Below are 42,675 nucleotides of genomic sequence, written 5' to 3' on the forward strand. Positions count from 1 at the left end.
AGTAATAGTCAAAATGTGCAGAAAAGATGTTTAAAATTCTAAATATATGTTCTGGATCAATACGATCTAGATCATCAATTACCAGAACTGTTTTCTTGGAAGGATAAGTATGTTTTAATGTTTGTAAAAGAAAGGATATTAATACGGTCAATGCATTTTCTTCTCGAATAGTACCATCCTTTTTCGTGAATTCTTCAAGAAATGTTTTTAAATCATTTTCATCATCTATTTTTTTTGATTTCCTGAATGCAAGAATCTTTTTTCTTAGTTCTAAAATAGGTTTTGCTACAAAATTTAAGTTTTGATCTAATTTAGAAAGCTTAGTTATTAGTTTTTCTATTAAAGATTGATAGTTGTTAAGAAAGAAATATTCAGTAGCTAGGTAATTCCCAAAATCTATTTTTTCAAAATCCGGATTTTCTTTAAATAACTGTAATCCAATATCGAATTTAATTAGCTCAAAAATATCTTCATTAGCAGAGACCGAATAGTTTACAGGGTTTAATCTGATTTCTATGTATTCATTATTATTTCTTTTAAAAAACTCATTAATGAAATACGTTTTACCAATCCCAAAAATTCCGGATAATATTATTCGATTATTATTATCTATGTTTAAATGGTTTTTAAATCTAGACTCTTCATTTTCAATCGGTAAATTTTTAAATTCCATTCGGAGGAGGATTTGGTTAAATATTGTTGGCAACGGTTACGGTTAACGCCAGTGTGCGGAGATTAGCACGCGGAGTTGTCGGCTTGTTGTTTTGTTTCTTTGGAGTTCTAAGTTACCGTTTTTCCTACAATACCGCATATTGGGTCGTTAACCGATGTTGTAAGCAGTTTTTTATTTCAATTTCCCAATCCAAATATCTCCTTTTGGATAAAAATAGGTTTTTTCATTATTTCTCTCAACTACGTGAAATTCTTCTTGAATTAGCTTTTTATAGAATCGTTGGTTCTTATAATATTCCTTTTTGTCTGGGTATTGTTCTTTAGACCAATTTATTTCCCATTCTTCATAAGAGTCAAAATCAATTTTTCCTTCCCAATTAAATTTTTTCAAATCAGATGAGAATTTTCCAAATTGATTTAAATCAAGGTAATTATCACCTTTTGAAGGTATGAAATTTTCATTTTCGTAATAGTTTATCTTTTCTTCAATTGCACAAACAATTTCAGATTTTAGCATTCTTGGATTATAAAGCCAAATTGCTAAATAATAATCTTTACCTAATTTGTCCAGTTCTTTTTTCCATTCGAAATAAGTATTCAATAAAGTTCGAATAATTAGTTTTCGTAATTCTCCATTAATTTTAAATTGCTCACCGTACCATTCTTCAATTTCGTAATTGTAATATTTTTTTTCTTTTAGAAAATCCAAATCCAATTTTAAGTCAGAATTATTAATTGACTTATTTATACCTCTAATAATTTTCTTTGAAAGAATTGATTTTTTTCTCATTTCCGGGATTTTCCTAAAAATTGCTTACAACTTGTTTTATACGCAACAATTTACAGATATATCCAGAAGAAAGCCGGGATAAAGCAGATGAAGATATCCTATTTTATTAACACTTAAGGGAAAAAGGATAGAACAAATGAGCCCCAGAGAAAAGTCTTAGAAGAAATTAGGCAGGGGCCTCGGGCAAAGAAGATCCGGTAGAGGCTATCAGCAGTATAAAAGAACTCAACTTCCTATTTACATCGCACTATTTCCTGATTGAAAATTTTAGTAATTAGTGGAATGGATAATGGTTTAACCAGGTAATCCTTTACAAATTTATATGCAGCTACTTTTTGCCTATCAGTTTTAGAAATTGAAGAGGTTAAAATATAAACAGAAATCTTGTTGTCATTAAATTCTTTCAAACCTTCGAGAAAATCCCACCCATTGAATTCAGGCATATTGAGATCTAAAAAGATGTATAGTTTTTCGAGGGAATTAGATCTGATGTGTTGAAGATTAAAGGCTAAAGCTTTATTTGCCTTATAAAAGGAAATAATTTCAGGATTTCGATCATCCATAGCAGCAGAGATCAACTTTTCATTTATGAGATGCGCCATGGGATCATCATCTACTAAGAGAATTTTCATAAAGAATTCGGATTGATAAAAAGTACTTGATTCAATTTATGTTAAAACCTCTTCGTCTAATCGGATAATTAAGGTTTAATAGGCAAATGTTAAAATAATTTAAAATAAAACCTAAAAAAATTTTATAAATATGACCTTTGGTCCGATAAAAATTACCTTTCATCGATTATTTAGACGATTTTAATGATTGCAAAGATTTGATTGAAACAGGTTATGAGGAGGAAGCTCCCTAAAACTGATTATTTGCCATTGTAAATTCCCAATCTTCCTGAAAAAGGAACAATAATTTAAAGAATTTTGTGGCTTTGCTCAGTATTTCCTTTTATTTTGGCTGGTTATAGTTATTTTAGGCCGAAAGAATATTAAGATTGAGCCATTATTTTATTTTAAACATTCATTATGGGTAGACCATCCACAAAAGCTAAAGATCTAAGAGACGGATATTATATTGAAGTCCGAAATAAGAACCAAAAAACCGGCATCAAAATTCGAAGGGATACCAAAGAGCAACTGCTACTGGCTATTGAAGAATATAAGGAAAGTAAGGAAGTTATTGTTTTAGGTAAATCTGAAAATGGAAAAATGAAGGAGATTCCAGATCTTAAAATAGATTGATTATTAAGCTATTTTAATGTAGTGGTTCAATTTTATCTGGAAGTTCCCGTTTTTTTCTAGGTTCGTTTTAAGCTTTATCAGGGTTTAGACCGGTAAAACTATTTCAGTAATTTATCGGCAGTATTTAATGCCGCGATAACTGCACCTTCCATATAGCCGGCAAATGCGGGTGCTGTTTCTGTTCCCGAAAAGTATATCTTCCCGTTCATATAGCTTTTCTGTAATAAGGGATGTCCATTATTTTGATGGGGCCTGTGGATAATTTGGTTGCCATCAGATATGAATTCATCTATCCAAATTTTATCAACGTAAGTGCTCGGGTTCAAAGCTTGTTCTCCTAAGAGTTCTTTTAATTGCTTTAAAACAAGTTCTTTTCTCACCTCCCGGGGATAGGAGACTGCTCCGGCATTTAAAAAGCCTGTAAAGCCAAATTTGTTTTGTTCAAAATTGGTGTGGTCGTACATCTCGGTAACAATTCCGGAGTGGCTAAATAACATGCCTGAGTAACCATTCTGTCGCCAAAAAGGCTCTTCATATTCCAGGACAAATTTAATGGCTCCCGCCATCCAGGTTTGTACTTCCGGTAGAATTCGTAAAACATCCTCCGGTAAAGCAGGAGAAATTTGAATTTGCGAAACAACAAGTTGTGGAGGAATGCATAGCACTGCCTTATCAGCATAATATTCTAAACCATTATCAGCTTTAATAATCAATTGGTTCCCAGCTTGTTTTATAGCATTTACTTTGGTGTTCAGGTGGATGTTTTCAGAGCTTATTTTGCGGCTTAAGGTATCTGTGAGCATTTGAGTGCCTCCAACTATTCTATAGGAAGGGGCTTCTGAATCAGGAACATAGAATTCTTGTGCCGGTTCAAAAGATTTAGTTTGAAAAAGTGAAAGGCCTTTAGAGAATTGCGGATATTTTTTTAAGTCCAATTCTTGAATTAGGGAAATTAAATTTGGATGCTTTTCCGAAAACCAGGTTGCCCCCAACTCCAGGGGAGTGTTTAATTTTCCCTGTATGCTTTGTATTCTTCCCCCTAATCTTGAGGAGGCTTCTAAAATTATGGTCTCAATATTCTTTTTTGAAAGTAAATAAGCTAAAGTAAGGCCATTTAACCCACCTCCTAGAATTATTATTCTTTCGTTTTGTTTCATTGAATATCATATTTTAGCAGCTTGCAGTTGACCTGCATAATTTGGTCATTTAGACACCTCGCTTTTATATGTCGGGAATTTAAGTATTTCTCCTTTCCTTTTTTCTGTTAGAACTACAAAATTACCTGCCCCATTGTGGTTTAGCAAGAATTTCTGAATAACCTGGAAAACACCCCGGTTTTACCCCCAATTAGGTTTTTTCAATTTGGAGAATTTCCTGCAGCTTTTTAGTTAGTCGGGAATCATTCGACCATAAAAAAAGCCGACTTTTCAGCCGGCTTTGCTATTCGGTGTTTATAGATTATTCCTCAGTAAATTGAAAGCTTTGTCCGCCAACCGATACTCCGGCCATCGCTCCGGCTTTTGGCATAGTAGCTACACCAACGCCATCCTGAAACTTAATGGTTTTAGATTTACCTTTTTCGACAATGACCGCGGAGGCATTTGCTGAAAGTTCATACTCGCCGTCCTTAAAATCATCAAGGGCTTCCTCGGTTTTGAAAAATAGAACCTCTCTGTAAGCTTTTCCGCCTGCCTGAAGTCCTATATCTACTTGTTTAAGATCAGCGTAACCAATCATAGTTCCATTTTCGTAAACTATACCGTTACCTGAAGCACCACCAATAATGTATGCACCTTTACCTACGTTGGGAAAGACTGCATATCCCACAGAAGTGTTGAATAATTCCTGAAGATTATCATCGGCCTGAGTCATTGCTTGTTTGGCTTCCATTGCATCCTGTCTTAGCGTGTCTCCATCGCCCATATTTCCTGGGCCGCAACTAATGATGCTTATAAAGAGCATTAAAAGACCGGTTTTTCCTAATAAGTTGTTCAACATTCTCATAATTTCTCTATTTTTTGGTTTTTATGAAAGTAATATCTAACTCTGGACTATTCTGTTAAGCAGACGTTATTTGGGAAGACCTTAAATACTTTCGTGAATGAATGTTAAACATGAAATGTGCGCCAGGTTATTCCAGATTTTTTAGATGTTCCGATTTTTGCTTATGATAAAACCCTTGGCAACATCTTGATTTCGATATTTTCAAGAAAAAGTTTAGCTTGCACTTACTAAACCAGCCTTTATCCTAACTTAACCTCATGAAAAAATTCCTGATTGCTGCAATATTTTGCAGTCTAAGCATTTTTGTTAATGCCCAAAACGCAAGTGTAGAAGAATCAAGCTTCGGCATCCAAACCGGACTTTTTGGTCTTTGGGGCCATAATGAGACTAAGCTTTCCAACCAAATTGCATTGCGAACAGAAATCGGCTTCGATAGCGGCATATGGGGAGGTTCCTTTTACGATAAGACCGGTTATGTAATCACCCCGGTAATATCCCTGGAACCCCGTTGGTACTACAACCTTAATAAACGCCTGGAAAAATCAAGAAGAATAGATGGCAATAGCGGGAATTTTTTGTCGCTTAAAACAGCTTATCACCCAGATTGGTTCGTGATTTCAAACTACGACGAGATCAGTATTATTAGTGATATTTCCATCATTCCCACCTGGGGCATAAGAAGACATCTGGGCAGTCACTTTACCTATGAAACCGGCATAGGTTTGGGATACCGTTATATCTTTGCCAAACAAGCCGGCTATCTCGAAAATACCAGTGAGGCAGCTCTAAATCTGCATTTGAGAATAGGGTATAGGTTTTAAGGAAAGAAGAGAAAAGGGATTTTATAAATTATAGGCCTGGTTTTATAACAGCTGAGTATGAATTACCGTATGCCTAAAGTCATGGACGTTGCTGGAATTGCTATAGTTTTCTAAGAGCTCATCTAAAATTCAACTTTCTAAAAATCCTGATCTTTTCTGAATTTTGGGAGCTTAGATTTTCCAAAGGCTATTAGTAATAATCCAAGAATGGTGATGAGTCCTCCTATTAAAGCAATAGTTTCGGGAAACTGGCCAAAATATAAATAGGCTCCAAATAATACAAAAAGCCCCTTTGTGCTGTTGATTATAGCTTTTTGGGATAAGGGTATATACTGTAAGGCCAAATATCCTGCAATTACCGTTAAAAATGGTCCCAGGGAAGCTCCAATGAAGATATTCAATAAAGGTTTAAAACTTATTGCTAAAGGATCTTCGGTATATAACAAGGCTATAATTGAAAAGATCAGTAAAAAGAAACTACGGTTGGTGGTCAAAATTATAGGGTTGATATTCCTGATGTTCTTTTTAATGATAACGGAACTAACAGCCGAAAATACACCGGAATACAATACATATTGAGTGCCATCAATAAACATATCATCAATGGAGGTATTGCCTTTATAACTTATAATAAATGCACCCATAACGGCAAGCACCATCCCTATAAACTCCTTGCGGTTAAAACGTTCTTTCAATAGGAAAAAGCCCAGGCTTATAACAAAAACAGGGGATATGTTTCCAATAAAAGAGGTGATTGCCGGATTGGAGATAGTATGTATGGCCTTAAAGAAGAAATAACTGCCTGCTACTTCAATAATACCCAGGATTAGTAGGATACCCAGGTTTCTTTTGGCAAATTGCTTTATTGATCTGTAAGTTTTTTGGGTACAACCATAAAAAAATATCCAGGTTAGTCCAATGGCAAACCAATAAACTCCAAACTGAGGCAGACTGACCTCCATAAGGGCAGCTTTACTGAATATATAAACGTTGGATACGGCAATTACAGAGACAAAAGCCAGAAAAACACCTTTTAAATTAGCTGATACTTTCACGCTATAAAGTTAGCATCTTCTCCTTAGGGTATAAGCAACATTTGTTGCCAAGCCGTCCAAATAGCGGTTTCCCCTAATTGAATCATGGGTTCCTTTATAGTTAAGACCAATCTATGCTATGGCTTAATCCTTACTTACACAATAATAAGTTTAGGATACTAAAGGCTAAAACGGGATGCCGCAGGGAAAAAGCTGCAGACCTTGACCCGGAAAAGGATAATTTTATCAGGCAAGTTTGCTGCTTTTCAATTTAGCCTGCTTAAAAAAACAAAATTTAATGTATCTTTTTTAGGATTTATCGGTCTACTTAGGGAACAATAAAATTTTATGACTATGAATAATTGTAAATGCACCAACTGTGATTGTACTAAATGTAATTGCGGAAATTGTTTGGAGAGTAACTGTCCTTGTTCCAAATGCGATTGTGATAAATGCGATTGTTGTTAAATTTGATAAAGCTTAGTCTATGAACTAAGCTTTTTTATATTTATATATGGAAACTCAAAAAATTTGGAACAATTTCGGGGATGAATTATATTTTTTCATACTTAAGAAGGTGAAAGATAAAAATGCTGCCAATGATATTTTCCAGAATACCTTTCTAAAAATTCATGATAATCTCGCCAGGCTTAAAAAAGAAGAAAAAGTAAAAGCCTGGGTTTTTCAAATTGCCAGAAATGAAATAGTGAATCACTTTCATAAAGAGTCAATTTATCTGGAGCAGGTAAATACCAATAAAGAAATTCCTTTGCCAAAATATCATCAAATCTGCTGTTTTGATAAATTCATAAATGAGCTGCCTGAAATTTACAGGGAAGTAATTGAATTGGTTTATATAAAAGCTTATAAACAAAAGGATGTTGCAAACAAATTAGGGATAAGCCTTGAAAATGTAAAAGCAAGAATACGGAGGGCAAAAATTATTTTAAAGAAAAATTTCAGGGAATGCTGTAAGTACGAATTTGATGAAAACGGAAAGTTAACAGGAGAATCAAATTGTGCTATTTGTAATACCTGAGTGATTATGGCGGCCAATGATGGCTAATCGCTTACTTAAGATGAATTAATAATCGTCGTACACTAACAGGAACAATCCAGAACAAATGGGAGAAAGCCAATTACCTTAAAGGTTTTTTTTTAATTTAGAAGAAAAGAATAATTAATGTCTGGAGTATTATTATTTATTGGGATTATACTATTGCTATTAGCAATTCATGACTTTTTTTTCACCACACTTTCCGGAAGTGGTACTGGGTTCGTTTCCAGGAATATTTCTGTTTTTTCCGATAGGCTAATTCAGTTTTGTGTGAAGCTTTTTGGAAGAAAAGCATATAATTATAATGGATTATTTGTGAATCTAATGATTCTTTTTTTCTGGTTGCTCTTAATTTGGAGTGGCCTCTTTTTGGTTTATTCTTCTAATCCTGAAGCCATCACAAACAGCAGCGGCAGGATTGCAAATCACTGGGAGCGCTTTTATTTTACCAGTTATACTCTTTCCACCCTGGGGATGGGGAATTTTAAACCAACTACCCCGGTCTTTGAACTGGTAACCGGTTCTTTTTCATTTTTTGGGTTTATTTTCTTCACAAGCGCGATGACATATTTCCTTTCCGTTTCATCTGCGCTGGTAAATAAGAGGAGCCTGTCTAAAAGTGTATATAATGTAGGGCATAGTCCCCGGGCCATTGCAGGAAATATTTTAAATTTTGATTCTTCCTTCAGCTATCAGCAAATTTTAGAGATGCAAAAAATGATAGATAGACATTCTGTAAATCATCATGCCTATCCTGTTGTTCACTTTTATAGACAGAGTAAATCCACGGATAGTTTTAGTATTAATATAGCAAGATTAGATGAAGCAGTTACAATTCTCCTTCATTCAAAAGAAGCAAAAAATTTTGAAAAGGAATTAAACTTGTTGCGTTCGTCTATATCTGGTTTTCTAGAAGATATTCAAGAGAACTTCTCCTCAAACCTCTCTCTGAAAAAAACTACGGTAGATTCTTATGATTTCCCGTCTTTAGAATCCGGAAAAACAACAAAGGAATTACAAAAACGCAGGCGTATTATTGAGGCTTTACTAAGAAGTGAAAACTTTACCTGGGATGATGTTTTTTCTGGAAGTTAAGCTGTCTTTCAGGCTTTTGGCAAAAGTGTAATCGGAGTGACCAGAACGTCATCCAAAGTCCTCTTAATTAGTCTATAACAAGGAAAAGCCGGGGGCTGCAATATTTTTTTAAAAAAAAGAAAAATTTAAAACTGTAAGGAATGAAAAATTCAAGCTTCTAATACCAGAGCAAATCGCACATCCTCACATTAATACGATTCAAAACATATTTACGTTATTAGGTAATAAAACACAAAAAATGAAAAAAGGATTAATATTAGTAATTCTACTTTTAAATTTAAGTACTGTTTTTGCCCAGGAATGGGAGACAGATTTTGAAAAGGCAAAAGAACTTGCAAGCGAGGAAGATAAACCAATCGTATTGGTTTTCCAGGGTTCAGACTGGTGTGCACCTTGCATCAAATTAGACAGGGAAGTTTGGAGTACAGACGCCTTTAAAAATTATGCAACGGACAATTACATAATGTTGCAGGCAGATTTTCCCCGAAAAAAGAAAAACGAATTATCAGAAGCTCAAAGAAAGGCAAACGCTAAATTAGCAGAAACCTACAACAAAAATGGTGTTTTTCCATTTGTGGTTGTCCTCGATTCAAAGGGGGAGGTATTGGGGAAGACAGGCTACAAAAAAACAACACCACAAAATTATATTAAGGAATTAAATTCATTAATAAAATAACTTGAAAGGCCTCCTCACTTTATTTGTGATTCTGTTTTCTGTAACAGTTATGGCGCAGCAGCCATACAAACGCACACTCAAATTAATGGGTAGCCGTTTTGAAATTACTGTGGTGGCAAAAGATTCTATTGTTGCAAATAAACATATAGATACTGCGGTGGCTGAAATTTCAAGAATTGAAAAACTCATTTCCTCCTGGGATGCTAATTCGCAAACTTCTGAGATAAATAGAAATGCTGGTGTTAGCCCTGTTAAGGTAAGCCCTGAACTATTCGAACTGATTGCACGCTCTATTAAGATCTCCCAATTAACCGATGGTGCTTTTGATATTACTTATGCCTCCATGGATAAAATATGGAAATTTGATGGTAGTATGACGCAAATGCCTTCAGAAGAAGAAATAAATGCATCTGTGGCAAAAGTTGGCTTTCAGAACATTTTTCTGGATAGAGAAAACAGCACCGTATTTCTTAAAATGAAGGGAATGAAAATCGGTTTTGGAGCCATAGGTAAAGGCTATGCTGCCGATAAGGCTAAGGCTCTGCTCATTTCAAAAGGGGTGGCTTCTGGAATTATAAATGCGTCCGGTGATATGAATACCTGGGGAAAGCAGCCTAATGGGGAGGATTGGAAAATAGCTATTACCAATCCTATGAACAAAAATAAGGTCTTCGCATTATTGCCTATTACTGATGGCGCGGTAGTAACTTCCGGTAATTACGAGAAATATGTCAATTTCCAGGGGAAAAGATATACCCATATTATTGACCCCCGAACAGGCTATCCGTCAAGCGGAATTATTAGTGTAACCGTCTTTGCACCAAAGGCAGAACTAGCCGATGCCCTAGCGACCTCTGTATTTGTTATGGGTAAAGAAACCGGATTAGACCGCATCAATCAATTGCCAGGAATTGAGTGTATTATAATTGATGATAAAGGGAATATCACTAAGTCAAAGAATATTGAATTTGATAAACTATGAAGAAAAAGTTTATAACTGCGGTCTTAATAACTACTTCTTTTTGTAGCTGTGCGGTAGTAAAGGAATATGAGAAGGTGAATATAAATGATCCTGATATGCTGCTTTCAGAAAAGAAAGTAGACCGCAATCTTACTACTGCCCATTCCTACCGGGAAGCGGCCGTGGGTGCAAATGGAGGAAAAACTGGAGGCGGCTGCGGCTGTAACTAATATGATGGCTATGTACAAAAATATCCTGCTTTTTATTGGGGTATTCGCTTTTGCGAATGTGTACTCACAAACAACCCAGGACTCAACAAAAGTTTATAAAAAACGTGTTCTTGAAACCACTGAAGTAGATTTTCTTACAAGTTATTACACCCAGGATGGTGACAATGCTGCTGTTAGTGGAGGTGTTGGGACAGAGGAGTTAACCGATGCTACAGGAACTTTTGTGGTTTCCATTCCCTTAAACGACGACGATGTGTTGACAATTGATGCAGGAGTTTCTGCATATACATCTGCCTCCTCAAGTAACATAGATCCCTTTGATGATGGCCCGGCAGATCCTTTTCAGGCATCCTCCGGAGCCTCCAGTGGAGACCTTTGGGCAAATCTAACAGGGAGTTATAGCCATAGCTCAGATGATAGAAACGATATTTGGTCTGCAAAACTTTCGGTATCTTCAGAATACGATTATTTTTCTGTAGGTATTGGGGGAAGTTATACTAAACTTTTTAATGAAAAGAATACTGAGATTAGTGTAAACGGAAACGTATATATAGACACCTGGAATGCAATCTATCCCATAGAATTGAGACCTTTTGGGGAAGGCGGAGATGGTTTGAGCAATCGGTTGTTTGCCCAAAATACTATAACAGGTAACTCCAATTATAATCCTCAATTTTCAGCATTTGACAAGGAAGGGCGTAATTCGTATTCCTTAGGATTGGGATTCTCCCAAATACTCCATAGAAACCTGCAGGGGTCAATAGCAATAGATTTTGTGCAACAGGACGGATTATTGTCTACGCCCTTCCAAAGAGTATATTTTGGGGATGTAGCCGATTCTTTTATTGATAGTTTTCACCTCGCCGATGCTGTTGAACGTTTGTCTGATTCAAGGTCTAAAATAGCCGTTGGGGGGCGTTTAAACTGGTACCTCAATGAAATATTTACGATGAGAACTTTTTATCGTTATTATTCTGATGATTGGGGAGTTACCTCCCATACCGCAAGTCTTGAAGTTCCTGTTAAGATTACAGATAAGTTTACGCTGTATCCCTCGTATAGATTCTATAATCAAACGGCAGCAGACTACTTTAGACCTTATGAAGCAGCCCTGTCTACAGATGAATATTACACCTCTGATTATGACCTTTCGGAATACTCCGCAGATCAATTTGGATTTGGAGTTTCCTACACCGATATTTTTGCCAAAATGCACATCTGGCAATTTGGTTTAAAAAGTGTAGATATAAAGTTTTATAAATATGACCGGGACTCTACATTTAGTTCTAATATTATAACAGCAGGCTTTAAATTCCTTATGGATTGAGGGTAATCAGGATGTAAAATAACTTCCGGCTTCTTAATCGTGTAAGACAAAAATGGGCAATCTGTTAGGGGCTGTTAAATAGTATCCGTGTTTAGAATGCATGATGTGACGGCAAATTTTAATATTTTTTGCCAGGAGGCTGATTACATCGAATTTCTTCTGAAATTCATTCCATACACTTTGGTCGTAACTCTCTACATCGTTTAGTTTAGAAAAGCTCACCTGCATTTGGTCAAGGTCTTCAAAAACAGAAGTTCTTGAGGGTGTATGTTCAGGAGCGATGGTGTCTCCTAACTCCCAAACACTAAGCTGAGTATTATGTAAAAATTTACTCTCTTTTAGAAACTTCAGGTTTTTCCGATGCAGGGAAACTGAATAATCTATCGGCATCAGAATGCTTTCGATCTCCCTGAATTGAACGTCCTCTGGAACAGCTAAAAGATTGCATTTTATTTTGGAAATGATCTCAAAAGTATGATCCCCAAGAATAGTAGAATGTCGCATATCTTTACTCACAGCTCCCATAACCAAAAGATCGATTTTATTTTTCGCCAGCAGGTCACGGGTGGTATTTACGAGATTATCTTCTGAATAATGGCCGTTTACCTGGTGTGGTCTGTCAAGTGAACGCTCTCTAAGCTTATCCACTCGTTCCTGTAGTCTTGCTTTTGTTGCCGTTCTCTTCCTTTCCTTTTCCTCTTCAGATGCATCGGAATCAGGCACGTAGATATTCAAGAGGATAAAAGAAACCTTTTCTTCCCTAAGTAAATCCATGGCATAATGGGTGGCATTAATTGCCACCTGCGAAAAGTCTGAAAGTAATAAGACGTTCATTTTTTTTGTTTAAAAGCACAAACTTAACATAAACCTTGTCATATTAATATGATTATGATCAGGTCGGGTTTTTCTGACAAAAAAAAAGGTTATCTAAGTTATGGCTCTAAGGTGTGCTCCCGGTACTAATCCTTAAGTGGCGAATTGCTGGGTGGTTTTTAATGCTTAAATTCCACTGAAGTGACTTTTTTATATCATAAAAAAGCAGGGTTTTTCATTTGCCTTGTTATTATTTAATCGTAATATTGCAATGATACAATATTACGTATTTACTATGAAACTTTCAGAAATAAAACAACAGCTTAACTACCTGGATAAAATTGCTTTTCAGTTGCCTAATGGTGAATTGGTGCCTAATCATTTTCACGTGACCGAGATAGGAAAAGTCACCAAACATTTTATCGATTGTGGCGGAAGCGTACGCAAGGAGGAAGTGGTTAATTTTCAGCTATGGAATGCAAACGATTATGATCATCGCCTGCATTCAGAAAAATTAATGCACATCATAGAGCTCTCTCAAAAAACTTTGGGAATAGAAGACCTGGAGATAGAAGTGGAATATCAGGGACAAACCATTGAAAAATTTGGTTTGGACTTCGATGGCACCAATTTTATGCTCACTACCAAACATACCGATTGTCTTGCCAAAGATAAGTGTGGGATCCCGAGTAAAGAGACGGTGGCAACAAATGCTTGCTCTCCAGAGAGCGAATGTTGTTAATTAATTAAACTATATAGAATGGGAGTTACAAAATCCGATTTATTTAGCACGACTCAGAATGAGCTGGCTACATATGCCAAAGTATTTGCACACCCTGCGCGCATAGCGATCCTGCAATATTTACTAAGAGCAAACACTTGTTGTAATACGCACCTGGTGGAAGAATTAGGATTGGCGCAGGCCACCATCAGCCAACATCTGAAAGAATTAAAAAACCTCGGTATCATCCAGGGAACGGTAGAAGGCGTGTCGGTGAACTATTGTATCAATCCTGAAAAATGGCAGGAAATCAAAGACAGGTTTACGGTCTTTTTTGATAGTTATGAACCCGGCGGTTTTTCCTGTTGTTAGTCTATTTGATATGATTTTTAGAAAAATTGAAGAAATCATTGAGTCGCTGGAACTTCAATCAATTCCCGATTCCCGAAAAGCGGAATTGGCTCCTCTTATTGATTTTATTGAGGAGAAGCTCAAAGCCAAAAAACCGATTAAGCTTAACTTTATTTGTACCCATAACTCGAGAAGAAGTCATCTCGCCCAGATCTGGGCACAGGTTATGGCTGAATATTTCAACATTGAAAAGCTAAGTTGTTATTCGGGAGGAACCGAAGCTACCGCTATGTTTCCGGTAGTTGGTGAAATCCTCGCAGAACAAGGGTTTGAGATAAGCCCGATTTCTCAGGATGAGAATCCGGTATATGTCATTAAATATGCTGCTAATTCCCATCCGGTAATTGGTTTTTCCAAAACTTTTGATCATACATTCAATCCTGTTTCCGGCTTTGCAGCGATCATGACCTGTTCCCAGGCCGATGCAGACTGTCCTTTTATCGCTGGAGCCGAAAAGCGAATCCCGATTCCTTACGACGATCCCAAAGAATTTGACGGTACACCCCAACAGAAGGAAAAATACCGGGAACGCAGTCTTCAAATCGCTACTGAATTATACTATGTTTTTTCCAAAATCAAGCAATAATGACGCAGCCTAAGAAACAAATCCCGTTTTTTGAACGCTATCTCAGTTTGTGGGTAGCGCTATGCATTGCAGCAGGAATTTTAATTGGCCATCTACTGGGCGAAAGTATGCAGGTGTTAGCCGATGCCCAGATCTATAATGTAAATATCCCAATCGCTATCCTCATCTGGCTTATGATCTATCCCATGATGCTGCAAATAGATTTTAGTAGTATCAGGAATGTCGGTAAGGCTCCTAAAGGTCTTATCCTCACCCTGGTTGTGAATTGGCTGATAAAACCATTTACCATGGCCTTTTTCGCCTGGATATTCTTTGAACATCTCTATTCAGCCTGGATCGATCCCGGGATGGCCGGGGAATATATTGCCGGAGCGATTTTGCTTGGAGTAGCACCTTGTACCGCGATGGTTTTTGTGTGGTCTTATTTAACCGATGGTGACCCAAATTATACCCTCGTGCAGGTTTCTATAAACGATTTGATTATCCTGGTAGCATTTGTGCCCCTGGTTGGACTGTTATTAGGGATCACCGATATTAGTATCCCTTATGAAACCTTAGTGGCTTCGGTGCTCATCTTTGTGGTGATACCGCTTATAGCCGGGGTGATCACCAATAAAGTACTGGTTAAAAAACACGGGGAAGAGTGGTTTACAAATCATTTTTTACCAAAGTTGAAACCTCTAAGTATCCTGGCGCTCTTACTTACCCTGGTATTATTGTTTGCTTTTCAGGGTCCTAATATTTTAGATAATCCATTGATCATCCTGTTAATAGCGGTTCCACTTATCATTCAATCCTATTTTATATTTTTTATTACCTGGTTTGCCGGCAGAAAACTAAATTTGAAACATGCGATTTGTTCTCCCGCAGCTATGATAGGAACGAGTAATTTTTTCGAGCTGGCGGTTGCAGTTGCCATTGCCCTATTCGGGCTCCAGAGTCCGGCTGCTTTGGTAACTGTAGTTGGTGTATTGGTTGAGGTTCCTGTTATGCTCAGTTTGGTAGCCTTAGCCAATAAATGGAGGTATTAGACTTTATAAAAAAATAAATGCCTGATCTAATCACGCGTTTTTCGCACAACTAATAATAATTTTTTTGCTGATCTTTTGTAGGAACCTCTTATAAGGAAATTTCAATCTGATTTAATCTGAAAAAATATGGAGCTCACAAATTAAAATTCATTCTGATTCAGATTATATTTTTCGTCATTTTGAGCAATTCAAAGCGAACTTAAACGGAAGAAGAATCTTGCGTAATTGGATGAGGTTTTTTTAAAAAAAGTCCTGAATATAGTGATCATGATCAGTATATCCCGAAATAATTATCGATTGACAAGCGATAAACAAATCTAATAGCTAGCTTGTGCCCGCAAATCGACTGAGACTTATTTTTAAAAAAATATGTTTCAGATTTTCTTCTAACCGATCTCTGATTATTTCAGCATAAAGTTCCGAAGTAAAATAACTGATAAGCCCAAAATTACCGTCACAACCTTTCAGAAAAATAATATAATTATGAGTCATATCTTAAAGGGGGAGAAAGATTTTCAATCCAGCCACTCCGTAGAAAACAAAGCTCTGAGAATAAACTTAAATAAACACATCTACGGTACTTTTGCCGAAATAGGGGCCGGCCAGGAAACGGTACGTAATTTCTTTAGGGCAGGAGGGAGTTCCGGGACCATCGCCAAAACTATTAGTGCTTATGATAAGGATTTTAGTGACGCTATTTATGGTCGTGAGCCCCAGGGCAGATATGTTACCGAGGCCAGGCTAAAAGATATGCTCAATTTTGAAACCCGGGTTATTGAAGAACTTATTTCAAAAGAGAAACATCCCGATAAATTATTCTTTAGCTATGCCAATACGGTGGCTACTATAGATTATGCCAAGAAATACAAAGGTCACGGCTGGGTAGGAATTCAATTTCAAACCGAACCTGAAGGGGACTATAACCAAATTATAATCCATATTCAGTTCCAGGAAAACAACGCCATGCAACAACAATGTACGCTGGGCTTGATGGGAGTAAACCTTATTTATGGGGCCTTTTATTATCACGATGATCCAAAGAAACTTTTAAAGAGTCTGTACGATCATATCGATGTGGATAAGATTGAAATTGATGCGATTAATTTTCATGGGCCTGCCTTTAGCGCTGTAGATAATCGGTTACTTAGCCTGGAATTACTTCGGAAAGGGATAACCGAAGCGGTAATGTTCAATGCCGATGCCAATAATGTATTGCCTGCCAGCGTGCTTTATAAAAAGAATATCCTAACCTTAAGAGGGAGCTTCAGGCCTGTCACCAAGGTAAATATGAACATGTATGAAGAGTCCTTAAAGCTGTTTTTAAAGGAAAGGAAAGTTGATCCGGAAAATACCACCGTGATCTTTGAAATGACATTAAACAACCTTAAGGCCGAAGGAGATATTGATGAGAAAGATTTTCTGGACCGGGCGCGCTTACTGTGTGCCATGGGACATACGGTGATGATCTCCGATTTTCAGGAGTATTATAAGGTGGTGGAATATTTTTCGCAACACACCAAAGCTCAAATGGGTCTTGCCATGGGAGTAAATACCCTTACCGAAATTTTTGAAACCAAATACTACCAGCATCTTAGTGGGGGCATCCTGGAAGCCTTTGGGAAATTGTTTTTTAAGAATTTGAAGATTTACTTATACCCCCTAAAAGAGAGGGATACAATTCTGAATTCTGATAATCTCAAGGTGGAGAAAGGGATGAAAGAATTATACAAATTCTTTAAAGATAACGGTAGAGTAGTCGATATTAAAAACTACCAACCTGAAATTCTCGATATTTTCTCCAGAGAGGTGCATAAAATGATTAAAGAAGGGAAAGAAGGCTGGGAAGACTCGCTGCCCGAACAAACTTCGAAAATGATTCTCGAGGAAAAATTATTTCAAACTTCCTGAAACCACAGCCTCTATAAGGAGCCGAATATTTAGGAGGTTGCCAATAGGCGACCTCTTTTTTGTTTAAAATAAAACCCGGGGATACTAGCACGACAACAAAAAAAAACCACCCCAGGAAGTATAGCTGCATCCGGGTATAGATCAAGCGCGGGTTTTACCGAAACGCGACCGGGATTAAATTGAAATCATGCTTATTTCACATTCAAAAAAACGGTCACAAAGATGATCACAAAAACCACAATGCCTATGGCAGTTAGTTCCTTGTGGTATTTTTTGATCCAATTAAGAAATGTAAAGTTCTGATCCATATCTCCTGATTTTATAGCAGATTGGTTCACAGCATTGAGGACAGGAATAAATTAATGAATTTATACTTCTGAAGATATGGGGGAAACCCTCTGTTTTGGATAATACCTTTTTCTTAACAGGCATAGGTTTCCAGCCTACATTTCCAACCATTGCCTGAAAGCTGCTGCCTTACTGCTGCTTATTACCTGGTCCCCGGGAGTTTCAGGTTTGGTACGCAGGAGCAATCTTCCTTTAAAATAACTTTCAGCTTTTTCCACTGCCATGATATTTATAATTAGCTGCCGATTCGCCCTGAAGAAACTATGGGTGTCCAGTTGTTCTTCCAACTGATCCAGGCTATTATTCACCGCAAATCGTTTTCCTTCACAATTCACTAAAAGAACTATTCCGTCTTCGGCTATAAAATAGGCTACTTCTTCTGTGGGGATCACCTGGATACTTTGTCCGCTTTTTACCATAAATCTGGATTTTGTCTTAGGCTTAGATTTACTCTGAACATCTTGAAGTAGTTGCTGGAAATTATTCAGTTGCTCGTGAAGCCCTTGATGGTTTAAACTTTCAAACTTTGCAATAGCGCCGGTGAGTTTCTCCTTCTTGATAGGTTTTAAAAGATAATCTATAGAGTTTACTTTGAAGGCTTCAATGGCATATTGATCATAAGCCGTAGTAAATATAACAGGGCAGGATACTTCTACCTGGTTAAAAATTTCAAAGCTGTTTCCGTCAGATAGATGGATGTCGCAAAAAATTAGTTCCGGTGGGGTATTTGTTTTAAACCAGGCTACAGTTTCCTCAATACTTGGCAGGATCTCAAGAATTTTGGTTCTGGGCTTTAGTTCCATGACCATCGCCGCCAGGGCCTGGGCTGCAAAATTTTCATCTTCAATAATTACTACTTTCATTATCTTTAATTTTCAATAATGGTAATTCTACTACCAGCTGATTGTTTTCGGAATAAACCTCTGGCAGCTCTTCGCTGAAAAAAGCATACCTGCTTTTTATAGGCTCAAATTTGGTTCCTGCCTCTGAATAAAAAACACTTTTCCAATATTTATGGCATTTCACCTTTAATTTTCCATCTTCTGCAGATAGTTGTATCTCCGGTTTATCTTTGGCATTTGAATTTTCCATTTTCACAAGGTTTTCAATTACAAAAAATAAAACTCCCGGAGGTAAATATAAATTCCCGCTATCTTTTAGAGAATCCTTGTGAATTTTAATAGTTTCGCCTGATTGGCTATTTACCAGGTAGCTATAAGCATCTAGTGTTTCCAACTCTTCCTTAAATGTGATTAATTCATTTTCGTTGGAAGCCAGGAAAGAGCGGTATACCTCAGAAAGCTTTTCTACGAATCTCACGCTTTCCTCCGGATCCTTTGTGATAAGGGGAGTGAGTACTTCCAGGTTGTCGAACAAAAAATGAGGGTTTGCCTGGTCCTTAAGTTCCTGTAGTTCAGCATGAAATTTTTCCCTTTCCAGGCGGGCAGCATTCAATCTCTCCCGTTGCAGACGTTTCCTTATTCTGTTTCGCTCTACAAAATAGTAGAAAAATAGCCCTGAAACAGCTTGAATTACAAAACCTCTCCTTACAGCATCGGGGAACCATTGTACTTCTTCAACCCATATCACTATTACCCATAAAAATGGCAATTTAATGGCCGCCGTTAAAAATATGGTAGCTAAAACCACGATAAAACCCTCCGCCAAATTGGTGAGAAGGCTGTTCAGGTTTTGAAAAGGAGGAGAATGGATGAATCTCGAAATTTTAGGGTATAACCAGAAAAGAATTAGAAAATAAAATACGCTTAAAATTAATTCTACCCAAATGGTGTAATCAAGAGGTATTAATACAGTGCCACGTGAAATATATATGGAGACCAGGTATAATACTAGGGTAACCAGTATGGCTACAATAATATTTTTCATCCACACCCGGTATTTATTATGGGGTGATGTAGTTAAATGACTATGTTTTGCAGGGAGATTCACTCTAATAGGTTTGTTTTTTCATAATTTCCTCTTTGGATTCTAACTTTAAAAGAGGAATTTCTGCGATGAAGTTTCCATTGACTCTTTGAAATGATGTTTGCTTGTCGGTTAAGAATCTATACCTGTTGATGAGATTTTTTAAACCTGTTTGGGTTGATGTGGTCGCTGTTTTTCTTGATTTTATTTTATTAGAGACAATCAGGCTGTCATCTTCAGTAGTGACCTTAATTACCAGAGGGTCTTTTCTTGTGGACCCGTTATGCTTAACCGCATTTTCGATGAGGCTTTGTAAAGCCCCGGGTGGTATAAACAGTTCCTTTTTTTCTTCAGGTATCTCCATGTTGAAGGTGATAGCATCTCCAAACCTGGTTTTCAGTAGAAAAGTGTAAGCCTTAACGACATTTAATTCCTGTTCTAAGCTTATCAGTTCTTTTTCACTGTTTTGAAGAAAAGCCCGATATACTTCCGATAATTTTTGTACAAATTTTATGGCCCGGGCCTGATCTATCCTAATCAGGGTTGCCAGGACATTCAGGCTGTTAAACAGAAAATGCGGATTCATCTGATTCCGAAGATGCTGTAATTGGGCTTCAAAACTTTCTTTTTGCAGTTTTGCGCTTCGCAGTAATTCCTTTTCCAGGCGCCGTTTACTCTGTTCTCTTTCTCCAAAATAATAGAAGATTAAGGCAAGAATAGCCATAAAAATGTAATTAAGCCTAATCTTCATATCAATTACGTCAATTTCAGGGAATACCAGGAAAAAGGGAATCAGAACCGTCACAAACAACAGGAGTACGGCACTAAAAATTACCAGCAGGGCTTCTACGCTGGATTTTAAAACAATAGGAGAACCTTTAAGTTTTAGGTTCACAAAAGAAGAGATTCCGCGGTGAACCAGGAATACTGAAAGAAGAAATACAAAGGTAGCGGTCAATTCAAAGGCCATAATCTTATTAAAGACCGAGGTGCCATCCTGATTAAGAAACAAATTTCCCTGGTGAAGATATACAATAGTAAAGAAAATAAAAATGCTGGTTACCAGGGCTTTCAATATAAGTTTCCCGATCCATCCTTTTGAATTTTCTTTCTGTAAAGGCTCTTCAGCAGCGATTTGGTTATGTAATCCGGTGGAGGTGATATATTTCTTGATTAACTGTTTCAGGTAAAAGTAAAGAATAAATAGCTTTTTTGTGGAATTCATGGTTTCTGAATATTAAAGGTTCATCCATCTGAAGGCAATTTCAGGGAAATTTTAAAAACTCCTTTCCATTTCATCTACCCCATATCCCGTTTCACCCATCAGATTTCCCGCTTCGTCAGAATCTAGTTCCCTAAGGGCCCGTTTCCCTTCATCTTTGAGGTATAAAACAAGTATTAACCCATTAAAGATCAAAGTGATGAAGTTGTATCGTAATTTATTTTTTAGTGTATGTTTATTAGTTAGTCAATTTGTGTTAGCACAGGAGGGAATCTCCGGCAAACTGGAAGACCAAAAGGAGGAAACTGTTCCTTTTGCTACGGTCTCTGTGATTAAACTGCCGGATTCCACCCTGGTAACAGGGACTACCTCTGATATTGATGGTAATTTTAATTTAAAGCCATCAGAAGAAGGTGAATACGTCCTGAAATTCTCAGCCATCGGTTATGCCGATAATTTTTCTGAGGAACTCGAAGTCTCAGGCCCCGGTTTCAATTACGATCTGGGAGTTATTCTGCTTTCCGAAGAGACTACTATGCTCGATGAAGTGATGCTGAAAAGCTGGAAACCCAGAATGAAGGTGGAGAACGGGAATGTGACCATGGAAGTGGAAGGAACCACTATGGCCGCGGGGAACAATGCCTACGAAATGCTGGTAAGGGCTCCCGGGGTCTCTGCCGACCAAAATGGAAATTTTAAGCTTAACGGAAGAAGCGGGGTTTCGGTAATGCTGGATGGCCGACTCACCTATTTGAGCCAGGAAGACCTGAAAAATCTGCTGGAATCAATGCCGGCCGAAAATATCAAAAGCATCGAGGTGATGAACAATCCACCCTCAAAATACGATGCAGAGGGCAGCGCCGGGATGCTAAACATCAATCTTAAAAAGAACAGTATGAATGGCTTTAGTGGTAGCGTTTATGCCGGTTATACCAAAGGCAAACCCAACCTCTTTAACAGTGGCACTAATTTTAATTTTAACCAGGGGAACTGGTCCAGTTTCATTAATCTTGATGTTTCAGAGCGGGGGACGGTTAGAGATGCTGAAGTAGAGCGGATCTATCCAGAAGAAGGAGATATCACTGAATTCCAGCAACAGGGACGCCAGGAATATATAAAGCTGGTGCCCTCGGTAATGGCCGGGAGCGATGTAGAGCTTAATGAAACCCACAGCGCAGGGGTGATGGCACAGTTTAATTATACCGGGATAGATGATGAATGGCTAACCGACAGCCAGTTGTATAATAACACTGGAGACAAGCTTGCAGATATAGCTTCAGAAAATTACAAAACTACAGACACCTATAATGGCAGGTTAAACTTTCATCATAAAATGAACCTGGATACCGCAGGCACCAGTATCTCTACAAATCTGGATTATGCGTTTTTAAAGAAGGATATTTTTTCAGAATTTTATAATGCTTATGTTTATCCTACTGCCGATCCTGAAAATGAAATCCTTTTTAATGAATCTTTTTCAAACTACGACATTTATGCCGGGCAAGTCGACTTTAACCTGCCGCTGCGCAATGGTGGAAATCTGGAGACAGGAGTAAAAGCCAGTAAGGTAGTTTCAAAGTCAAACCTCGATTTCTATATCGATGAAAACGGGGAACGGGTTTTCCAACCGGAAAACAGCGACAGTTTTCGCTATGAGGAAGAGATATATGCGGCTTATGCAGAATTCTCCAAACAATTTAATGAGACCTGGAGCATAAATGCCGGGTTAAGGCTGGAACAAACGAATGGCCTGGGAATTTCGGCTTCTATGGGGGAGGAGAACAAAAAAGAGTATCTGGAATTTTTTCCGAATCTGCAACTTAACCAGAAAGTAAGTGATAATTATGAACTTACTTACTCTTATAATCGCAGGATCAAACGTCCAGCCTACGACAGGCTAAATCCGTTTCAATTTTTTATAGACCCGTACAATTTAATTGTGGGAAACCCGAACCTGAGACCTCAGTTTTCCAATTCCTTCAGTATCATTCAGAACTTTTTCAGCAAGTATAATCTCAGCCTTCAATATGAAAGTATAACCGATTACAATACTGAAATCTTCTCGGTAAACGAAGCCACCGGAATCACTAAGGTAACCACCGGGAACCTGGATAATTACAGCTCCTATATGGCCAGCCTTATAGCTCCTGTAGAGTTTACTTCATTCTGGAACAGTAATAACAGCCTCATTTTAAATTACCAGGATAATCAAACGATAATTGATGGTATAGATGTGGTGAATGAATCATTGTTTTATATGCTGCAATCTAATCATCAGATCAATTTACCGGCCGATTTCAAACTGGAGTTGAACGCTACCCTTCAGGGCCCAATGACGGTTGGTATTTATTACGTTGAGCCTATGCAATGGCTTGACGCTGGCATAAAACGGAGCTTTATAGATAATAAGCTGGACGTGACCCTAAGGTTCACCGATATCTTCAAAAGTCAGGATCTAAAGATCACCTCGGAAATTGGCCAAAACCAGTTCAATATAGATCAGTATTTCAATAAACAGGCCGTAAGCCTGAACCTTCGCTATAATTTCAGCAAAGGAAACAGCAAAAAGAACACTCGCTCTACAAATACCCTGGAAGAAATGGACAGAGCGGGGGTTAAATAAACCTTTCTTCCAGATACAACTATCATCCTGAGTCCTCGTGAAAGCACGAGGACTTTTGTTATTTGATAAACCTACAAAATCCCTTATCTTCAAAAGAAAAAATGGAAAAGCAAGCCCTGGAATTTGCCCGGAAAGCTCACGGAGACCAGCATCGAAAATATTCTGAAGAAGCATATATAGAGCATCCTATCCGCGTGGCCGAACTGGTGAGAAGCGTAGCCCATACCCCTGAAATGATTTGTGCGGCCTACCTACACGATGTGGTAGAGGATACCCCGGTCTCCCTGCAGGACATTGAGCGAAAATTCGGGAGAAAAATAATGGCTCTGGTGGAGGAACTAACCGATGAATACGAGAAAAAGAATTACCCGCATCTCAATCGGCGTCAGCGCAAGCAAAAAGAGGTGGAACGGCAGGCAGGAATAAGCCCGGAGGCCAAAACTATCAAGCTCGCCGATGTGGTAGATAACACCCGCGATATTCTTAAAAACGATCCCGGTTTTGCCCGTAAATATATTCGGGAAATGGAATCTCTGGTGGAAGTTCTGCAGGGCGGAGATTTTAAGTTGCTGATGCGAGCCTGCTATGAGGTCCAACGTGGGATCATTCAATTAAAAAACCACTGATCCCACCGGGTTTAAAACCTTCTAATTGTCGGTTTTAAAGCTTAAATTTATAGATTCTTTGAAAGGCAATTATTATAAATATAAATTCTGAATTATGAATATTTTATACCTGCACGGACTCGAAAGTAAGCTCAATGAAGCCAAAAGGGTTCGGCTTCAGAAATACGGAAAGGTGTTCGCGCCAAATATCGATTATTACAATATCCCCAACGCTATAGAATGGGTGCTGGGCAAATATGTCGACACCAAATTCGGGGCGGTGATAGGCAGCAGTATGGGGGGCTTCGCAGGTTATTATATTTCCAACCGGCTGGATGTGCCGGCACTGCTTTTCAACCCGGCATTAAAGGCCCGAACTACATATCAACAGGTGCCTGAGCTAAATCCTCATGCTAGCGCTTTTAAACAATTGGTGATAGGGCAACGAGATCCCGTGGTAAATCCAGCAGACACCTTAAACTTTTTGGGGGAACATCTGGATCGTAGATCAGCATTATATATGCACCTGCGGCCCGAAATGGAACACCGGGTGCCCCTCGATTGCTTTGAGCAGGAACTGAAGGTCTTTTTTAAAAGAATTTGAATTAGCGATTCATTTTATATTCATCAGATTGAGGTTTCTCTTCTCTGATAAGTCTTCTCATATCCTGTTTTATTTGCCCGGTAGGTTTCAAACCGTGTACCTCATGGGAGTGAAGTCCGGCCAGGCGTAAAATTTCATCTTTATTTTCTCCGCGGATTTCGACCTTACAATCGAAACCTGCATCACGGCAATAATAAACTTTCATAGCAAGTGTTTTTTTGATGGCATTTTAAATGTACCCAAAAATCACTTTACCATAATTTTATTTAATGTGCTTTTAAGACTATTTAGTATATTTTAAGGGCTCTGGTCCTATTCTAATTTAATGCTCCAGATTCCCCGAACTTCATTTTCTGAATAGCCCAGGGCCCTGTCTTCAGGATAGAGTTCTTTGATCTTTTGCAAAACCTCGGGCTTCATTTCTTCAGGTTTTCCATGGCACTGCAAACACATCTTGTTGGTGACTATGGGATAGTAGAACTTGTTTTTTTCTCCTTTTGGTATTACCACAGGCGCGGGTTCCCTGCCATTACGGATTGCCTGCTTAAAATGGGTTATATAATATTTCTCTTCTTTGTTGGCAGCATTGGCGGGATTCCGGTTTTTGTCTGATACTCGTTTTATCACCGCATTATGCTCTTTTTCCATTTGTGCGGTTAAGGGAATAGCTTCTACGTTACAGAACTCCAGGGCATGCAAAGGGCCTCCTTCCTTTAAAGCCTTCTTTAGATTCTTTCCAAGTTGTTGCTGAGTGGCCTGGGCGATCTCCATCCCTGTTTTGGCTAATGTGTTTTCCTGGGCGTTCTGGCCCATGCCCATCCCACGGCCATGCATTCCTCCCCCTTGCATTTCAGGTAACTCTGCCTCATAGAGATAATCTGCCAACTGTCTTATTACTGAATCAGGGAAATCCTGGTAGGGCATAAGTCCGAAATTTCTGATAGCTCCATACATCCTGGCTTTTTCTTCTGTAGGTTCCTTTACAAAATTCATGATATCGGCGATGAAATCTTCCCTGGTGATGTCGTCCATCAGATAATGCATTTGCACCATGCTCATCGGCGGCCCCAGCCTTATCCCGCTCTCAGGCGAATGACAGGCGTAACAGTGTTTCTCCATAAGGGCTTTTCCCGGGTGTTCCTGTGATCCAGCCTTAGCAATCAATTCAGGCTCTTTGTAGCTGTCTTTTTTATCCTTGCAGGAAGCAACCAGGATTATCAAACTGAGCAATAATATAAATCTTTTCATCTTATGGTTTATTGTTTACCTAAAGATACTAAAGAATTGTTTTGGAAAGATTCTGAATTAAGCTGTCCCCAACAAAAAAAAGATGGCCGGAACCCCGACCACCTTTTTTCAAACTTAATTTTGGTTTTCTGAAATTAACTCAGGTCAAACCGGTCCAGGTTCATCACCTTAGCCCAGGCTTTCACGAAGTCTTTTAGGAATTTCTCCTGGGAATCTTCGCTACCGTAAACTTCTGCCAGAGCTCTTAGCTCTGAATTTGATCCGAAGATGAGGTCTACCCTTGTGCCGGTCCATTTTTTCTCCCCACTGGCTCTGTCACTGCCTTCAAAGACAGTCTGGGCATCTGAGCTGGCTTTCCAGGTGGTTCGCATATCCAGCAGGTTCACGAAATAATCGTTGGTGAGCTGGCCTGGACGTTTGGTGAAAACCCCGTGCTTAGACCCGTCGAAGTTGGTGCCCAGAACTCGCATTCCGCCTATTAATACCGTCATTTCCGGTGGAGTAAGAGTGAGTAACTGGGCTTTGTCAACCAGCATTTCTTCTGCTGAAGTGGATATATGTTCGCTTTGTTTTGTATAATTTCTGAAACCATCGGCTCTTGGCTCAAGCGGTTCAAAGGCCTCCGCATCGGTTTGTTCTTCCAAAGCATCCCCACGGCCCGCATTAAAAGGTACGTTTATCTCATGTCCCGTCTCACGAGCTGCTTTCTCTATGGCAGCGCCGCCGCCCAGCACGATAAGATCGGCGAGGGATACTTTTTTGTTGCCGGACTGAGCTTCGTTGAAATCCTTCTGAATCTCTTCTAATTTTTCAATAACCTTCTGTAGCTGTGGCGGATTGTTCACTTCCCAATGTCTCTGGGGAGCAAAACGGATTCTGGCTCCGTTGGCGCCCCCGCGCTTATCCGAACCGCGGAAAGTGGAGGCCGAGGCCCAGGCGGTAGATACCAGTTCTGATACCGATAGACCTGAGTCGAGAATCTTTTGCTTAAGGCCAGAAATATCATTGTTGTTCACCAATTCGTGATCTGGCTGCGGAATTGGGTCCTGCCAGATAAGTTCTTCAGAAGGAACTTCCGGCCCCAGGTATCGGGAAATCGGTCCCATATCCCTGTGGGTTAATTTGTACCAGGCCTTAGAGAAAGCCTCCTTAAATTCCTGCGGATTCTCGTGGAAATGTTTTGAGATCTTTCTATACTCAGGGTCCTCCTTTAAGGAGAGGTCGGTAGTGAGCATAAAAGGCGCGTGTTTCACTGAAGGGTCATGGGCATCGGGTACCGTGCCTTCTCCAGCATTATTTTTTGGTTTCCACTGCCAGGCTCCACCCGGACCCTTATGGCACTCCCACTCAAAGCCAAATAGATTATCCAGGAAAAGGTTGGTCCATTGGGTTGGTTTTTGGGTCCAGGCCCCTTCAATTCCGCTGGTGATGGTATATTGTGCGTTGCCTTTTCCGAAGCTGTTTTTCCAGCCCAGGCCCATTTCTTCAATGCCGGCTCCGGCAGGTTCGGCACCCACATATTTCTCGGGATCTGCCGCCCCGTGGGTTTTTCCGAAGGTATGGCCTCCCGCGATCAGGGCTACGGTCTCATAATCGTTCATCGCCATCCTTCCAAAGGTCTCCCGGATATCTTTTGCCGCAGCTATAGGATCAGGGTTTCCGTCGGGACCTTCGGGGTTCACGTAGATGAGCCCCATATGGGAAGCCCCAAGGGGATCTTCCAGGTTCTCTTTTTGATAGCGTTCCTTGTTGCCAAGCCATTCGCCTTCCGAGCCCCAGTAGATGTCCTCTTCCGGTTCCCAGATGTCTTCCCGCCCTCCGGCAAAACCAAAGGTTTCCATCCCCATAGATTCCAGGGCTACATTCCCGGCGAGAATCATCAAATCGGCCCAGGAGATCTTTCTTCCGTATTTTTGTTTTACGGGCCAGAGGAGGAGGCGGGCTTTATCCAGGTTGGCGTTATCGGGCCAGGAGTTTAAAGGTGCGAACCGCTGTGAGCCGGAACTGGCCCCCCCACGCCCGTCACCTATCCGGTAGGTTCCGGCGCTGTGCCAGGCCATACGTATAAAGAATGGACCATAGTGCCCATAATCTGCCGGCCACCAGTCCTGGCTATCGGTCATAAGTTCATTCAGGTCTTTTTTTACAGCGGCAAGGTCCAGGCTTTTAAATTCTTCTGCATAATTGAAATCTTCCCCCATCGGGTTCGATAAAGCAGAGTGCTGGCGCAGGATGTGCAGGTTCAACATATCGGGCCACCAGTCGCGGTTATTGGTTCCCGTTCCTGCAGTCTTTTCCACAGCTCCGCCCATAAAGGGGCATCGGCTGGATTCATTTACTTCCCAGACTTTGTGGCTATCGGGGTTGTTGGATTGATCATTTCTATCCATAATTTAAAGTTTTAGCGGTTTATATTCTAAAAATACTATAATTTTTCCTTATTGCTTTTGTGTTTTTATATTTTATAGCTATGGTGTTTAGATAAAAACTATTGCCGAAGAAGGGAAGGGGGAAGTGGGGCGATTCCGGTTGTGGGTTCTCGGTTCTTCGGCTTTCCTGGAGTCGTCATTCCGGGCTTGACCCGGAATCTCATCCTGATAGTTTTCCGTTTTGGGTTCCGAAGTTCCCGGTTGCTTACTCAGATGGGACCCTGAATCGAGTTCAGGGTGACGGTGGAAGTGTATTTTTCTCAGTTGTGAGTTGTCGGTTGTGGGGTGTGGGGTTTCGGTTCTGCGGCTTTCCTGGAGTCGTCATTCCGGGCTTGACCCGGAATCTCATCCTGATAGTTTTCCGTTTTGGGTTCTGAAGTTCCCGGTTGCTTACTCAGATGGGACCCTGAATCGAGTTCAGGGTGACGGGGGTTGTGGGTTCTTTTAAGCATCCCGAGTTAACCAATTAACGAAGCCTCATTCTCTTCGTAATTCCGGCGCAGGGAAATTTCATAGTGTTGGTCCAATTCTATTACTTTTTTAGCCTTCTAAAGCCATAATTCAAAATGTTAAGAAACTCACAATTTAATTGTAATTTTACCTTATGATTAAAGCGGTAATTATTGACGACGAAGTCAATGCTCAGAATTTATTGGAGAAAACCCTCGACAGGTATTTTCCCAATAAATTTAATATTGTGGGAAAATGCATTTCAGTAGATTCCGGGGTTCTTGCGATCAAACAACACGAACCCGAATTGGTTTTTTTAGACATTCAAATGCCTGAAAAGAATGGTTTTGAACTCTTCCAGTATTTTGATGTTATTAAATTTGAGGTCATATTCACCACCGCCTATAATCAGTTTGCCATTAAAGCTATCAAACGTAGTGCGCTGGATTATTTATTGAAACCCATTAATCATTTAGATCTGGCCGAAGCCATAAAAAGGTTTGATAGAAAAAATGAAGGCAATTCTGCCCAGAAGAAACTTTCTTTATTACTGGAGAATCTGAATGTAAATGACCAGAACGTAAGAAAAATTGCTTTTCCGACGATAGAAGGATTTGAACTCATTCATACTAATCAGATTCTGTACTGTAAAGCCGAAAGTAATTATTGCAGCCTTAAAAAAATTGATGGCAGCATTAAAACTGTTTCGAAAACTTTAAAACACGTGGAAGAAATCCTTCCGGCCTCTGTTTTTAAAAGAGTTCATAAAAGCTACGTCATCAATTTAAATTATGTGGTGAGCTATCATAAGGCAAACAAGGAAATTAAATTAACAAACGGAGAAAAACTTCCTGTTTCTTTCCGAAAAGAAGAAGAGTTTATCAATGCCATTCTACCAAATAACTAAGCTTTTCCTCTTATTTTTTTTATGCTTTAGTCTAGCCTTCTCCCAGAATTATCCCGGTAATCATTACACTGCCGCCAGGGAGCTACCAAATGATGCTGTGCGGTCCTTAATGGTTGATAGCAATAACATTCTATGGATTGGCACTGAGAACGGAGTTGTTAAAAAGGAAAATGACGAATTTCAATACTTTTTTGAAGAAGACGGACTGGCTTTAAACAGCTGTTGGGCCATTGCCGAAGATAAAAACAGCAATTTATGGTTTGGCAGCTACGGGGAAGGTCTTAGCATTTACGATGGCTTTACATTTAAAGTGATTTCAGAAAAAGATGGATTGGTCCATAACGAAATCACTAAATTCTTTTCCTTCAGGAATAAAATGTACGTGGGTACCAGTGACGGTGTTTCTGTGATCGATATAAATACCTATGAGGTAATTTCCTTAAATAATTCTCCCGGGGATGAATTGTTCAGGGTTCAGGATTTTTTTGAATATCAGGGAAAAATTTACGTGGCGACTTATAATTCAGGAGTTTTCAGAATTCTGAATGAGAAGGGCTTAACAGACCTGGTTAAGGTGAATGATCATGAATACATTTATTCTGTTTTTGTAGATAATGACAGTATTTATAGCAGTAATAAGGGGTTTTTTACAAAAACCAGTCTTGCAGGTTATGTTGGTAAAAAGGATTCTCTTCCATTAAAAAAACATGGAGCTTCCATAGTCTGGGATTATGTAAAAACCAAAGATGATAAAATTTTTGCAGCAGCCTGGGGGATCTATGACACCAATGGAGGAATTTATGAAATGCTAAACCACCATATGGTTTCGAGGGCCTCAGAATTTAATGTTTTCAGCAAAGAAGTAATTTCTTTGGCTTATGATTCCAGTTTTGAAAAATTATATGTTGGAACCAGGGATGCCGGCTTATTTGAGATTGCTTTAAATCCGCAAATAAAATTCCATGAATTTAAGGGGAAAGATATCATGGATTATGCTAATACTCTAAACACTTCCGCAGTAATATTAAATAATGGCATCCTTTTACAGGGGCGAGAAAATAAACAGCGAATAAGTTTAGCCCGACTTAAAAAATGGCAGGAGAACTATGTGTTACATACCAAATTGCCACTTCCGAGGCACCGGGATGATTTTTATGAACTGGATTATACTACAAAAGCCGCAGATATAAGTTTTTATGATATAAAAGTATCCCGGGGACTATACTGGGTGAACACCAATATCGGAATCTTTGCCATTAAGGATTCCGGGGAATTGGATCGTTATTTACCCCTGCATACCGAAGAGATTAATTTTACGCCAGATGGGAATCTTATAGAAACAAATCCATATGGTGGCGTAAGAGTGTACCGTGATTTGGACGCTTTTGAATATACCCATTTTAATAAAGCGGATTCCCAAACTCCCACTATGGTAGTAAGCAGTTTACAAAAGGGGGGTAAAACTTATTTTTTATCGGTTTTTTCCGGACTTTATGTTTGGGAAGATAATGGGTTTAAGTCTTATTTAAAAAACGGAATCTGGAAAGAGAAAAAACTAAAACACATCACAACTTTAGGAGAAAACCTGGCAATTTCGAGTGAGTTCGGAGATGTATTTATTCTAAATGATGAGGCAGGATTTAAAATTCTGAAGAAAATACCCCGTGCTAAAATTCAGGGGAATTCCATTTCGTTTTTGAAGGATTATCAGGGAACTTTAATTATTGGCACCGAAAAAGGATTAAATCTCTATAAAGACGAGCGGTTTATTTTTTTAGATAAGGAACAGGGCCTGGAACAGGTTTTACTGAGTGCCGAAGTAATACAGAATACTTTGTTTATAGGGAGTAAAGGCGGCTATTATGAGGTAGATCTGGATGCGGTAAGTGAGTCGAAGGCGTTGGTAGATCGATTAAACCTGAAAGATATTTTTATCAACAACGATAAATATTCATTGGGATTATTAGGCGATGAGGATAAGTTGAATCTGGCGCACAATGAAAATACGGTTTTCCTGAAGTTCAGTACCAATGCGCATCCTTATCCGAATAAATTGAAATATCAGTATCGTTTAAATGCTGATGAGCCCTGGAGTCTTCCTTCTTCCACCCCAGAAATATTTCTGCCTTCTTTACCACCCGAAGATTATGAAATAGACGTAAAAATATTAGATGAAAGCACAGGTTTAAGTTATACTCAACCCTTGTTAAGTCTGGCTGTATTGCCACCATTCTGGAAGACCTGGTGGTTTGCTTTACTGATGGCCAGCCTGGTGATGATGGTAATTTATAGTATTTATAGATTTCAGATAAGGCAAACCCGAAAATTTGAAGCACAGAAAGGCTTGATCCAAAAGCGCTTTGAAGAAACCAAAATGGAAGCCCTGCTGGCACAAATGAATCCGCATTTTATTTTTAATGCGATGAATTCCATTCAGTATTTTATCATGGACAATAATGTAGATAAAGCCACCGGGTTTTTAGGGGATTTCTCCAGGCTAATCAGGCTAAACCTGGATCATTGTACCAAGCCTACTATATTACTCACTGAAGAAATTGAATATCTGCAATCTTATATTCGGGTTGAAAATACGCGCTTTGATAATAAAATAAAGGTGAGCTTTGAGATGGACCCTTCAATCGATCCCTACGAGTTAGAAATTCCTACGATGATCCTACAAACCTTTGTGGAGAATGTTTTCGTCCATGCTTTTTCACCGGTTGTGAGTAAGCCAACTTTAAAAGTATCTTTTAAGTTGTTGTCAGATAGTGTTTTGCAATGCAAAATTGAAGACAACGGGCTTGGATTTTCAGGGGCTTCCAGCAATAAATTGCACGAATCCAAAGGTGTGAATTTAGTGAAAGAGCGATTAAGTTTATTGGGCTACGATGTGGAAGAAGCATTACAAATTATTTCTGAAAAAGATAAAGGCACTGCTGTTATTCTTAAGCTACAGGTTTAACGATAACTTTCAAATTCGGTACGTTTACTAATTCACGCTCCTTTGCTTTAGCCTAATATTTAGTTTTGGGAGAGATTAGTGAGAGTTACAGTAGTAGCTATTTATAAACTGTTCCCGGATCATAATTATAAGTAGGGTTATAATGTTTTGCGGGACAATAGTCAATGTTACTTCCTTAATCTTAAAAACAGAAGATCGTCTTTAAAGTTCGATGATTTGTTCAAAAAACCACTGGCCATTAGTCAGTGGTTTTTTTCTTTACCCCTAAGCTGTGAGGAGTCTCATCCTACGGTTCTCAGTTGTGAGTTGTGAAATTCTCAGTTGTACGTTGTGGGTTCTCGGTGCTGCGGTTTTCTTTGAGTCATCATTCCGGGCTTGATCCGGAAATTCATCCTGCTGCTCATCTGTGCGTGTTCACTCGGATGAGATCCTGAGTCAGGCTCAGGATGACGGGGGAAGTGGTTTGGGTTGTCGGTTCTTCATTGTGAGTTGTCTGTTCTGCAATTTTTTTTGAATCGTCATTCCGGGCTTGACCCGGAATCTCATCTTGTTGCGCAGCTGTGCGTGCTCACTCAGATGGGATTTCTCACTTCGTTCGAAATGACAAATAAGGCAGGGTGTTCCTGTCATTCCGACGGAGCGAGGTAGGAGCGACGAGGAATCTCATCCTAGGGTCTGTTGTGAGTTCCTTATGTAATCTATTCCTAATTTCTTAAGTTTATTTAACCTGGGGCGGTAAACTTTGTCTCCCCTGGGCCAGGGAAACGGCCCGGACGGCCCGGACTTAGTTCGTTAATCAGGTTAATTATTTTCTTTGAAAGCTTAGTCGCTATTGGAATTGAAACTTTATCCTTTCAAAACTCTAATATCTTAGCAATCAAGAACTTATATTCCTGCACATTCTTATCAAAATCCTTTTTTAAGTGAAAGCCTAATAAAATTCCTATCGCTAATAAACTTCCTCCAAACAGGTACATATAGGAATTGCTACTGAGGTTTAGGAAAATCCCAACTAAAATACCCAGCCCCAGAATTATATGTCCATAAATTAATAATAGCGCTAATGGATGTTGCGCAAAGGAAACTTCAATATCAGTCTTATTCCCCGCAGCTGCTTTTACTATTTTTCCATTCACAATAAGATTGTTTTGGGTATTTATTTCAAATGGCAATAAAAAGCGTTTGCGGAGTTTAAATTGGACCGGATTATTTTCATGGGCATCCAATTTAAAAACAAATCTATCAGCGACTCCCAACGAGGATTCTAGTTTTTGGCTAATCTCCTGAGGGCTATTATTTACCTGAAAATTCCATGCTTTCATAAATCGTTTTGAAATGTTTACCAGGCCTTAGCCTTACCGCAAGTTGACGGAGTAGCACACACACTTGTGGGCTTAGATCTGGTTTGTTGGTGAAGTTAATTATTTCTTTCTAAGGATGCCATTTTTATAATAGAATTATCCCACCCTCATCCGGCGCTTTTGGAAATTCTCTTCCTAAGAATCTTTTTGTAGTTGGCTCACCTCTTAAGGGTGGTTATAAATCAGAGTGGTGTTTTCACTGAGTTCCTGCCCCCGGGCATTATACATTAACGCCAAAGATATATCCCACCAGGGCCGATAGTCCCATGGCAATTGTGCCCCAGATTGTAATTCGCAAGATAGCTTTTGTTACACTTGAACCCCCTGTTTTTGCCGAGGTTGCTCCTAAAATGATCAGAAAAATAGTTGTGAAACCATAAAGCAGGTATTCCATTCCTTTTATTGGGGAAAAAAGTACTACCAATAACGGTAGGACACCCCCGGCAATAAATGATGCCCCTGAAGCTACAGCTGCCTGAATTGGGTTGGCCTGACTAATCTCATTTATTCCTAATTCATCTCTAACATGGGTCCCCAAAGCATCATACTCGGTCATCTCTAGGGCTACTTGCTTTGCTGTTTCCTTTTTTAGTCCCCTATTCTCATAGATCTGGCTTAAAATTTTCAATTCTGTTTCGGGCATTTCTTCAAGCTCTTGTTTTTCTCTTTCGATATCCGCCTTTTCGGTGTCTGTTTGTGAACTCACAGAAACGTATTCTCCGGCAGCCATAGATAATGCACCGGCAACCAGTCCTGCTACTGTGGCTAAAACAATTGGTTCTCTTGTAGAACTTGCAGCTGCAACTCCAATGGCAAGACTTGAAATAGATATTATTCCATCGTTCGCCCCCAGAACAGCAGCTCTTAACCAATTGCTTCGGTGTATGTAATGGGGATCTAAGTAATTGTCTATGGTTACATTTTTCATTTCTTTTCAGTCTGTGGTTCTAAATACAATTTTAGGGGCCTTGCATCTTTATCTAAAATTAAGATTTCTTCCTCTAATTCACCGGGGAAAATCCAAAAATTAATCTGGCTCTATTAATAAATTATGTCAGGTTTACATAATCCCCCTTGAATGATCTTTGGGAAATGGTTTCTCAGCAGTCTTACAAGCCAGATTTTAAATAAAATACCATAAACAAAGTGAAGAAACGAGTCCCGTAATTGCAATTAAACCGGTCATGACAGTCCAGGACTTAAAGGTTTGCTTTTCAGTCAAACCCAGATACTGACCTACCAGCCAAAATCCGCTGTCATTTACATGAGAAAGTATAGTTGCGCCCGAAGCAATAGCGATTACCATAAGGGCAATTTGGGGTTGCGATAAACCTGCACCTACCAGAACCGGTGCGGTTATTCCGGCTGCAGTGATCATGGCTACCGTAGAAGACCCCTGGAGGATGCGAATTAATGCTGCGACAGTAAAGCCGAAAACCAGTGGATTAAAAAAGGAATTATTCAAAGCTTCAGCAATCATTTCTCCTGCCCCGGTATTAACCAGGATCTGTTTAAATGCACCTCCTGCTCCTGTAAGAAGAATTATAACTCCCGCCGCCTGAAAGGACCGGGTAGAGATCTTTAACAGATAATTCCTGGTCATCCCTCTTTTTATCCCCAGGAAATACCAGGCAATGAAGTTTGCAATAATTAAAGCTGAAAATGGATGCCCTATTAATTCGATAATATATACAATAAGACCCGGGAGGGTGGCTTCAGCAAAAAAAGGGCTGTTAACCAGGGTATTCAATACAATGAGAAAAATTGGAGTAACAATAATCCATAAGATCATTCCCGGGGAAGGGACATTGGAAATCTCTTCTTTCTTTTCCTCAAATACTTTTGCTTCAATATGAATTTTCTTAGAAATAAATTTTGCAAATAAAGGTCCGCTAACAATTGCTGTAGGAATCCCCGTGAGTACCCCAAAAACTATCACCCAACCCAGATCTACTCCCAGGATATCGGCCACAGCGATGGGTCCCGGGGTTGGCGGGATAAAAGCATGAGTTATTGCAAGTCCCGCGAGCAATGGCAAAGCATAAAGCAACAGGGATTTTCCCGTGCGCCTGCTAAGGGCGTAAGTTACCGGAACCAGGATTATAAATGCCACATCAAAGAACACGGGAATGGCGACTACAAATCCGGTTAGCATCATGGCCCAGGGAGATTTTTTGTCTCCGGTTTTATTAAGCATATAGGCCGCCAGAGACTGGGCCCCACCCGAATGTTCCAGAATGGCTCCAAATAATGCCCCTAAACCTACCACCGTTGCTACAAAGCCAAGGGTACCTCCCATTCCCTCCTGCATACTGCTTAAAATATCTGAGGCAGGCATCCCGGCGATAATTCCAACCGCTAAAGATACCAGCAGCAAGGCCAGAAAAGCCTGGATCTTTAATTTTAAAATTAAAAAAAGCAGGAGTGCAATGCCTATGAAAACAGCCAGTAGTAATTGTATATCCATCAATTAGGTTTTTACCATTTAGTGTGAAAAAATTCTCCTCTGGGTTTACCTACACGTTCATAGGTGTGAGCGCCAAAATAATCCCGCTGTGCCTGAATCATATTTGCTGAGGTTTGTGCGGCGGTGAAACTCAAAAGATAATTTAGCGCTGCCGACATACCCGGCATCGGGACTCCCGCCTGTAGCGCCTGGGTGATTACGAGAATCAGATCCTGACGGGCCTCTTTTATAAAATCAACAATCTCTTTATGCAACAGAAGGTTTTCGTCTTTATTTTCACGGAACAATTTTACCAGATCTTCCATTAAACCAGACCTGATGATACATCCATTGGTCCAGATGCGGGAGATTTCAGAAAGATTGAGATTCCAGCGGTATTCTTCTGAAGCCGATTTAAGCAGGTCAAATCCTATGGCATGATTAATTATTTGTTCAGCTTGAAAAGCCTGAAACAGACTTTTCTCAATCTTTTTAAATTCTTTTTTATGGGGCTTTGTGTTATAAATTTCTGCTGCCTTTACTCGTTGTTCTTTTTTCCCAGAGATAATCCTGGCCATCACTGCTGAGGTTATGGTATCTAAAGGCACGCCTAATTCCAGGGCTGCTTTGGTAGACCAACCTCCTGTTCCTTTTTGTTTTGCGGCATCCAGAATCTTATCCAGAATAAATTCGGCATTTTCCTTTTTCCTTAAAATCTCAATGGAGATCTCCAGCAGATAGGATCGCATTTCTTTATTCCATTTTTCAAAAAAACCGGCAACTCCTTCCTGGTCCAGACTAAGGGAAAACCGCATAAAATGATAAATTTCAGCAATAAACTGCATTTCGGCATATTCAATACCGTTATGCAGCATTTTTACAAAATGACCTGCACCCCCAGGGCCTATATAAGTACAACAGGCTTTGCCGTTTTTATCCTTTGCCGCAATCTTTTCCAGAATATCGCCAATACGATCATAAGCGGTAGGTTCCCCTCCGGGCATTATGGAAGGCCCTTTTAAGGCTCCTTCTTCTCCCCCCGAAATTCCAGTTCCCAAAAACAGAATGCCCTTCTTCTTTAAAAACTTTTCACGTCTCTCACTGTCTTTATAATGAGAATTCCCACCATCGATAATCAGGTCATCCTTTTCCAGGTGAGGCAGCAGATTTTCTATAACAACATCAACTGTTTTCCCGGCATTTACCATTAAGATAATATTTCGGGGGCGCGCCAGAGAAGCAACAAATTTTTCAGGCTCATCAAACCAGTTAAATTTGAAATCATTGCTATGGGAGGCGGCAAAATCTTTTGCAACATTTTCTTCCACAGCTTTAAGGTGCCTGTTAAAAACCGATACCTGCACCCCTTTTGAAGCCAGATTAAGAGCAAGGCTTTTTCCCATCACTCCCAGCCCATAAAGCCCGATCCGGGAGATTTTATTATTTAATTTTTGCATGATCTGTTGTATTATCTGCTCCGGGGAGTTATTGGCATCAATATGTATCCCGTAGCCTGGTGGTTCTAAGGTCTCGAATTGAGAGGTGAGTAATTCAGGTTTAAAAAAATGATCTTTCCGAAGCAGAAGTCGTTCTTTGATCAATTCAAAAGTAGAATGTAAATATATCCAGGTAAGCTGCTCCCGGGGAATAGACTGAAGTTGTTTCCTGTACTTTTCCTTCAGGGCTGAACAGGCCAGAACGGCACCGCCCTTTTGGTTCCATGTGCTTATTTTTCGGGCAAGAATATCCAACCAGCCTTTTCGGTCTTCGTCCTGCAATGGAATTCCCGCTTTCATTTTTTCCACATTTTCAGGGGGATGAAAATCATCGGCATCATAAAACAGAAGGTCCATCTGCAGGGCCAGTAATTTTCCAACTGTGGACTTTCCCACCCCCGAAACCCCCATTACGATGTATACTGCCATTCGTGAAAAACATTTAAGATTTGAAACTTACGAACTTCAGAGCCTAAATCCAATATTATTATTTGCATCAATTTCCCGGTTACAAGGCCGTAAAAAGAAGTTAGAAGAAGATTTTTATTCCTTTTAAGCTCCTGGACTACTATTGTTTGTTGTGGGTTCTCAGTTGTGAGTAGTGAAGTTGTCAGTTGCTCACTCAGATGAGACCCTGAATCAAGTTCAGGGTGACGGTTGTTTTTGTGTTGTCTCGTCATTTCGGGCTGGACCCGGAATCTCATCCTGCCGGTTCTCAGTTTTAAGTTGTGAGCTTGCCAGTTGCTCACTCAGATGAGACCCTGAATCAAGTTTAGGGTGACGGTTGTTTTTGTGTTGTCTCGTCATTCCGGGCGTGACCCGGAATCTCATCGCGCGGTTCTTCGTTCTCAGTTCTCAGTTATGAAGTTCTCAGTTGCTTACTAAGATGAGACCCTGAATCAAGTTCAGGGTGACGGTTTTTTGTGTTGTTTTGTCATTCCGGGCTGGACCCGGAATCTCATCCTGCCGGTTTTCAGTTGTGAGTTGTGAAGTTGTCAGTTGCTCACTCAGGTGAGACCCTGAATCGAGTTCAGGGTGACGGTTGTTTTGTGTTCACTCGTCATTCCGGGCGTGACCCGGAATCTCATCCTACCGGTTCTCAGTTGTGAGTAGTGAAGTTGTCAGTTGCTCACACAGGTGAGACCCTGAATCGAGTTCAGGGTGACGGTTGTTTTGTGTTCATTCGTTATTCCGGGCGTGACCCGGAATCTCCCAGGCGGTTCTCAGTTCTGAGTTCTGAAGTTCTCAGTTGCTCACTCAGATGGGATCCTGAATCGAGTTCAGGGTGACGGTTGTTTTGTGTTGTTTCGTCATTCCGGGCGTGACCCGGCATCTCATTCTGCCGGTTCTCCGTTTTAGGTTGTGAAGTTCTCGGTTGCTCACTCAGATGGGATCCTGAATCAAGTTCAGGGTGACGTTTGTTTTTGTGTTGTCTCGTCATTCCGGGCGTGACCCGGAATCTCATCGCGCGGTTCTTCGTTCTCAGTTCTCAGTTATGAAGTTCTCAGTTGCTTACTAAGATGAGACCCTGAATTGAGTTCAAAGTGACGGTCTGAAATTTCCTGCCTAACTATTTCAACCAGTCTTTAAAACCTCTTACCCGTTCGCGGCTAACGATGATCTTTTCACCCTTGAAGTTTTTTAACTTAACCAGGAAGCGTTGGTTGGAGTGGGTGATGATATCTTCAATGCCTTTGAGATTGATGATGAATTTACGGTTAAGCCTGTAGAAATCTTTCGGGTTGAGTAGGGGGTCCAGTTTCTCCAGGCTATGGTCTATCAGGTAAAACCTGTTTTCGCTTGTGTGGAGGTAAGTAGCTTTGTTTTCGGAATAAAAACAAACTATGTCTTCGGTGTCTATGATCTTCAGGTGCTGGCCTACACTAATGGTAAAACGTTTTTTATAAGGATCAGTTCCGCTGAGCAGGGCTTTGATCTCTTCCAGCTTTACCTGATCGGCCCCCGAATGATTGTTCCTGAATTTTGCCAGAGCTGTCTCCAGCTCTTCCTCGTCAATGGGTTTAAGTAGATAATCTACACTATTCAATTTAAAAGCCTTCAAGGCATATTCATCATAAGCGGTTGTGAAAATAATAGGAGAGTTTATTTCAACCTTCTCAAAGATCTCAAAGGAGAGTCCGTCGCTTAACTGGATGTCCAGCAGGATAAGATCGGGCTGGGGGTTTTGCCGGAACCATTGGATGCCTTCTTCCACAGAAGTTAAGGTGGCTGTCACAAAGATCCCTGCCTTTTCCAATAAGCGCTCGAGCCTTCTTGCGGCGGGTTTTTCATCTTCAACTATTAGTACTTTCATAATTTCCAGTTACTCCCAGGTTTTCTTCTTTTCCTTATCCATCAATTCCTTGATCTTGCGGTCTTCCCAATCTTTTCCGAGCAGCACATTCGGGCCGAAAACACTTGCCCAATGCGCAAACAAACCAATCCCCCAAAAGAATGCGGTGTTGTAATTCCAGATATTAGCCAGGCCGTTTATGAAGCCCTCATCCCTGGTGCTAACAATAAATATAACGATATTGATAAACAGATATACCAATAGATGCACATAAAAGCCCTTGATGTCTTTCACCTTTTTTTGGGCATTCCTGTACTGCAGGCTGTTCTTATTGATTTCCATTAGTTCCAGGTTTTATTTTGTGATTCTTTTTCCATTATCTCCCTGATCTTTCGTTCCTGCCAGGCAGCTCCATAGCCGAATACGGAAAACCCGTGGATAGTAAGTCCCAGACCCCAGCCGAAAAGCGGGAACCAAAACCATTTAAATTCCCAGTAGGTATAATAATTAATAAAGATAAGAAATGGAATTACAACCATATAGGATATTAGGTTGGAGTAGAATTCCTTAATCTCTTTTACCCTTTCTTTTGCTTTAAAATAAGCGTTCTCATGTTGCATTTGATCGGTTTCCATAATTGACAATTGTTTAGTTAATATTGGTAATTTTACCGTAAAAGTGTCCCGGTCTTTTTCGATAAATATTTTTCTTTTCGTCACCAGCCCGTAGCGATTGATGATGTTCTCAAGACCCACCCCTTCGCGTTGATGCAGGGTTTCTTTTATTTGCAGATTGTTCTTTACGATCAGGTGTCCCTGCTCCTCGTAGATCTTTATAATAAGAGGCCGACTCTCACTGGCGATATTATGCTTTACCGCATTCTCCAATAAAAGTTGAAGGGAGAGGGGAACGATCTTTGCCTCTTCGGAAGTAAAATTTTCGTCGATTTCAAAGTGAATGCTGTTTTCAAAGCGCATATGTAAAAGCTTCATGTACACCCTTGAAAATTCCAGTTCCTCCTTCAGACTCACCAGTTCTTTATCTTTCTGTTCCAGTACATACCGATATACCTTGGAAAGAGAGCCGGTAAACTTCTGGGCCTTTTCCGGGTTCTCTTCGATGAGGGAACTAAGTACATTTAAACTGTTAAACAAAAAATGCGGATCCAGTTGGTTTTTCAGACTTTCAAATTTAGCTGAAGCACTCCCGGCAATTATCTTCTGTTCGGTTATTTTCTCTTCCTGTAATGCTTTATAAAAATAAACCACGTGAAAGAACAGGGAGATAATCGTGGTAAAAAGCAATGGCAACAAATAAAAGCGCAGACGTTCATTGGCAAGGAATTCGGTGAATTCCACCGAACGAAAAACGGTAAAGTCTACCATCCGGCAAAAAAAGAATCCGATTAAGGTGAGGATGATGGAACCTGCCGAAGCGAAAAGCACTCGTTTTACACCTGCATTTTTCCAACCTATTTTTGCATTGAAAAAAGAAAAATAAGCTGCGTTAATAGCCGTAAGTACAAGGCTGTAGAAAAAATATATCCCCCAGGTTCTATAATTTATAAGCTTATCAAAATCCTGATTGCTGAAGATAAGCTCTAAGATTATAACCAACACACAAATGGCGAGACTTACTTTTAATATTTTCTGAAGAAGTTTCATGATTAGGTGTTTGAATTGATTTTCATACCAGATGGTTTCACAAAATTAACACAAGCAGAAGTCACTTTTGTAGGCATGATAATATTTTCTCTGGTAGCGGGGGGAGTTTCGGGCTGTATGTCAAGAGGTAAACCCATTGCTTCCACGAGCTTCATCAGGATAATTATCAATGCTGTTGCCATTTTTTTTCGTTTTATAAGGTAAAGATGATTACAGAAAGCCCGGAAACAAAAATAAAATGACTGAAGTGTAGCAATTGAAGGATGAATTGTTGTGAACCTGTTTAGGGTTTATCGTTTTTTCTCACTGAGATGGGATCCTGAATCGAGTTCAGGGTGACGGTTGTTTTGTGTTGACTCGTCATTCCGGGCTGGACCCGGAATCTCATCCTGCCGGTTCTCCGTTTTGGGTTGTGAAGTTGTCGGTTGCTGACTCAGATGGGACCCTGAATCGAGTTCAGGGTGACGGTTGTTTTGTGTTGACTCGTCATTCCGGGCTGGACCCGGAATCTCATCCTGCCGGTTCTCCGTTTTGGGTTGTGAGGTTGTCAGTTACTCACTCAGATGGGACCTTGAATCAAGTTTAGGGTGACGGTTGTTTTTGTGTTGTCTCGTCATTCCGGGCGTGACCCGGAATCTCATCCTGCTGGTTCTCCGTTGTGAGTTGTGAAGTTGTCGGTTGCTGACTCAGATGAGACCCTGAATCGA

42 protein-coding genes are annotated in these 42,675 nt (G+C 39.7%); 18 read left to right on the plus strand and 24 right to left on the minus strand.

Annotation, left to right across the window (positions count from 1 at the left end; genetic code table 11):
• From BUW93_RS14425 to BUW93_RS14435, 3 genes are all read right to left on the minus strand, one after another.
• Nucleotides 1-673: P-loop NTPase fold protein (locus tag BUW93_RS14425; protein WP_262507233.1), on the minus strand; the 673-nt coding region annotated here is incomplete at its 3' end.
• A 171-nt stretch (nt 674-844) separates the two neighbouring features.
• Nucleotides 845-1,462 carry a hypothetical protein gene (locus BUW93_RS14430; RefSeq protein WP_081212451.1) on the minus strand — a complete coding sequence of 206 codons (618 nt, stop codon included), beginning with the start codon at nt 1,460-1,462 and terminating at the stop codon, nt 845-847.
• A gap of 233 nt (nt 1,463-1,695) precedes the next feature.
• Nucleotides 1,696-2,094 (minus strand): response regulator, encoded by a 399-nt coding sequence (locus BUW93_RS14435; RefSeq protein ID WP_081212452.1) that lies wholly within the window; start codon nt 2,092-2,094, stop codon nt 1,696-1,698.
• A gap of 399 nt (nt 2,095-2,493) precedes the next feature.
• On the opposite strand from BUW93_RS14435, the gene BUW93_RS14440 reads away from it, so the two are divergent.
• On the plus strand, nt 2,494-2,709 hold the full coding sequence (locus BUW93_RS14440; RefSeq protein WP_081212453.1) for a hypothetical protein: 216 nt from the start codon (nt 2,494-2,496) through the stop codon (nt 2,707-2,709).
• Nucleotides 2,710-2,807: 98 nt separating this feature from the next.
• Here BUW93_RS14440 and BUW93_RS14445 read toward each other — a convergent pair whose 3' ends face one another.
• Nucleotides 2,808-3,866, minus strand: a complete 1,059-nt coding sequence (locus BUW93_RS14445; RefSeq protein ID WP_081212454.1) for a flavin monoamine oxidase family protein — start codon at nt 3,864-3,866, stop codon at nt 2,808-2,810.
• A gap of 301 nt (nt 3,867-4,167) precedes the next feature.
• Nucleotides 4,168-4,713 (minus strand): lipid-binding SYLF domain-containing protein, encoded by a 546-nt coding sequence (locus tag BUW93_RS14450; protein WP_081212455.1) that lies wholly within the window; start codon nt 4,711-4,713, stop codon nt 4,168-4,170.
• Between the two features lie 257 nt (nt 4,714-4,970).
• On the opposite strand from BUW93_RS14450, the gene BUW93_RS14455 reads away from it, so the two are divergent.
• Nucleotides 4,971-5,534 carry a hypothetical protein gene (locus tag BUW93_RS14455; protein ID WP_081212456.1) on the plus strand — a complete coding sequence of 188 codons (564 nt, stop codon included), beginning with the start codon at nt 4,971-4,973 and terminating at the stop codon, nt 5,532-5,534.
• Nucleotides 5,535-5,671: 137 nt separating this feature from the next.
• On the opposite strand, the gene BUW93_RS14460 is transcribed toward BUW93_RS14455, so the two are convergent.
• Nucleotides 5,672-6,589 (minus strand): DMT family transporter, encoded by a 918-nt coding sequence (locus BUW93_RS14460; RefSeq protein ID WP_081212457.1) that lies wholly within the window; start codon nt 6,587-6,589, stop codon nt 5,672-5,674.
• 493 nt (nt 6,590-7,082) lie between these two features.
• Between BUW93_RS14460 and BUW93_RS14465 the strand changes: the two genes are divergently transcribed.
• From BUW93_RS14465 to BUW93_RS14490, 6 genes are all read left to right on the plus strand, one after another.
• A complete protein-coding gene (locus BUW93_RS14465; protein WP_081212458.1) occupies nt 7,083-7,607 on the plus strand; it encodes a sigma-70 family RNA polymerase sigma factor in 525 nt (174 codons plus the stop codon).
• A gap of 144 nt (nt 7,608-7,751) precedes the next feature.
• A complete protein-coding gene (locus BUW93_RS14470; RefSeq protein ID WP_081212459.1) occupies nt 7,752-8,720 on the plus strand; it encodes an ion channel in 969 nt (322 codons plus the stop codon).
• A gap of 238 nt (nt 8,721-8,958) precedes the next feature.
• Complete coding sequence (locus BUW93_RS14475; protein ID WP_081212460.1) at nt 8,959-9,396, plus strand: thioredoxin family protein; 438 nt, start codon at nt 8,959-8,961, stop codon at nt 9,394-9,396.
• 49 nt (nt 9,397-9,445) lie between these two features.
• Nucleotides 9,446-10,378, plus strand: coding sequence for an FAD:protein FMN transferase (locus BUW93_RS14480; RefSeq protein WP_081212461.1), 933 nt, complete (start codon nt 9,446-9,448; stop codon nt 10,376-10,378).
• Complete coding sequence (locus BUW93_RS14485; protein ID WP_081212462.1) at nt 10,375-10,587, plus strand: DUF4266 domain-containing protein; 213 nt, start codon at nt 10,375-10,377, stop codon at nt 10,585-10,587. Before BUW93_RS14480 ends, BUW93_RS14485 begins: the two co-directional genes overlap by 4 nt.
• Before the next feature lie 10 nt (nt 10,588-10,597).
• Nucleotides 10,598-11,914 (plus strand): DUF3570 domain-containing protein, encoded by a 1,317-nt coding sequence (locus tag BUW93_RS14490; RefSeq protein WP_232778372.1) that lies wholly within the window; start codon nt 10,598-10,600, stop codon nt 11,912-11,914.
• Between the two features lie 33 nt (nt 11,915-11,947).
• Here the strand turns inward: BUW93_RS14490 and BUW93_RS14495 are convergent, their stop codons facing one another.
• Nucleotides 11,948-12,748 carry a universal stress protein gene (locus tag BUW93_RS14495; protein ID WP_081212464.1) on the minus strand — a complete coding sequence of 267 codons (801 nt, stop codon included), beginning with the start codon at nt 12,746-12,748 and terminating at the stop codon, nt 11,948-11,950.
• Nucleotides 12,749-13,022: 274 nt separating this feature from the next.
• On the opposite strand from BUW93_RS14495, the gene BUW93_RS14500 reads away from it, so the two are divergent.
• The 5 genes from BUW93_RS14500 to BUW93_RS14520 all read left to right on the plus strand — a co-directional run bounded on the left by BUW93_RS14500 (nt 13,023) and on the right by BUW93_RS14520 (nt 17,384).
• Nucleotides 13,023-13,469: a DUF6428 family protein gene (locus tag BUW93_RS14500; protein ID WP_081212465.1), complete on the plus strand. Its 447-nt coding sequence runs from the start codon at nt 13,023-13,025 to the stop codon at nt 13,467-13,469.
• An 18-nt stretch (nt 13,470-13,487) separates the two neighbouring features.
• Nucleotides 13,488-13,820 (plus strand): ArsR/SmtB family transcription factor, encoded by a 333-nt coding sequence (locus BUW93_RS14505; RefSeq protein WP_081212466.1) that lies wholly within the window; start codon nt 13,488-13,490, stop codon nt 13,818-13,820.
• A 10-nt stretch (nt 13,821-13,830) separates the two neighbouring features.
• Nucleotides 13,831-14,445, plus strand: coding sequence for an arsenate-mycothiol transferase ArsC (locus tag BUW93_RS14510; RefSeq protein ID WP_081212467.1), 615 nt, complete (start codon nt 13,831-13,833; stop codon nt 14,443-14,445).
• The gene (gene arsB / locus BUW93_RS14515; RefSeq protein ID WP_081212468.1) at nt 14,445-15,476 is read left to right on the plus strand and encodes an ACR3 family arsenite efflux transporter; all 1,032 of its coding nucleotides are present in this window, start codon (nt 14,445-14,447) and stop codon (nt 15,474-15,476) included. The genes BUW93_RS14510 and arsB overlap by 1 nt, the downstream gene beginning before the upstream one ends.
• Nucleotides 15,477-15,959: 483 nt before the next feature.
• On the plus strand, nt 15,960-17,384 hold the full coding sequence (locus BUW93_RS14520) for a nicotinate-nucleotide adenylyltransferase (RefSeq protein ID WP_081212469.1): 1,425 nt from the start codon (nt 15,960-15,962) through the stop codon (nt 17,382-17,384).
• 443 nt (nt 17,385-17,827) lie between these two features.
• On the opposite strand, the gene BUW93_RS14525 is transcribed toward BUW93_RS14520, so the two are convergent.
• The 3 genes from BUW93_RS14525 to BUW93_RS14535 all read right to left on the minus strand — a co-directional run bounded on the left by BUW93_RS14525 (nt 17,828) and on the right by BUW93_RS14535 (nt 20,883).
• A complete protein-coding gene (locus BUW93_RS14525) occupies nt 17,828-18,595 on the minus strand; it encodes a LytR/AlgR family response regulator transcription factor (RefSeq protein WP_081212470.1) in 768 nt (255 codons plus the stop codon).
• A complete protein-coding gene (locus tag BUW93_RS14530) occupies nt 18,576-19,619 on the minus strand; it encodes a histidine kinase (RefSeq protein ID WP_081212471.1) in 1,044 nt (347 codons plus the stop codon). The genes BUW93_RS14525 and BUW93_RS14530 overlap by 20 nt, the downstream gene beginning before the upstream one ends.
• 64 nt (nt 19,620-19,683) lie before the next feature.
• Nucleotides 19,684-20,883, minus strand: a complete 1,200-nt coding sequence (locus BUW93_RS14535) for a sensor histidine kinase (RefSeq protein ID WP_081212472.1) — start codon at nt 20,881-20,883, stop codon at nt 19,684-19,686.
• A 196-nt stretch (nt 20,884-21,079) separates the two neighbouring features.
• Between BUW93_RS14535 and BUW93_RS14540 the strand changes: the two genes are divergently transcribed.
• From BUW93_RS14540 to BUW93_RS14550, 3 genes are all read left to right on the plus strand, one after another.
• Nucleotides 21,080-23,503, plus strand: a complete 2,424-nt coding sequence (locus BUW93_RS14540) for an outer membrane beta-barrel family protein (RefSeq protein WP_081212473.1) — start codon at nt 21,080-21,082, stop codon at nt 23,501-23,503.
• Nucleotides 23,504-23,604: 101 nt separating this feature from the next.
• Nucleotides 23,605-24,129 (plus strand): HD domain-containing protein, encoded by a 525-nt coding sequence (locus BUW93_RS14545; protein WP_081212489.1) that lies wholly within the window; start codon nt 23,605-23,607, stop codon nt 24,127-24,129.
• 94 nt (nt 24,130-24,223) lie between these two features.
• Nucleotides 24,224-24,712, plus strand: a complete 489-nt coding sequence (locus BUW93_RS14550) for a YqiA/YcfP family alpha/beta fold hydrolase (RefSeq protein WP_081212474.1) — start codon at nt 24,224-24,226, stop codon at nt 24,710-24,712.
• Nucleotide 24,713: 1 nt separating this feature from the next.
• Here the strand turns inward: BUW93_RS14550 and BUW93_RS14555 are convergent, their stop codons facing one another.
• From BUW93_RS14555 to BUW93_RS14570, 4 genes are all read right to left on the minus strand, one after another.
• Nucleotides 24,714-24,917, minus strand: a complete 204-nt coding sequence (locus BUW93_RS14555) for a DUF1059 domain-containing protein (protein WP_081212475.1) — start codon at nt 24,915-24,917, stop codon at nt 24,714-24,716.
• 107 nt (nt 24,918-25,024) lie between these two features.
• On the minus strand, nt 25,025-25,960 hold the full coding sequence (locus BUW93_RS14560; RefSeq protein ID WP_232778373.1) for a c-type heme family protein: 936 nt from the start codon (nt 25,958-25,960) through the stop codon (nt 25,025-25,027).
• 134 nt (nt 25,961-26,094) lie between these two features.
• On the minus strand, nt 26,095-28,350 hold the full coding sequence (gene katG / locus BUW93_RS14565; protein WP_081212476.1) for a catalase/peroxidase HPI: 2,256 nt from the start codon (nt 28,348-28,350) through the stop codon (nt 26,095-26,097).
• Between the two features lie 299 nt (nt 28,351-28,649).
• Nucleotides 28,650-28,841, minus strand: a complete 192-nt coding sequence (locus BUW93_RS14570; RefSeq protein WP_081212477.1) for a hypothetical protein — start codon at nt 28,839-28,841, stop codon at nt 28,650-28,652.
• Nucleotides 28,842-28,993: 152 nt separating this feature from the next.
• On the opposite strand from BUW93_RS14570, the gene BUW93_RS14575 reads away from it, so the two are divergent.
• Nucleotides 28,994-29,746 (plus strand): LytR/AlgR family response regulator transcription factor, encoded by a 753-nt coding sequence (locus tag BUW93_RS14575; protein ID WP_081212478.1) that lies wholly within the window; start codon nt 28,994-28,996, stop codon nt 29,744-29,746.
• Nucleotides 29,724-32,708: a sensor histidine kinase gene (locus tag BUW93_RS14580; protein WP_081212479.1), complete on the plus strand. Its 2,985-nt coding sequence runs from the start codon at nt 29,724-29,726 to the stop codon at nt 32,706-32,708. The genes BUW93_RS14575 and BUW93_RS14580 overlap by 23 nt, the downstream gene beginning before the upstream one ends.
• Nucleotides 32,709-33,562: 854 nt before the next feature.
• Here the strand turns inward: BUW93_RS14580 and BUW93_RS14585 are convergent.
• From BUW93_RS14585 to BUW93_RS14625, 10 genes are all read right to left on the minus strand, one after another.
• The gene (locus tag BUW93_RS14585) at nt 33,563-34,030 is read right to left on the minus strand and encodes a hypothetical protein (RefSeq protein WP_081212480.1); all 468 of its coding nucleotides are present in this window, start codon (nt 34,028-34,030) and stop codon (nt 33,563-33,565) included.
• A 259-nt stretch (nt 34,031-34,289) separates the two neighbouring features.
• Nucleotides 34,290-34,997 (minus strand): VIT1/CCC1 transporter family protein, encoded by a 708-nt coding sequence (locus BUW93_RS14590; protein WP_081212481.1) that lies wholly within the window; start codon nt 34,995-34,997, stop codon nt 34,290-34,292.
• A gap of 195 nt (nt 34,998-35,192) precedes the next feature.
• Entirely contained in the window at nt 35,193-36,536 is a 1,344-nt protein-coding gene (locus BUW93_RS14595) for a GntP family permease (RefSeq protein ID WP_081212482.1), read from the minus strand.
• A gap of 11 nt (nt 36,537-36,547) precedes the next feature.
• Nucleotides 36,548-38,440 carry a decarboxylating NADP(+)-dependent phosphogluconate dehydrogenase gene (gene gnd / locus BUW93_RS14600; RefSeq protein WP_081212483.1) on the minus strand — a complete coding sequence of 631 codons (1,893 nt, stop codon included), beginning with the start codon at nt 38,438-38,440 and terminating at the stop codon, nt 36,548-36,550.
• 216 nt (nt 38,441-38,656) lie between these two features.
• Nucleotides 38,657-38,842, minus strand: coding sequence for a hypothetical protein (locus BUW93_RS14985; protein ID WP_157893344.1), 186 nt, complete (start codon nt 38,840-38,842; stop codon nt 38,657-38,659).
• A gap of 355 nt (nt 38,843-39,197) precedes the next feature.
• Complete coding sequence (locus tag BUW93_RS14990; protein WP_157893345.1) at nt 39,198-39,476, minus strand: hypothetical protein; 279 nt, start codon at nt 39,474-39,476, stop codon at nt 39,198-39,200.
• A 105-nt stretch (nt 39,477-39,581) separates the two neighbouring features.
• Nucleotides 39,582-40,325, minus strand: coding sequence for a LytR/AlgR family response regulator transcription factor (locus BUW93_RS14610; protein WP_081212485.1), 744 nt, complete (start codon nt 40,323-40,325; stop codon nt 39,582-39,584).
• Between the two features lie 9 nt (nt 40,326-40,334).
• Nucleotides 40,335-40,646: a 2TM domain-containing protein gene (locus BUW93_RS14615; protein WP_081212486.1), complete on the minus strand. Its 312-nt coding sequence runs from the start codon at nt 40,644-40,646 to the stop codon at nt 40,335-40,337.
• Nucleotides 40,646-41,968, minus strand: coding sequence for a 2TM domain-containing protein (locus tag BUW93_RS14620; protein ID WP_081212487.1), 1,323 nt, complete (start codon nt 41,966-41,968; stop codon nt 40,646-40,648). The genes BUW93_RS14615 and BUW93_RS14620 overlap by 1 nt, the downstream gene beginning before the upstream one ends.
• A gap of 2 nt (nt 41,969-41,970) precedes the next feature.
• Nucleotides 41,971-42,150, minus strand: coding sequence for a hypothetical protein (locus tag BUW93_RS14625; protein ID WP_081212488.1), 180 nt, complete (start codon nt 42,148-42,150; stop codon nt 41,971-41,973).
• Nucleotides 42,151-42,675: the final 525 nt, after the last annotated feature.

The sequence above is a fragment of the Salegentibacter sediminis genome, from assembly GCF_002078605.1.
Lineage (GTDB): Bacteria > Bacteroidota > Bacteroidia > Flavobacteriales > Flavobacteriaceae > Salegentibacter > Salegentibacter sediminis.

Excerpts from the sequence above, each read along its gene's own strand:
- BUW93_RS14530 (WP_081212471.1), bottom strand. The coding sequence starts at position 19,619 with ATGAAAAATATTATTGTAGCCATACTGGTTACCCTAGTATTATACCTG.
- BUW93_RS14550 (WP_081212474.1), top strand. The coding sequence starts at position 24,224 with ATGAATATTTTATACCTGCACGGACTCGAAAGTAAGCTCAATGAAGCC.
- BUW93_RS14535 (WP_081212472.1), bottom strand. The coding sequence starts at position 20,883 with ATGAATTCCACAAAAAAGCTATTTATTCTTTACTTTTACCTGAAACAG.
- BUW93_RS14990 (WP_157893345.1), bottom strand. The coding sequence starts at position 39,476 with ATGAGATTCCGGGTCACGCCCGGAATGACGAGACAACACAAAAACAAA.
- BUW93_RS14985 (WP_157893344.1), bottom strand. The coding sequence starts at position 38,842 with ATGAGATTCCGGGTCACGCCCGGAATGACGAGACAACACAAAAACAAC.
- BUW93_RS14490 (WP_232778372.1), top strand. The coding sequence starts at position 10,598 with ATGTACAAAAATATCCTGCTTTTTATTGGGGTATTCGCTTTTGCGAAT.
- arsB (WP_081212468.1), top strand. The coding sequence starts at position 14,445 with ATGACGCAGCCTAAGAAACAAATCCCGTTTTTTGAACGCTATCTCAGT.
- BUW93_RS14585 (WP_081212480.1), bottom strand. The coding sequence starts at position 34,030 with ATGAAAGCATGGAATTTTCAGGTAAATAATAGCCCTCAGGAGATTAGC.
- BUW93_RS14485 (WP_081212462.1), top strand. The coding sequence starts at position 10,375 with ATGAAGAAAAAGTTTATAACTGCGGTCTTAATAACTACTTCTTTTTGT.
- BUW93_RS14435 (WP_081212452.1), bottom strand. The coding sequence starts at position 2,094 with ATGAAAATTCTCTTAGTAGATGATGATCCCATGGCGCATCTCATAAAT.
- BUW93_RS14430 (WP_081212451.1), bottom strand. The coding sequence starts at position 1,462 with ATGAGAAAAAAATCAATTCTTTCAAAGAAAATTATTAGAGGTATAAAT.
- BUW93_RS14545 (WP_081212489.1), top strand. The coding sequence starts at position 23,605 with ATGGAAAAGCAAGCCCTGGAATTTGCCCGGAAAGCTCACGGAGACCAG.
- BUW93_RS14520 (WP_081212469.1), top strand. The coding sequence starts at position 15,960 with ATGAGTCATATCTTAAAGGGGGAGAAAGATTTTCAATCCAGCCACTCC.
- BUW93_RS14455 (WP_081212456.1), top strand. The coding sequence starts at position 4,971 with ATGAAAAAATTCCTGATTGCTGCAATATTTTGCAGTCTAAGCATTTTT.
- BUW93_RS14590 (WP_081212481.1), bottom strand. The coding sequence starts at position 34,997 with ATGAAAAATGTAACCATAGACAATTACTTAGATCCCCATTACATACAC.
- BUW93_RS14500 (WP_081212465.1), top strand. The coding sequence starts at position 13,023 with ATGAAACTTTCAGAAATAAAACAACAGCTTAACTACCTGGATAAAATT.
- BUW93_RS14470 (WP_081212459.1), top strand. The coding sequence starts at position 7,752 with ATGTCTGGAGTATTATTATTTATTGGGATTATACTATTGCTATTAGCA.
- gnd (WP_081212483.1), bottom strand. The coding sequence starts at position 38,440 with ATGGCAGTATACATCGTAATGGGGGTTTCGGGGGTGGGAAAGTCCACA.
- BUW93_RS14595 (WP_081212482.1), bottom strand. The coding sequence starts at position 36,536 with ATGGATATACAATTACTACTGGCTGTTTTCATAGGCATTGCACTCCTG.
- BUW93_RS14620 (WP_081212487.1), bottom strand. The coding sequence starts at position 41,968 with ATGAAACTTCTTCAGAAAATATTAAAAGTAAGTCTCGCCATTTGTGTG.
- BUW93_RS14625 (WP_081212488.1), bottom strand. The coding sequence starts at position 42,150 with ATGGCAACAGCATTGATAATTATCCTGATGAAGCTCGTGGAAGCAATG.
- BUW93_RS14465 (WP_081212458.1), top strand. The coding sequence starts at position 7,083 with ATGGAAACTCAAAAAATTTGGAACAATTTCGGGGATGAATTATATTTT.
- BUW93_RS14525 (WP_081212470.1), bottom strand. The coding sequence starts at position 18,595 with ATGAAAGTAGTAATTATTGAAGATGAAAATTTTGCAGCCCAGGCCCTG.
- BUW93_RS14555 (WP_081212475.1), bottom strand. The coding sequence starts at position 24,917 with ATGAAAGTTTATTATTGCCGTGATGCAGGTTTCGATTGTAAGGTCGAA.
- BUW93_RS14510 (WP_081212467.1), top strand. The coding sequence starts at position 13,831 with ATGATTTTTAGAAAAATTGAAGAAATCATTGAGTCGCTGGAACTTCAA.
- BUW93_RS14475 (WP_081212460.1), top strand. The coding sequence starts at position 8,959 with ATGAAAAAAGGATTAATATTAGTAATTCTACTTTTAAATTTAAGTACT.
- BUW93_RS14450 (WP_081212455.1), bottom strand. The coding sequence starts at position 4,713 with ATGAGAATGTTGAACAACTTATTAGGAAAAACCGGTCTTTTAATGCTC.
- BUW93_RS14540 (WP_081212473.1), top strand. The coding sequence starts at position 21,080 with ATGAAGTTGTATCGTAATTTATTTTTTAGTGTATGTTTATTAGTTAGT.
- BUW93_RS14440 (WP_081212453.1), top strand. The coding sequence starts at position 2,494 with ATGGGTAGACCATCCACAAAAGCTAAAGATCTAAGAGACGGATATTAT.
- BUW93_RS14580 (WP_081212479.1), top strand. The coding sequence starts at position 29,724 with ATGCCATTCTACCAAATAACTAAGCTTTTCCTCTTATTTTTTTTATGC.
- BUW93_RS14505 (WP_081212466.1), top strand. The coding sequence starts at position 13,488 with ATGGGAGTTACAAAATCCGATTTATTTAGCACGACTCAGAATGAGCTG.
- BUW93_RS14575 (WP_081212478.1), top strand. The coding sequence starts at position 28,994 with ATGATTAAAGCGGTAATTATTGACGACGAAGTCAATGCTCAGAATTTA.
- BUW93_RS14615 (WP_081212486.1), bottom strand. The coding sequence starts at position 40,646 with ATGGAAATCAATAAGAACAGCCTGCAGTACAGGAATGCCCAAAAAAAG.
- BUW93_RS14560 (WP_232778373.1), bottom strand. The coding sequence starts at position 25,960 with ATGAAAAGATTTATATTATTGCTCAGTTTGATAATCCTGGTTGCTTCC.
- BUW93_RS14445 (WP_081212454.1), bottom strand. The coding sequence starts at position 3,866 with ATGAAACAAAACGAAAGAATAATAATTCTAGGAGGTGGGTTAAATGGC.
- BUW93_RS14570 (WP_081212477.1), bottom strand. The coding sequence starts at position 28,841 with ATGCTTAAAAGAACCCACAACCCCCGTCACCCTGAACTCGATTCAGGG.
- katG (WP_081212476.1), bottom strand. The coding sequence starts at position 28,350 with ATGGATAGAAATGATCAATCCAACAACCCCGATAGCCACAAAGTCTGG.
- BUW93_RS14495 (WP_081212464.1), bottom strand. The coding sequence starts at position 12,748 with ATGAACGTCTTATTACTTTCAGACTTTTCGCAGGTGGCAATTAATGCC.
- BUW93_RS14480 (WP_081212461.1), top strand. The coding sequence starts at position 9,446 with ATGGCGCAGCAGCCATACAAACGCACACTCAAATTAATGGGTAGCCGT.
- BUW93_RS14610 (WP_081212485.1), bottom strand. The coding sequence starts at position 40,325 with ATGAAAGTACTAATAGTTGAAGATGAAAAACCCGCCGCAAGAAGGCTC.